The 57671-nt window shown below is 70.3% G+C and carries 46 protein-coding genes (2 of these 46 cut by a window edge); 24 read left to right on the top strand and 22 right to left on the bottom strand.

The features are described 5' to 3' along the window. Both AC0685_RS13770 and AC0685_RS13765 read left to right on the top strand, forming a co-directional pair. Positions 1-451: the 3' portion of a PLP-dependent cysteine synthase family protein gene (locus AC0685_RS13770; protein ID WP_478225814.1), read on the top strand. 602 nt of this gene lie to the left of the window's left edge; only the last 451 of its 1053 coding nucleotides appear in the window; its start codon lies beyond the left edge, outside the window; the stop codon is at positions 449-451. Next, positions 448-1830, top strand: a complete 1383-nt coding sequence (locus tag AC0685_RS13765) for an MATE family efflux transporter (protein WP_478225813.1) — start codon at positions 448-450, stop codon at positions 1828-1830. Before AC0685_RS13770 ends, AC0685_RS13765 begins: the two co-directional genes overlap by 4 nt. Here the strand turns inward: AC0685_RS13765 and AC0685_RS13760 are convergent. Beyond that, on the bottom strand, positions 1806-2744 hold the full coding sequence (locus AC0685_RS13760; protein ID WP_478225812.1) for a hypothetical protein: 939 nt from the start codon (positions 2742-2744) through the stop codon (positions 1806-1808). The genes AC0685_RS13765 and AC0685_RS13760 overlap by 25 nt on opposite strands. Positions 2745-2871: 127 nt before the next feature. Between AC0685_RS13760 and AC0685_RS13755 the strand changes: the two genes are divergently transcribed. Both AC0685_RS13755 and katG read left to right on the top strand, forming a co-directional pair. Further along, on the top strand, positions 2872-3297 hold the full coding sequence (locus tag AC0685_RS13755; protein ID WP_478225811.1) for a Fur family transcriptional regulator: 426 nt from the start codon (positions 2872-2874) through the stop codon (positions 3295-3297). A gap of 24 nt (positions 3298-3321) precedes the next feature. Then, the gene (gene katG / locus AC0685_RS13750) at positions 3322-5556 is read left to right on the top strand and encodes a catalase/peroxidase HPI (RefSeq protein WP_478225810.1); all 2235 of its coding nucleotides are present in this window, start codon (positions 3322-3324) and stop codon (positions 5554-5556) included. A 64-nt stretch (positions 5557-5620) separates the two neighbouring features. Here katG and AC0685_RS13745 read toward each other — a convergent pair whose 3' ends face one another. Beyond that, positions 5621-6403 (bottom strand): ANTAR domain-containing protein, encoded by a 783-nt coding sequence (locus AC0685_RS13745; protein WP_478225862.1) that lies wholly within the window; start codon positions 6401-6403, stop codon positions 5621-5623. Between the two features lie 84 nt (positions 6404-6487). After that, on the bottom strand, positions 6488-6865 hold the full coding sequence (locus AC0685_RS13740) for a VOC family protein (RefSeq protein ID WP_478225809.1): 378 nt from the start codon (positions 6863-6865) through the stop codon (positions 6488-6490). An 89-nt stretch (positions 6866-6954) separates the two neighbouring features. On the opposite strand from AC0685_RS13740, the gene AC0685_RS13735 reads away from it, so the two are divergent. Both AC0685_RS13735 and AC0685_RS13730 read left to right on the top strand, forming a co-directional pair. Next, positions 6955-7323 carry a hemerythrin domain-containing protein gene (locus AC0685_RS13735; RefSeq protein ID WP_478225808.1) on the top strand — a complete coding sequence of 123 codons (369 nt, stop codon included), beginning with the start codon at positions 6955-6957 and terminating at the stop codon, positions 7321-7323. A 57-nt stretch (positions 7324-7380) separates the two neighbouring features. Continuing rightward, a complete protein-coding gene (locus AC0685_RS13730; protein WP_478225807.1) occupies positions 7381-7725 on the top strand; it encodes an STAS domain-containing protein in 345 nt (114 codons plus the stop codon). Here AC0685_RS13730 and AC0685_RS13725 read toward each other — a convergent pair. Then, positions 7722-9164, bottom strand: coding sequence for an aminotransferase class I/II-fold pyridoxal phosphate-dependent enzyme (locus AC0685_RS13725; RefSeq protein ID WP_478225806.1), 1443 nt, complete (start codon positions 9162-9164; stop codon positions 7722-7724). The two genes, AC0685_RS13730 and AC0685_RS13725, sit on opposite strands and share 4 nt — an antisense overlap. A gap of 11 nt (positions 9165-9175) precedes the next feature. Further along, positions 9176-9508, bottom strand: coding sequence for a plasmid stabilization protein (locus AC0685_RS13720; RefSeq protein WP_478225805.1), 333 nt, complete (start codon positions 9506-9508; stop codon positions 9176-9178). Between the two features lie 162 nt (positions 9509-9670). On the opposite strand from AC0685_RS13720, the gene AC0685_RS13715 reads away from it, so the two are divergent. Continuing rightward, entirely contained in the window at positions 9671-10513 is an 843-nt protein-coding gene (locus tag AC0685_RS13715; protein ID WP_478225804.1) for an RNA polymerase sigma factor SigF, read from the top strand. On the opposite strand, the gene AC0685_RS13710 is transcribed toward AC0685_RS13715, so the two are convergent. The 3 genes from AC0685_RS13710 to AC0685_RS13700 all read right to left on the bottom strand — a co-directional run bounded on the left by AC0685_RS13710 (position 10503) and on the right by AC0685_RS13700 (position 12192). Beyond that, complete coding sequence (locus AC0685_RS13710) at positions 10503-11240, bottom strand: maleate cis-trans isomerase family protein (protein ID WP_478225803.1); 738 nt, start codon at positions 11238-11240, stop codon at positions 10503-10505. The two genes, AC0685_RS13715 and AC0685_RS13710, sit on opposite strands and share 11 nt — an antisense overlap. Positions 11241-11293: 53 nt before the next feature. Continuing rightward, positions 11294-11674 carry a DUF6292 family protein gene (locus AC0685_RS13705; protein WP_478225861.1) on the bottom strand — a complete coding sequence of 127 codons (381 nt, stop codon included), beginning with the start codon at positions 11672-11674 and terminating at the stop codon, positions 11294-11296. Between the two features lie 77 nt (positions 11675-11751). Then, complete coding sequence (locus AC0685_RS13700) at positions 11752-12192, bottom strand: Hsp20/alpha crystallin family protein (protein ID WP_478225802.1); 441 nt, start codon at positions 12190-12192, stop codon at positions 11752-11754. A gap of 105 nt (positions 12193-12297) precedes the next feature. Here AC0685_RS13700 and AC0685_RS13695 point away from each other — a divergent pair, with 105 nt between their 5' ends. Further along, positions 12298-12912 (top strand): HSP18 transcriptional regulator, encoded by a 615-nt coding sequence (locus AC0685_RS13695; protein WP_340683454.1) that lies wholly within the window; start codon positions 12298-12300, stop codon positions 12910-12912. Positions 12913-12916: 4 nt separating this feature from the next. Then, on the top strand, positions 12917-13165 hold the full coding sequence (locus AC0685_RS13690; protein ID WP_478225801.1) for a hypothetical protein: 249 nt from the start codon (positions 12917-12919) through the stop codon (positions 13163-13165). An 89-nt stretch (positions 13166-13254) separates the two neighbouring features. On the opposite strand, the gene AC0685_RS13685 is transcribed toward AC0685_RS13690, so the two are convergent. Beyond that, complete coding sequence (locus AC0685_RS13685) at positions 13255-13380, bottom strand: hypothetical protein (protein WP_007031507.1); 126 nt, start codon at positions 13378-13380, stop codon at positions 13255-13257. Between the two features lie 56 nt (positions 13381-13436). Further along, positions 13437-14093, bottom strand: coding sequence for a nucleotidyltransferase domain-containing protein (locus tag AC0685_RS13680; protein ID WP_478225800.1), 657 nt, complete (start codon positions 14091-14093; stop codon positions 13437-13439). A 143-nt stretch (positions 14094-14236) separates the two neighbouring features. Between AC0685_RS13680 and AC0685_RS13675 the strand changes: the two genes are divergently transcribed. After that, entirely contained in the window at positions 14237-14713 is a 477-nt protein-coding gene (locus AC0685_RS13675) for a TspO/MBR family protein (protein ID WP_478225799.1), read from the top strand. On the opposite strand, the gene AC0685_RS13670 is transcribed toward AC0685_RS13675, so the two are convergent. Continuing rightward, complete coding sequence (locus AC0685_RS13670; protein ID WP_478225798.1) at positions 14706-16022, bottom strand: type VII secretion protein EccE; 1317 nt, start codon at positions 16020-16022, stop codon at positions 14706-14708. The genes AC0685_RS13675 and AC0685_RS13670 overlap by 8 nt on opposite strands. Before the next feature lie 129 nt (positions 16023-16151). Here AC0685_RS13670 and AC0685_RS13665 point away from each other — a divergent pair, with 129 nt between their 5' ends. Genes AC0685_RS13665 through AC0685_RS13650 form a run of 4 tightly spaced genes read left to right on the top strand, consistent with a single transcriptional unit; the run spans position 16152 to position 22526 of the window. Further along, entirely contained in the window at positions 16152-18266 is a 2115-nt protein-coding gene (locus AC0685_RS13665) for a fibronectin type III domain-containing protein (RefSeq protein ID WP_478225797.1), read from the top strand. After that, the gene (locus AC0685_RS13660; protein ID WP_125673415.1) at positions 18263-19216 is read left to right on the top strand and encodes an AAA family ATPase; all 954 of its coding nucleotides are present in this window, start codon (positions 18263-18265) and stop codon (positions 19214-19216) included. Before AC0685_RS13665 ends, AC0685_RS13660 begins: the two co-directional genes overlap by 4 nt. A gap of 2 nt (positions 19217-19218) precedes the next feature. Continuing rightward, on the top strand, positions 19219-20346 hold the full coding sequence (locus tag AC0685_RS13655) for a DUF58 domain-containing protein (protein WP_478225796.1): 1128 nt from the start codon (positions 19219-19221) through the stop codon (positions 20344-20346). Further along, positions 20343-22526, top strand: coding sequence for a transglutaminase TgpA family protein (locus tag AC0685_RS13650; RefSeq protein ID WP_478225795.1), 2184 nt, complete (start codon positions 20343-20345; stop codon positions 22524-22526). Before AC0685_RS13655 ends, AC0685_RS13650 begins: the two co-directional genes overlap by 4 nt. Before the next feature lie 48 nt (positions 22527-22574). On the opposite strand, the gene AC0685_RS13645 is transcribed toward AC0685_RS13650, so the two are convergent. After that, positions 22575-23978 (bottom strand): serine/threonine protein kinase, encoded by a 1404-nt coding sequence (locus tag AC0685_RS13645; RefSeq protein ID WP_478225794.1) that lies wholly within the window; start codon positions 23976-23978, stop codon positions 22575-22577. 102 nt (positions 23979-24080) lie between these two features. Between AC0685_RS13645 and eccD the strand changes: the two genes are divergently transcribed. Together eccD and eccB are read left to right on the top strand one after the other, a co-directional pair. Beyond that, positions 24081-25463: a type VII secretion integral membrane protein EccD gene (gene eccD, locus AC0685_RS13640; protein WP_478225793.1), complete on the top strand. Its 1383-nt coding sequence runs from the start codon at positions 24081-24083 to the stop codon at positions 25461-25463. Positions 25464-25467: 4 nt separating this feature from the next. Continuing rightward, positions 25468-26901, top strand: a complete 1434-nt coding sequence (gene eccB / locus AC0685_RS13635) for a type VII secretion protein EccB (protein ID WP_478225792.1) — start codon at positions 25468-25470, stop codon at positions 26899-26901. A 138-nt stretch (positions 26902-27039) separates the two neighbouring features. On the opposite strand, the gene AC0685_RS13630 is transcribed toward eccB, so the two are convergent. The 5 genes from AC0685_RS13630 to eccCa form a co-directional block, all read right to left on the bottom strand. Further along, positions 27040-28254: a hypothetical protein gene (locus AC0685_RS13630; RefSeq protein WP_478225791.1), complete on the bottom strand. Its 1215-nt coding sequence runs from the start codon at positions 28252-28254 to the stop codon at positions 27040-27042. A 10-nt stretch (positions 28255-28264) separates the two neighbouring features. Then, positions 28265-28681 (bottom strand): hypothetical protein, encoded by a 417-nt coding sequence (locus AC0685_RS13625; RefSeq protein WP_478225790.1) that lies wholly within the window; start codon positions 28679-28681, stop codon positions 28265-28267. 12 nt (positions 28682-28693) lie between these two features. Next, on the bottom strand, positions 28694-30133 hold the full coding sequence (locus AC0685_RS13620; RefSeq protein WP_478225789.1) for a hypothetical protein: 1440 nt from the start codon (positions 30131-30133) through the stop codon (positions 28694-28696). Between the two features lie 10 nt (positions 30134-30143). Continuing rightward, positions 30144-30521, bottom strand: a complete 378-nt coding sequence (locus tag AC0685_RS13615; RefSeq protein ID WP_478225788.1) for a hypothetical protein — start codon at positions 30519-30521, stop codon at positions 30144-30146. Between the two features lie 84 nt (positions 30522-30605). After that, positions 30606-34580, bottom strand: coding sequence for a type VII secretion protein EccCa (gene eccCa, locus AC0685_RS13610; protein ID WP_478225787.1), 3975 nt, complete (start codon positions 34578-34580; stop codon positions 30606-30608). Between the two features lie 123 nt (positions 34581-34703). Here eccCa and AC0685_RS13605 point away from each other — a divergent pair, with 123 nt between their 5' ends. Both AC0685_RS13605 and AC0685_RS13600 read left to right on the top strand, forming a co-directional pair. Further along, positions 34704-35033 carry a hypothetical protein gene (locus AC0685_RS13605; RefSeq protein ID WP_478225786.1) on the top strand — a complete coding sequence of 110 codons (330 nt, stop codon included), beginning with the start codon at positions 34704-34706 and terminating at the stop codon, positions 35031-35033. A 19-nt stretch (positions 35034-35052) separates the two neighbouring features. Further along, positions 35053-35361 carry a hypothetical protein gene (locus AC0685_RS13600; protein ID WP_478225785.1) on the top strand — a complete coding sequence of 103 codons (309 nt, stop codon included), beginning with the start codon at positions 35053-35055 and terminating at the stop codon, positions 35359-35361. A gap of 161 nt (positions 35362-35522) precedes the next feature. Here the strand turns inward: AC0685_RS13600 and mycP are convergent, their stop codons facing one another. After that, positions 35523-36788, bottom strand: coding sequence for a type VII secretion-associated serine protease mycosin (gene mycP, locus AC0685_RS13595; RefSeq protein ID WP_478225860.1), 1266 nt, complete (start codon positions 36786-36788; stop codon positions 35523-35525). A gap of 127 nt (positions 36789-36915) precedes the next feature. Between mycP and AC0685_RS13590 the strand changes: the two genes are divergently transcribed. Genes AC0685_RS13590 through AC0685_RS13575 form a run of 4 tightly spaced genes read left to right on the top strand, consistent with a single transcriptional unit; the run spans position 36916 to position 52864 of the window. Next, the gene (locus tag AC0685_RS13590) at positions 36916-37275 is read left to right on the top strand and encodes a YbaB/EbfC family nucleoid-associated protein (protein WP_478225784.1); all 360 of its coding nucleotides are present in this window, start codon (positions 36916-36918) and stop codon (positions 37273-37275) included. After that, complete coding sequence (locus AC0685_RS13585; protein ID WP_478225783.1) at positions 37272-37628, top strand: hypothetical protein; 357 nt, start codon at positions 37272-37274, stop codon at positions 37626-37628. Before AC0685_RS13590 ends, AC0685_RS13585 begins: the two co-directional genes overlap by 4 nt. Positions 37629-37643: 15 nt before the next feature. Further along, entirely contained in the window at positions 37644-50669 is a 13026-nt protein-coding gene (locus AC0685_RS13580; RefSeq protein WP_478225782.1) for a toxin glutamine deamidase domain-containing protein, read from the top strand. Next, the gene (locus AC0685_RS13575) at positions 50666-52864 is read left to right on the top strand and encodes a YrhB domain-containing protein (RefSeq protein ID WP_478225781.1); all 2199 of its coding nucleotides are present in this window, start codon (positions 50666-50668) and stop codon (positions 52862-52864) included. Before AC0685_RS13580 ends, AC0685_RS13575 begins: the two co-directional genes overlap by 4 nt. Here AC0685_RS13575 and AC0685_RS13570 read toward each other — a convergent pair whose 3' ends face one another. From AC0685_RS13570 to AC0685_RS13555, 4 genes are read right to left on the bottom strand one after another with little or no spacing between them, the layout of a single operon-like run. After that, on the bottom strand, positions 52865-53785 hold the full coding sequence (locus tag AC0685_RS13570; protein WP_478225780.1) for a DUF6177 family protein: 921 nt from the start codon (positions 53783-53785) through the stop codon (positions 52865-52867). Further along, positions 53770-54126: a hypothetical protein gene (locus AC0685_RS13565; protein ID WP_478225779.1), complete on the bottom strand. Its 357-nt coding sequence runs from the start codon at positions 54124-54126 to the stop codon at positions 53770-53772. Before AC0685_RS13565 ends, AC0685_RS13570 begins: the two co-directional genes overlap by 16 nt. 8 nt (positions 54127-54134) lie before the next feature. Then, positions 54135-55388, bottom strand: a complete 1254-nt coding sequence (locus AC0685_RS13560) for a sensor histidine kinase (RefSeq protein WP_478225778.1) — start codon at positions 55386-55388, stop codon at positions 54135-54137. Continuing rightward, a complete protein-coding gene (locus AC0685_RS13555; RefSeq protein WP_478225777.1) occupies positions 55385-56050 on the bottom strand; it encodes a response regulator transcription factor in 666 nt (221 codons plus the stop codon). Before AC0685_RS13555 ends, AC0685_RS13560 begins: the two co-directional genes overlap by 4 nt. Positions 56051-56210: 160 nt before the next feature. On the opposite strand from AC0685_RS13555, the gene AC0685_RS13550 reads away from it, so the two are divergent. Both AC0685_RS13550 and AC0685_RS13545 read left to right on the top strand, forming a co-directional pair. After that, positions 56211-56864: a helix-turn-helix transcriptional regulator gene (locus tag AC0685_RS13550; protein ID WP_478225776.1), complete on the top strand. Its 654-nt coding sequence runs from the start codon at positions 56211-56213 to the stop codon at positions 56862-56864. After that, positions 56864-57671: the 5' portion of a right-handed parallel beta-helix repeat-containing protein gene (locus AC0685_RS13545; protein WP_478225775.1), read on the top strand. It continues 842 nt past the right edge of the window; 808 of the gene's 1650 nt are visible here — the first part of the coding sequence; its start codon is at positions 56864-56866; its stop codon lies beyond the right edge, outside the window. Before AC0685_RS13550 ends, AC0685_RS13545 begins: the two co-directional genes overlap by 1 nt.

Below are 57671 nucleotides of genomic sequence, written 5' to 3'. Positions count from 1 at the left end.
CGAACCCGTCGGCTCGATCATCTTCGGTGGCGCGCCGGGGATCTACCACCAGACCGGGGCGGGCAGTCCGGCCGGTTTCCCGGTCGGGGACAACGTCGACCGGTCGGTGATCGACGAAGCCCATCGAGTGTCCGACAGCGACGCCTTCGCCGGGGCTCGCGTCGTCGCCCGGCGCACGGGCGTCCTGGTCGGCGGGACCACCGGCGGCGCGATCCACGTCGCGCTCCGGCGGCTCTACGCGTATCCGGCCGGGAGCGTCGTCGTGGTGCTGTGCAACGACGCGGGGGAGAAGTACCTCGACTCGGTCTACGACGACGAATGGCTGCGTGCCAGGGGAGTGCTCGACGAACTGGCCCATCGCCGGATGGAGCGCTGGTTCGCCACCTACGCCGCGTCCGTGCGAGCGGCCACCCGCGACCGGACGGCTCGTCCGGTGGCGGTGGGCGTATGAGCACGGCGGTGGCGGCCCGCGGATACCGCGCGCTCGTCGCGCTGGCCGCGCCCATCGCGGGAATCCAGCTGGCGCAGGTGGCGCTCACCAGTGTCGACCTGGCCATGCTCGGGCTGCTCGGCGTGACCGCGGTGGCGGCGGGCGGGCTGGCGATCCTGCTCTACAACCAGATCCGCACCATGTGCGTCGGCATGGTCACCGGCGTCGGGAATCTCGTGGCCACGGCGGCCGGGGCGGGGGAACTCCGCACCGGCACCGGTGAACTCGACGAGCGGGCGCGGGACGAGATCCGGTCGCTCCTGCGGTCCGCGCTGCTCGTCGCAACCCTGACCGCGGCGGTGGGCGCGTCCGTCCTTTGTGGACTGGCGGCCGCCTTGCCGTTGCTCGGGCAGAAACCGGAGATCGTGTCGCTCGCCAGGGCGATGATGTTCGCGCTGGCGGGCGGGCTGTTCCCCATGGTGTGGCTGAACGTGATGCGCCAGTTCGCCGTCGGGCTGCGGCGCCCGGGTTCCCTCCTCGCCGTGACCTTGGTGTCGATCGCGGTCAACGCCTTCCTCAACGCGGCGTTCGTCTACGGCTGGGCGGGCCTGCCCGAGCTGGGCGTCGCCGGGATCGGCCTGGCGACGACGCTGGTCCAGTTCTTCACGCTCGCCGTGTTCGCCTCGGCCGTCAGGCGGGATCCCCTGCTGCGTCCCATGGTTTCGCTCGCGCTCTGGCGCGCGGATCCGGTGGTGGCCCGGCGCATCGTCCGGCACGGGACCCCGATCTGTTTCACCTACGGGTCGGAAGCCGCGATCACCTCGATCGCGACCATGCTGATGGGCGCCTTCGGCCCGGCGATGCTCGCCGCGTCGAACGTCGCGAACCAGCTCGCGTACATCGTCTACCAGGCCAACATCGGCCTGTCGCAGGGATCGTCCATTTTGGTCAGTCGCGCGGTCGCCCACGGCGATCGCGGGCGGGCGCCGGTGATCGCCCGCCAGGCGCTCACCCTTTCCTGGTCACTCATGGCGGTGGTGAGCCTGGCGTACCTGGTGGTGCCGGAGGTGCTGTTGTGGCCGTTCCTGCACGACGAGGCCGATACGGTGGTGGTCGGCACGGCGTCGGCCCTGCTGGTGTTCGCCATCGCGCAGCAGTACAGCAAGGGAACGCAGAACATCCTCGTCGGGTTGCTGCGTGGGCTCGGTGACACCGTTTCCGGCCTCCGCTGCACTCTCGTGGGGTACTGGGCGGTGGGTGTGCCGGCGATGTTCTTGTGCGCCTACGTGTTCGCTTGGGGCGGCTGGGGTGTCTGGGCCGGTCTGTGTCTCGGCTTCGCGGCGACCGCGGTCCTGCTCGGACGGCGGTTCGCCGGTCAAGGACTCGGTTCGGCGCGATAGCCGTCGATCCGGGCGCGCAGGTCGCGGGACGCTGGATCGGTGTGTCGGCGCAGGAGGGCCGCCAGCGGCGCGAGCCGATCCTTGGTGCGGGTGGAACCGAGGCCGCGCGCGAGGTCCAGCGCCTCGGTGCCGGTGCGGACGGCTTCGTCGAAATCGCCCTGGAGCGCGTGGTTCTGCGCGAGCATGATCAAGGTGAGCGCGAGGCTGCGGGACATTTCCTCGCCGTAGCCGCCGACGGCGTCGCGTAGCCGCGCGATCGCCTCTTCGCTGTGCCGGGAGGTGGCCGTCCTGGCCAATTCGGTCAGGACGGTCCCGCGCATCGCGGCCATGTCCGTGGTGCCGAAGAAGGCTTCCCAGGGGCGTGCCGCCGCCCAGGTGTCCGCGCTCTCGAACTGACACTCCGCCCGTGTCAAGCTCGCGAGGGCGGCGCGCTCGTCGCCTGCCTTGGCCAGAGCCCACGCCTCGTTGATCGTCAGGATCGCCTGTGCTCGCAGGGAACCGGAGCGATGGGCGGCGGCATGGCCCTGGCGGAGATGGTCCAACCCGCCCTCGACGTCGTCATGGCGCAGCGCCAGCCCGCCGAGGCGGTAACAGATGTTGGCCATGAGATTGTCGTTGCCCGCCGCGGCGGCGAGACCGAGCGCGCGGTCGAATCGGAGCCGCGCCGGAATCCGGCGGCCGATGTCGAATTCCGTCCAGCCGAGCAGATTGTGCAGATCGGCGAGCACCGTCAGCAGCCGCGACCGGAGCGTGCCGGGGACCGTCCCCCAATTGAGCGGCAGGCTGACCGATTTCACGACGTGCACCGCGTCGTGGGAAAAGGCGCCGCCCTGCCGGTAGTCCAGCGCGCGCAGGACGTCGACGGCGTTTTCGAGACTTTCGACGTCGGTGGTGCCTCTTCCGGTCGTTGTCATGGACTCACCTCACGCAAGTCATGGCCCGGTTCACCGGCTACCCGGAGTCGCCCGGCCCGAAACCGGCCCTCACTCCTCGGGGGTCTTGATTTGACCGGTTCCAGAGACGCTCTTATCGTCCATGGTGATGTCCGACTTCGAGGCACAGCTGCGAGCGGTTTCGCTGCGCGTGACTCGGCCCCGGCTGGCCGTGCTCGCGGCGCTGCGCGATCATCCGCACGTCGACACCGAAACGGTGATAGCGCTGGTGCGGGCCGACCTTCCCACGGTCTCCCACCAGGCGGTCTACGACGTGTTGCGGGCGCTCACCGAAACCGGTCTGATCCGGCGTATCCAGCCCGCCGGCGCGCTCGCCCGTTACGAGACCCGGGTGGGGGACAACCATCACCATGTCGTCTGCCGTTCCTGCGGTGCGATCGCGGACGTCGACTGCGCCGTCGGCCATGCCCCCTGTCTCACCGCCTCGGACGATCACGGGTTCGTGATCGACGAGGCGGAGGTCGTCTACTGGGGCCTGTGCCCCGGCTGCGCGGCCGACCCCGTCCAGCGATGAATTCGCCTGCCCGGAAGGAAAGAAATGAGTGACACCCCGGAGAAGGGCTGCCCCGTGGCCCACGACTCCGTAACCGCGCACGGTAGCGAGAGCGAGAACCCGGCGATCGACTCGCCGACACCGAAAACGGGTGGCCGCCCGCGTACCAACAAGGACTGGTGGCCCAACCAGCTCGATCTGTCGGTGCTGCACGCCCACTCGCCCAAGGCCAACCCGCTCGGCGAGGACTTCAGCTACGCCGAGGAATTCGCCAAACTCGACGTCGAGGCCCTCAAACGGGACATCGTCGAGGTGCTCACCACCTCGCAGGACTGGTGGCCCGCCGACTTCGGCCACTACGGCGGCCTGATGATCCGGATGAGCTGGCACGCCGCGGGCACCTACCGCATCCACGACGGCCGCGGCGGCGCCGGTGACGGCGCGCAGCGGTTCGCCCCGCTCAACAGCTGGCCAGACAACGCCAACCTCGACAAGGCGCGGCGGCTGCTGTGGCCGGTCAAGGAGAAGTACGGCCAGCAGATCTCGTGGGCCGACCTGCTCGTGCTCGCGGGGAACGTCGCACTGGAATCGATGGGGTTCAAGACGTTCGGCTTCGGCTTCGGCCGGGTGGACACCTGGGAGCCCGAGGAGATCTTCTGGGGCCCGGAGGACACCTGGCTGGGTGACGAGCGCTACGCCAATGACACCGAGATGGTGCCCGACGTCGGCGCGACCGAGATGGGCCTCATCTACGTCAACCCGGAGGGGCCGCGCGGCAACGCCGACCCGGCCGCGGCGGCGCATTTCATCCGGGAGACCTTCGCCAGGATGGCGATGAACGACGAGGAGACCGTCGCGCTCATCGCCGGCGGGCACACCTTCGGCAAGACCCACGGCGCGGGCATCGCCGACGACCACGTCGGCCCGGAGCCCGAAGCCGCCCCGATCGAGACGCAGGGCCTCGGCTGGCTGAGCACCCACGGCAGCGGCAAGGGCGCCGACACGATCACCAGTGGTCTCGAAGTGACGTGGACCGACAAGCCGACGCAGTGGAGCAACCGGTTCTTCGAGATCCTCTTCGGCTACGAGTGGGAGCTCACCACGAGCCCCGGCGGCGCGAAGCAGTACGTCGCCAAGGATGCCGAGGCGATCATCCCGGACGCGCACGACCCGGCCAAGAAGCACAAGCCGACCATGCTCACGACGGATCTGGCGCTGCGCGTCGACCCGGCGTACGAGAAGATCTCGCGCCGCTTCCTGGAAAACCCGGACGAGTTCGCCCTCGCTTTCGCCAAGGCCTGGTACAAGCTGCTGCACCGCGACATGGGCCCGGTCAGCCGCTTCCTGGGGCCGTGGGTCCCCGAGCCGCAGCTGTGGCAGGACCCGGTGCCGGACGTCGACCACGAGCTCGTGGGGGACGCCGACATCGCCGCCCTCAAGACGAAGGTGCTCGAGTCGGGACTCACGGTCGGCCAGCTCGTCGGCACCGCGTGGGCGTCCGCGGCGAGCTTCCGCTCCACCGACAAACGCGGTGGTGCCAACGGCGCGCGGATCCGCCTGGAACCCCAGCGTGACTGGGAAGTCAACCAGCCGGAGCAACTCAGGACCGTCCTGGAGACGCTGGAAGGCATCCAGCGCGAGTTCAACGACGCCGGTGGCGCCAAGATCTCGCTGGCCGACCTGATCGTGCTGGCGGGCTCCGCCGCCGTCGAGAAGGCCGCGCGTGACGCCGGCACCGAGGTGAGCGTCGCTTTCCACCCCGGCCGCACCGACGCCACGCAGGAGGACACCGACGCCGAGTCGTTCGCGCTGCTCGAACCGCGCGCCGACGGGTTCCGCAACTACCTGCGTCCCGAGGAGAAGCTGCAGCCGGAGGTCCTGCTCGTCGAGCGCGCGTACATGCTCGACCTGACCGCGCCGGAGATGACCGTCCTCGTCGGAGGCCTGCGTTCGCTCGGGATCACCGCCGGTGACACCCGCCACGGTGTCTTCACCGACCGGCCGGGCGTGCTCACCAACGACTTCTTCACCAACCTCCTCTCGCCGGGTACGAAGTGGAAGGTGTCGGAGTCCGAGGAGAACGTGTACGAGATCCGCGACGTCACCACGGACGCGGTGAAGTGGACGGCCACCGCGGTCGACCTCGTCTTCGGTTCGAACTCCCAGCTGAGGGCGCTCTCCGAGGTCTACGCGGGGCAGGCCGCGCGGGAGCGGTTCGCCGCGGACTTCGCCAAGGCCTGGACCAAGGTCATGGAACTGGACCGGTTCGACCTCGCCTGAGGCCGTTGCGCGTGAAGGCCCCCTTCCCTCGGCTCAGCCAAGGGGAAGGGGGCCTTCACGCGCTTCACGGGATGTCGAGCTCCGTGTGCCGGGTCGCCAGGGTGCGGGCGAGTTCGGCGAGTTTGACGTTGAGGTCCTGGGAGGTGCGGCGCAGCAGGTCGAAGGCCTCGTCGGCGGTCAGGCCGCGTCGTTGCATGAGGATCCCCTTCGCCTGCCCGATGACGTCGCGCGATTCGACCGCCCGCCGGAGATGGCTCGCTTCCAGCTCCGCCCGGCTCACCGCGTTGGTGGTCGCCAGCGCGAGCGAGCCGTGGGTCGCCAGCAGCAACGCGGTGTCCTGTGCCCGCGAATCGAGCGCCCCGGGGCGGCGGCTGTAGATGTTCAGCGCACCGGGCAGCCTCGGTGGAGCCGCGTCGGGCACCAGCACGGTGGACAGGATCGCGGTGAAACCGTGCCGCACGGCGGCCCGGGAGAAGTCCGGCCACCTCTTCTCCGCCTTCAGTTCCTCAGTGCGGATGTACCCGGGACTTTCGCTGTCGGCGGCGTCGACGCACGGCCCCGTGCCCGCCCGGTACTGCACCTGGTCGAGCTCCAGCGCCACTTCGCCGGTCGAGAAGGGGGTGTGGAAGCCCCCGTCCGGGGCCCGCAGGGTGACCGACACCAGGTCCGCGCCCGGGACGACCCGGTACGCGGCGGCGACGATCTGCCGCAGGACCTGGGCGGGTGTCGAGGCGGCCAGCAGCAGGCGCGTGAGTTCGACGAACTGCTCGGCCAGCGGGCCCGCCGACATGGTCTCGCCTGAGCCGAATCCGGCCTTGTCGCGCTGCCACAGTCGTTCGTCCGCCATCGCTGACCATCCAGTCATGTTCGGTGTTCTCCACCGGGTACCCCGCGGCGTCATCCGCCAATCGAGTCCGATGTGGACAGTGCCTCAGGGATCGACCCGTGCGCGGAGAAGACAGAACACGTTTCCCTCGGGGTCGGCGAGCACATGCCACGACTCTTCCCCCGTCTGGCCGACGTCGGCGGGCCGCGCCCCGGCGGCGAGCAACCGCTCCAGTTCCGCGTCCTGATCGCGGTCGGTGGGGTTCACGTCGAGGTGCAGCGGGAGCTTGCCCGGCTTCGGATCTTCGCTGCGGCTCAGGATCAACGTGGGCTGAGGTCCGCCGAAGCCGACGCCGGGCGGCCCGATCTCGACGTCGTCGCCGTCCTTGCCGATTTCGACGTAGCCGAGCACTTCGCACCAGAAGGCCGCCATCCGGGCCGGGTCGGCGCAGTCGAGGATGAGCTCGGTGATACGGCAGGCCATACGGCGAGGATAGCCCCGATTCGGCGCATGAATCCGCGGGGAGTGGGTATCCGGGGGCGTCGGGTTGATCGCGCACCGAGGAGGCGGCCGTGGCCGGAGACGTCGCGCACGGTCAAAAGGAGCACGCCGAGGCCGAGCAACTGCTCGTGAAGCTGAACGGCACCGAACCCGAATCGGCGGAGTTCGACAAGGTGCTCTCCGACCTCGTCGAGGCGGTCACGCATCACGTGGAGGAAGAGGAATCCACCGTACTGCCGAAAATGCGGCGTGAACTGGGCGAAGCACGGCGCCGCGAACTGGGGAAGGCCTTCGTGGACAGCCGGGCGTCGCATCTCGGCGACCGTCCCGGTGAGGCCACCAAACGAGAACTGCTGACCCAGGCGCGCAACGCGGGTGTGACGGGTGCCTCGAAGATGGACAAGGACGAGATCGCGCGCGAGGTGGCCAAGTCGTCCTGAGCGGACTGACCTGTCGCGACGGTTGCGGTCCTGGCCACACCCTTCTACCTTCGATGGATGGCGATCGATACCGAAGCCGGGCAGGCCGCTCCTCTCGTCGTGGTCGAGATGGCCCGTTCGGAAGAAGCGATCACCGTCGAAGTGGCGGGTGACATCGATATTTCGACCAGTCCTCGGCTCCGGGCCGGGCTCTTCGAACTGCTGGCCGACGGCCCCGGCGCCGCGGTGATCGACATGACCGGAGTCGGCTTCTGCGATTCCTCGGGTCTTTCCGTGCTGGTGCAGCTGAATCGTCACTGCGCGGAGGCCGGGATCGACCTGAGTTTCGCGCCGTCCAAGGTACTGCGGCGGGCCATCGAACTCACCGGACTGATGCCCACGCTGAAAGTGGTCGGCGGCTAAGCGACGACGCGGACCGTGCCCAGCTCGGGATCCGCGGCGTCGTAGACGAACATGCCGGCGCGGACGCCGGTGTGGAGATAATCGATGATCGCGTCGGTGAACACTTCACCGGGAGCGATCGCCGGGACACCCGGCGGGTAGGGGCTGACCATCTCCGCGCTGACGCGCCCCTCGGCCTTGTCGAGCGGCACGTGCTCGGCGTCGGCGAAGAACGCGTCGCGGGGCGACATCCGCATTTCCAGGGTCAGTTCGGCGGCCGAAGGCAGGTCGACCGCCGGCCGCCGCTCGAAATCGTGTCCTGCCAGCCCGCGCAGGCCGCTCATCAGGGCGGACACGGTTTCCTCGTCGTCGGCGTGGGTGATCTGCACCGCGATCCGCCGGTGGTCGGACAGCCCGGTGTGCAGATGGCGTTCGGCGAGATGGTCGGCCGCCTGGTAGCCGGTGATGCCGAGGCCGGCGACGTCGACCACGATCTTGAGGGGGTCGTGTTCGAACGCGAGCGGGCGGAATTCCGCGGCCGGCGCGTGCAGGCCCGGGATGTCTTCGATCTCCGCTCGTAGGCGGGAGGCCAGCGACAGCGCGTTGCCCAGCAGTTCTTCGCCGTGCTCGACCATCTGCCTGCGCCAGCCGTCGAGGGAGGCGTACAACAGGGCGGAAGTGCTCGTGGTGCCGAGAAGATCCTCCCTGGCCTTGAGCACGTCGGGGGAGACCCGGTCGCCTCGCAGGTGGAACACCGACGCCTGTTCGAGCCCGCCGCCCATCTTGTGCGTGCTCGTGACGCAGAGGTCGGCTTCGCCGTCCATCGCCCAGGTCGGCAGGTCGTCGTGGAACGGGTAGTGGGCACCCCACGCCTCATCGACGATCAGCGGCTTGTCCGCGGCATGGCAGACGCGGGCGACACCGCGGATGTCGGCGCAGGTGCCGTAGTCGGTCGGGGTGATCAGCAGCATGCCTTTGACGCCGGGCGCGTCCGCCAGCGCGGCCTCGACCTCTTCCGGGCCGGGAGGATGCGCGAGATGGTGCTCCTCGTCGTACCGGGGGCGGACCCAGACCGGGTGCACACCGCTGATCACCAGGCCGGCGACGACCGATTTGTGGGCGTTGCGGGACACCAGGAGACGTTCACCCGGCCCGGCGACGGCGAGCATGGCGCTCTTGACCGAGAGTGAACTTCCGCAGGTGGAGAAGAAGGTGTGCTCCGCGTCCACCGCGTCGGCCATCAGGTCCTGTGCCTGGCTGAGGATCCCACGCGACATCCTGCGGTCGTCCAAACCGTTGAGGGTGAGCAGGTCCGACGCGAACGCGTCCCGGCCGAGCAGCTCCAGTACGCGCGGATCCGCGCCGCGGCCTTGTTTGTGACCCGGTGGGGTGAAGGCGAGCCCGCCCGCGCGGCGGTAGGCCTCGATGGCTTCCAGCACCGGTGCGCGCGAGTGGTCCATCCTGCCTCCGATCAGCGGCCGAGGGCGTTCTGCAGTTCCTTCTTGGTCATGGTGGACCGGCCTTTGATGTTGCGCTTCTTCGCTTCGTTGTAGAGCTGGTCCTTGGTCGGCCCGCCGGGACCCTTCCGGTTACCGGACCGTTGGCCGCCGCGTTTCTGCGGCGACTTGTCCCTGGTCGAACTCTTGCTCGCGGTCTTGGATTCACCGGATTGGGCGCGGTTCTTGTTCACCGTGCGTGCGGCGATCTCCTCGGCGCGGCCGCTACTCGCGCCGCGTTTCTTCTGAGAGGACTTGATGTGCTCGTACTGACGTTCGCGTTTGTCGCTCCAGCTCTGTTCAGGCACGGCTCCTCCTTCGTCTTGACCTGCGGATACCCGTTCGGCCCAGCGGTCAATCGAAAGATCGCCCGTCCAGGGCAGATGTTTACCGTCCCCGCCCGTCGGGTATCAAAACGGTGACGAGGGGAGCGGATTCATGTCGGTCCACAAAGGACGAAGGTGACTTTGGTGAACGCTACGTCGCTCATGGAAGACATCGATCACGTCGTCCTGCGGGAAGAGGCGGTCCCGGCTCCTCGTGACCGCCGTTCACGGCGCAGGGACGATTACTCCCATTGCCGTCCCTGGTTCGACGAGATGGCCGCATTACCCGCCGGTCACCCGGAACGGGAGCGTCTGCGGGAACGCCTGATCCTCGAACTGCTGCCGGTCGCCGAGCACATCGCCGTCCGGTTCAGCGGACGAGGGCAGCCGCGGGAAGACCTGATCCAGGTGGCGCGGATCGGCCTGATGAAGGCCGTGGACCGGTTCGATCCGGGGCAGGGCGGGGATTTCCTGGCGTACGCGGTGCCGACGGTGATGGGCGAGGTGCGGCGTTTCTTCCGTGACACCGGCTGGGCGGTCCACGTCCCGCGCGGAATGCAGGAACTGCGCACCCGGCTTTCGCGGGCGACCACGGAACTCACCCAGACCCTCGGCCGCGCGCCGACTCCCACCGAACTCGCCGAGCATCTCGACGTGGACGCCGACACCGTCCGCGAAGGGCTGCTCGCCGCGAACAGCTACCAGACGTCGTCCCTGGACCGGCCGGTCAACGACGGCGAGGGTTCGCTTCCGCTGTCCGACGTGGTGGGAGAACTGGATTCCCGCTTCGAGCACATCGAGGACCGGCACACCGTGGTCCCGCTGCTCCAACGGCTGCCGGAGCGGGAGCGGGCGATCGTGACGATGCGGTTCTTCGACGGGATGACCCAATCCCAGATCGCCGAACGCGTCGGGATCTCCCAGATGCACGTTTCCCGCCTGCTCACGAAGGTCCTGCAGGATCTGCGCGGCAGGCTCAACGGCTGAACAACTCGCCGAGGCCCTGCCGGATCGGCGGGGTGCCCAGCGCCCGCAGGGAATCCCAGAGGGTCACCGCGGTGGCCGTCAGCACGGGTTTGCCGAGGCCGGTTTCGAGGTCTTCGAGCAACGGCGTCGTGTGCAGGGCTGTTTCGGGGATCAGCAGCGCTTCGGCCTCGTCGTGGTCGGCCGCCGCGGCGAGTTCGGTGATGCGGCGGCCGTCCCAGGCCGCGAGCGCCCGGTCCGAAGGCGCGTCGGCGGAGACCGAATGAACGGTGGAGACACCCGCCTCCGCGAGGAAACCGGCGAAAGTCGCGGTCGTGTCGCGGTGATAGACCGAGGCGAGCGCCACGCGCCTCGTGCCCAAGTGGGCGAGCGCGGTGAGGTACGCCAGCGAAGTGCTGCGCGCCGGGACACCGAGCCGTTCGCCGAGCACACGCGACTGTTCGAGCGCGCCGTCGAGGCCGCGCGTGAAGCTGCAACTGGAGCAGGCCCAGCTGACGACGTCCGGCGCCGTGCCGAACCGCGCGGCGGACACGAGCCTGCCCGGCGCGCCGAGTTCGCGCACGGCTTCGTGTTTTCCGGCCGCGTCGAGGTCATCGACCCGGCCGACGTTGTCGCCCCACGGGACATAGGCGAAGTCCACGGTGAGGCCGGGACTCAGTTTTCCCGCTAGGGCGAGGAAATCGTCCTCACCGCAGTCCCGCGTCGGGTACAGCAGGCCGATACTGGTCACGGCTCACTCCTTCCGGGTCGAAGCCCTTCGGAGGTACCCGACGCGAGCCGCGGTCACTCGTGCGCGGCGGACAGGACGCCGAAATCCGGCGGGGTGAGCTGCCCGACGCTGTGGTCGTCCTCGCGGACGGCCCTGAGGAAGCGCGCGACCTGGGCGGGACGCGGGGTGGCGGTCTTCCCGCCCAGGTAACGGAGGACGATGAGATCCTCGCCGGAGTGGGTCTCGATCGCCACGGCCCAGCCGTGGATCTCGTCCCACAGCAGCGCGACGTCGCGCTCAGGATGGGTGGGGAGCCGCTCGTCGAGCGCGACGTACGCCGAAACCGGGCTGTCGTGGTCGACGGTGCAGGATTCGAGGCCGACGCCGAGGACCTCGGTGACTTCGGCGAGATACCCCCACACGGCGTCGCGGGTGTGCGGGTGGCGGACAGGCATGGTGAGCAACGAGGACTTCCCTTTCTTTCCCCGGCCTCGTCCGGTGCGGGACCCGGGGCCCGCACCGGACGGGACACTCAGGCCTGGATCTCCTTGCGGTCCGACGTGGAACCGGTGATTTCGATGCGCCGCGGCTTGGCCTTCTCGGCGATCGGGATGCGCAGGGTCAGCACGCCCGCTTCGTAGCCGGCCGCGATGTTGTCGGTGTCGAGCGCTTCGCCGAGGAACAGTTGGCGGGAGAAGACACCGAGCGGACGTTCGGAAACCTGCATCTGGACGTCTTTCCCGGCGAACGGGCGCCGCTCGGCCTTGACGGTCAGGACGTTGCGTTCGACGTCCAGCTCGATCGCCTCGGCGGTGACACCGGGAAGATCGAAGCAGACGACGAACTCGTCGCCTTCGCGGTACGCGTCCATCGGCATGGTGGCCGGCTTGGACCAGGTGCCCGGATTCGCGGTGCCGAACATGTGCTGGGTCAGCCTGTCCAGTTCGCGGAACGGGTCGGTGCGCATCAACATCGGGTTCCACCTCCTGGGTCGTTGTCATTGGTGTCAACACGCACTACTGTTCTAACATGTCATCGGAACGATGACAACCGTCGAGTCGTCGATTGGATGACAGGCATGGACGAAGACCCCGCCCAGACCGTGCGCACCGTGCGCGACGTGGTGGCCGAGGCCCGCTCCGGCGTTTCGGAACCGGAGAGGCTCCTGGCGGCGCTGGTCGCGTTGAAGACGGTCCGTGAGCAACTGGCGGCTTGGGAGCCGGAGCTGATCGCTGCCGCTCGCGCGGGCGGCACCAGCTGGACGGCGCTCGCCCCCGCGCTGGGGGTCGCGAGCCGTCAGGCGGCGGAGCGGCGGTTCCTGCGGTTGCGGCCGTCCGACGGCGGGGAGAGCACGGGGGAGGCGCGGGTCGACGCGGAACGAGACCGGCGGGCGGGTGATCGCGCGGTGGCCGAGTGGGCGCGGCGCAACTCGGCGATCCTGCGGCAGCTGGCCGGTCAGGCGGGCGCGCTGGACGGATTGAACGCCAAGGCCAAGGAAAGCGCCGAGAGGCTGAGCGCGGTGCTCGGCGAGGACGACGTCACCGGTCTTCTGGCGCCGCTGGCCGACCTTCGCGCCCATCTGCCCCGCGAGCACACCGGATTCGCCGAACGGCTCGGCGAGATCGGCATGCACACCGAGCAGGTCCGGCGGTCCGCCGTCGACGACAGGAGGGATCGCAACTCTTCGCGGTGAGGGTGTGAACACGGCGCCGGGCGGGTACCCGGTGCCGTTCGCCGAGCGAGCCGGAGGTTCTTCGATGCTGGTCCGACCCGATTCCCAGCCGGCCGCCGACGTCGTCGAGCTGGCGTTGAAAGTGCTGGCCGCGGAAGGCCTGCACGGGCAGGCCGCACAGGCGGCCCTCGAAGCGATGGCCCGGGAAAGGGGCCTGCCGGTCAAGCGGTGCGCCGAGCTCATCGTGGCGGCCGTCGACGGGCGAGCGAACTGAGGCCGGGCTAGTGCCCGAAACGCCGTGAAGGCCTCCTTCCCTACCCTGAAGGTAGGCAAGGAGGCCTTCACGGACACGCGGCCGCAGCCCTACTGGCAGGCTTCGCAGTCCGGGTCGTCGATGCGGCAGGCGGCACCATCGGTGAGCGGGAAGTCGAAGTCGTCGAGAGCGGGGACGGCCAGAGCGGTTTCTTCCGGCGTGGCGGTGGCGGACATGTCACTCCCTTGCTACGGAACGGGTCTTATCTCTCTGTAGCGCTGACGATCGCCGGTCATTCCGTGACGCGCGCCACAGGGTTCAGGTGGCCGTCCGGAGCAGTGTCTCCGCGTCGTCCAGCGCCTTGGCGAGGGCGTCCGGGTCCGCGCGCAAACCCGCGACGACCGTGTCGATCTCGCGCAATCCCGCGCGCTGCCATCGCGGCGGTGGCCAGCGCGCCCGCGACCTCCGTGGCCTGCCCGCGCGGGACGAAGGCGCCACGGGTGTAACGCAGGGTCAGTTCGGCGCGGCCTCGCCACATCGCCGGGGCCGTTTCCCGCAGCGCTTCCGGGTAGTCCGGCCGCGGCAGGTCGCCGCGCAGCACGCGGTTGACCGCGAGTTCGGCGACGGGCAGGTAACTCGGGACGCCCGCGAGGTGGAACATCAACGGCTCCCAGTGGAACCGGCCTTCCCGCGCTTCGGCGAGATGGTGTTCGACGGAGCCGAGGTCGCGGTAGTGGACGTCGACGTGCCTGCCGTCGATCGTGAGCCAGGCACCGCCGTCGAACACGCCGCCGCCCCACGCGCCGAGTTCGGAGACCTCGCCGTCCCAGCCGACGGCCCGGAGGTCGGCCGGATCGAAGCCGCCGCGGTAGTAGACGGCGAAATCCCAGTCGCTGCCGGGGCCGTGCGTGTCCTGCGCGCGGGACCCGCCGAGGGTGACGGCGTGCACCGAGGAAGCGCGGCCAGCGTGTCGGCCACGTGGGCAAGGAAAGTGTCGTCGTTCATCGCGCGGACGAGCTCAGGGTCGTGCCCGCGCGGACGCGATCGGGTTTTGAGCGCGCGAGAGCGTGTTCGCGGCCGTACGCTCGAAAGATGACTGCGATCCCAGGACGACTCCGCGCACCGCTGGCGTTCCTCCCGTTCCTGGCCGCGGTCGCGGTGGTCGCACTCGTCGGCGGACTCGCCGCGGCCGACGCCCGCTCTGTCTACAGTGGACTCGAACGGCCGTCGTTCGCGCCGCCCGCGTGGTTGTTCGGTCCGGTGTGGACGGTTCTGTACCTCGCCATCGCGGTGTCGGGCTGGCTGTACTGGAAAGCGGGTGGCGACCGCCGGGGGCTGACCTGGTACGCGGTACAACTGGTCCTGAACGCCGCGTGGACGCCGCTGTTCTTCGCGGCCGGCGCCTACGGCCTCGCCCTCGCCGACATCGTCCTGCTCGACGTCGCGATCGTCGTCACCGCTCTGTACTTCCGCCGGTCTTCCCGGATTTCGGCCGCGTTGCTGCTGCCGTACCTCGCCTGGACGCTGTACGCGACCGCGCTCACCGCCGCGATCGTCGTGCTCAACTGACCCCGAGCGGCAGCGTGGCGGCCACTCCCTTGGCGTGCCTGCCGTCGAGCCGGTCCAGGGTGAGCCCGCCCCGGCGGGCGGCGAGTTCCAGGTCCCGCACCGCGTGTTCCACCGCCTGGGTTCCCGCGGCGGCGATCCGGATCGAGGCACTGACGCGCGGTTCGGTCTCGGCGGCGCTCCGGCGGGCGGTCACGGCCAGTGTCACCGCGGACCCGGGAGCGGCGGCGAGCAGACGGCGCGAGAGATCCGCCGCGAGTACCGGGGAAAGCGCGTCCCAGCCGTCGAGGCGGAACGTCGCCTGGCAGATCGGGCCGCTGTGCCAGAACCGCCAGTCCTCGCGGATGCGCGCCCGGCCGGCCGTGACGTGCGCCAGCGAGGCGAGTACGCCGAGGACCTCGTTTTCGGCGAGCGCCCGCACCGGCAGTCCGCCGCGATGGAGCTGCCGCCGCACCCGCCGGACCGTGTTCCCGAGTGCCTGCCGCACATCCGCGTCGCGGTGGGCGTCGACGGTGCGCAGCGCCTGCAACGCGACCCAGCCCCGTGGTGGCCGTGAACGGTCCGCGCCGACGTGGTGGATGACCTGCGCGGCGACGTCCGACGCCTGTTCGCGGGCCGGCGGCAGCAAGGTCAGCGGCGACGGCATCGGCTGTTCGCGTACGGCCGATTTCGGTTGCAGCACAGCGGTGATCCCGTCGGCACGGCTGACCATGAACACCGTCTCGTCGCCGATCTCGCCCGCCGTCCCCGCCGCTTCCGGCGACAGCAGGCGCAGCAGCGCCCGGCCCGCCTCTCCCGCGTTCCGGAGATCCCGGTCACGGTCCCGCGTCAGATAGCCGGACGCCGAACCGAGCCAGGCGTAGAGCCAGCGGCCGCGGATCCGCACGGTGGTCAGCGCGAGGACCACGACGGCGGCGGTGACCACCGCGGCCGCCAGCGGCCATGGCCTCCCCGCCACCAGGACGAGCGCGACGAGGACGAGTTGCCAGCACACGATCTGCGCCACCCCGATCCCGCCGAACCGTCCGGACCGCCGCACCGCGACGGGCGCCGGTGGATTCGGCCGTGGCGCACCGGGCACCGTGGCGGGTACGGGTACCACCGCGAATCCTCGCGGTCGCCGCTCCGCCTGGCGAGCGGCGGTGAGCGCGGCCAGCGCGGCCTCACGGGCGGCGGCCCGCGCGGCCGGCGCGGCGTAGGCGAGCGGATCGGGAATGGCCTCGGCCCGCGGTGCGGCCGGTGCGGCTCGGGGAAGCGGCGGGGGCGGCGCGTGGTACCGCCCGCCCGTCCTGGCCGCGCCGAGATCGGTCATCGTCCTGCCTCCTCAACCGTGTCGCCTCAGGCTGCCCCGGCCAACATGAGGTTTCGATGACACGGCGCCCGCGAGCGGCGAGACAGGCTGTTTCATCGAAATTTCATGGTCGCTCTCTAGCTTGATCGCGTGAACACCGAGAAGCGGTTCAGCGCGGTGGCCAGGACGAGAATGGCCGTGGCGCTGGTGGTCGCGGGCTGCCTGGCGCTGGTCGGCCTCGCCGTGACCGGACAGGCGGCGACCCCCGAGCGGCTGGAGTTCGTCCAGGTCGGTCACTGGGTCTACAACGACGCCGCCCAGTCCGCGTTCCACGTCGACGGTTCGACGAACCGCGTCGACGCGCGCGCGGACGTGCCCGGCGCGAACGGCAGCCAGGTCGCGCAGGGGGACGGTTCCGGCTACGTGGTCGAGCGGAACCGCATCACGGAGTTCGACAAGGCGACCTTGAGCGTGGAGGAGTCCGTGCCGCCGCCCGCGCCGGAAACCCCGTTCGTGATGGAGGTCGCGGGCGGTCCGTACCTGGTCTACCGCAACGCCGGCCAGATCGTGCGTCTCGGGGACCCGGCCGCGACAGTGCCCGCAGGGGGGCCACTGTCCCGGCCGGTCGCGACGACCGAGGGAACGGTGTGGACGCACCGCGTCGACAACGGCTCGGTCTGCGAACTGCCCAAGGGCGCCGCCGTCATGACCTGCCCCGCGCAGCTCCCGCCCGGACACGGCGGCGGGCTGACGCTCGTCGGCGACCAGCCGGTCGTGCTCGACACCACCGGCGACAGCCTCCACCGCGTCGGCCCGGACGGGCTCGGCGACGGTCTTCCGCTCGGCATCAAGCTCTCGCCGTCGGCGCAGGTCGCCAACAGCGCCGTCGGCGACCGGCTGGCCATCGCCGATCCGGAGCGCAATCAGCTCCACCTCATCGACATCAGCGGCCTCGACCAGGACCGCCCGTCCGCGAAGCCGATTTCGGTCGAGCTGTCCAAGGGCAGCCGGTTCAACGGGCCGCTCTCCTCGTCGAACGTCGTCGCCATGGTCGACGAGACCCGGGGTGAGGTGCTGACCTACGACGCCACCGGCAAGCTCCGGTCGACCACGAAGGTGCCGGGCCAGGGAACGGCGCCGAGGCTGGCCAAGGGCGAGGACAACCGGATCTACGTCGACAGCTCCGACGGCTCGCACGTCCTGGTCGTCAACGGCGACGACGGCACGGTGGTCGACGTCGACGTCGACAAGGCGGCCAGCAGCCAGACCGCGGGCGCGCCGTCGGCCGGTCCGGAACCCTCCGGCGACCAGCCCCCGCCATCGCAACAACAGCAGCAGGCTCCGCCGAACACCCAGCAGGCGCCCCCGCCCGTGGCGAAGGCGACCCCGCCCGGCGCGCCGAGGAAGGTGAGCGCGTCGTCCGGGGACGGCTCGATCAAGGTCTCGTGGAGCCCGGCCGCGGACAACGGCGCGCGGATCACCGGCTACCGGGTGACCTGGACAGGAGGGTCCACGCGTGTCGGCGGATCGTCACGAGGGACGACGATTTCCGGGCTGCGCAACGGAACCCCGTATGTGCTCACCGTGGTCGCGGAGAACTCGGCGGGGATCGGCCCCGGCGCCAGCGCCAAGGCGGTCATCCCAGGACCCGCGAACCGGCCGGCCGGGGCGCCGGTCGTCACCGCGAACGCCACCGCGGCAGGCAAGGTTTCGGTGAGCTGGACCCAGCCCGACCTCCGCGGCGGCACGCTGGTGCACTACCTGGTCAGCGTGACGGGCAAGGGCCAGCGCACGGTTTCGGGCACGTCCGCGGAATTCACCGGGGTCACGGGCACCGCGACCGTCACGGTCCGCGCGGTGACGAAGTTCGGTTCGGGCTCCACGCTCACCGGCGCCACCGGCAGCCGGAAGGTCACCGTGCCGGTGCCGTCGGATCCGCCGACCATCACCATCACCGGTGTCCGGGTGGGGACCGGCCTGATCGTCGACATTACGGCCAACGGGAAGGGTGCGTCCGCGACCTGCCAGGCGAAGTACGGTGACGCCGTCTCGGCCTCGAAGGCCTGCTCCGGTGCCACCAGTCTGCCCATCAACAACGTGGTCTATTTCGGCGCCATTACGGTGACCGCCACCATCAAGACGTCCGGGGGCACAGGTTCGGACAGCTGGACCGGTTCGCCGTCGATGAACGGCGGCGCGCTGGTCTGGCTCGGCCCGATGGCACTGGTCGGCCTGCGCCGACGAAAGGAAAAGGAACTTCTGTGACGCTCACACCCAGGGTCGCCTACGAGCAGATCGCCGAGAACGTGCAATCGGTGGTGCGCGGCAAACCGGAGGTCGTCCGGCTCACCGTGGCGGCGCTGTTCGCCGAAGGGCACCTGCTGATGGAGGACGTGCCCGGCGTCGGGAAGACGACGATCGCGCGCTGTGTCGCCGCCAGCATCGGCGGCCGGTGGAGCCGGATCCAGTTCACCCCCGACCTGCTGCCCGGCGACATCACCGGCGTGATGGTCTACCACCAGAACGCCGAACGCTTCCAGTTCCACCCCGGCGGCATCTTCGCCAACGTGGTGCTGGCGGACGAGATCAACCGGGGTACACCGAAGACCCAGGCCGCGCTGCTGGAGGTGATGGCCGAACGCCGGGTCACCGTCGATTCGGTCGGCCAGGCGGTGCCGAGGCCGTTCCTCGTGGTGGCCACGCAGAACCCCATCGAACTGGAGGGCACCTACCGGCTGCCCGAGGCTCAGCTGGACCGGTTCCTCATGCGGATTTCGGTCGGCTACCCGGATCTGGAATCCGAGATGCGCGTCGTGATGGGCGACTGTGCCGGGGTCACGCCGGACGAACTCAAGCCGGTGCTGAGCATCGCCGACGTCCAGTCGGTCATCGACGAGGTCCGGAAGTCCCATCTGGCACCGGAAATCGTCAACTACGCGGTCCGGCTGGCCGCGTCGAGCCGGTCGCATCCGGACGTCCGCTACGGCGCGAGCCCGCGGGGCAGCATCGCGCTGATCCGGGCGGCGCAAGGGCTCGCCGCCACCTTCGGCCGCGACTTCGTCACCCCCGACGACGTCAAGGACGTCGCGCATCCGGTACTCGACCACCGGCTCGTGCTGACCCCCGACGCGGAACTCAACCAGCGGCGGACCGCCGACATCGTCGACGAACTCCTGGGCGCGACGGCCGCTCCCATGGCCGCGATGGGGAGGTAGGCGTGCGGCTCACCCGCCGCGGCGTCATCGTGCTGGCCTTCGCCGCCGGGTCCTACACCCTCGGTGAACTGGCCGGGTACACGTTTTTCCGTGCCTTCGCCGGGATCGCGGCGGGCGCGGTGCTGATCGCGCTGGCCACCACCAGGTTCCGGCCACAGGTCGAGATCGGCCGGACCGTCCAGCCGGACCGGATCGAGCGGGGGAAACCCGCGCTGGCCTCGCTCGTCGTGCGCAACACCGGTTCGCGGCGGCACGGCGGTTTCGCCGCGGGGGACGGGATCGGGAACGAAACGCACCGACTGCGGGTCCGCCCGCTCGCACCCGGCGCCGAAGCGACGTACCACTACGAGCTCCCGACGGCGACACGCGGGAAACTGCGCGTCGGCCCGCTCGTCGTGCATCGGCCCGACCTGTTCGACCTCGCTCGCGGAGACCGGACCGTCGGGGATTCCGCGTGGTTGTGGGTGCATCCGCGACGGCACTCGGTGCGCGCGGCGCAGGCCGGGCACCCGAGGCACCACCACGAAGGCCCGATCACCGACCCGCCACTGCGTGGTTCGGCGGATCTGCGCGCGGTGCGGGAGTACGTGATCGGGGACGAGGTCCGGCATCTGCACTGGAAGGCGACGGCCAGGACCGGACGGCTCATGGTGCGCGAGTACGCCGACCCCGCCCAGCCCCGGTTCACCACCGTGCTCGACACGCGGCCCGCGTCGATGACGCCCGCCGTTTTCGAAGAGGCCGTCGAGGTGGCGGCTTCCCTGTTCTACGCGTCGGCGTCGGCGGGGCAGCACTGCCGCCTGATCACCTCCGCCGGCGCGGACACGCCGACCGACAGCGGGGTGCGCGCGGCGAGGACGCTGCTGGACGAACTCGCGCTCGTCACGCAGGACGCGGCGGACGACGCGCCGTTGCTGCCCTCGGTCCTGGCCGCCGCCGAACGCCCCGGCGGGGTGCTCGTGGTGGTCACCGGCCCGGACGCCGATCTCGGCCACACGGCCCGCTGGCGGCCCGACACCGTGGTCCGGCTCGGTGACCTCAGGCCGTCGGCCGGCTCCGGTGGACTGATCATCGCGGTCGATGCCGCCGGTGCCGCGGCCCAATGGAACTCCTTGGTGGGGAAGGCATGAGCGCCCGGTTCGATCGGCTCGCGGTCGCCGGGCTGCTCGGCGCGACAGGCGTCGCCGGGATGCTGTTCGCGCCCGTGTTCGGTTGGGCGGAACTGCTGGTGCCGGTACTCGTGGTCGTCCTGGTCGCGTATGGCTGCGCCGAACTGACCGCGAAGTTCCCCAAGCTGACTCCCTATCGGCCCGTGCTCGTCGCGGTGCTCGGTCTGCTCGGGCTGATCGAGACGGTGCTGACGTCGACCACGCTCGCCGCCCTGCCGACCGGCGCTTCGGTGCGCGGGCTGGCGCGCGGCTTCACCGAAGGCTGGCAGCTCACGCTGCAGTCCACCTGGCCCGCGCTGCCGGTCCCCGAACAGCTGCTCTTCGTGCCGCTGTCGGTGCTGCTCGCCGTCGTGCTCGGGCTTGAACTGGTGCTGCGACTGAAGAAGCCGCTCGTGGCGCTCGTGCCCAGCCTGGCCGTCGCCGGGTTGGCGCAGGCGTATGAGGCGTTGACGGGACTCGTCGCGGTGGCGGCGGCGCTGGGGTTCGCGCTGCCCGCCGGGCTCCTGCTGTGGTCGGGGCGCCGCGTCCGGTCCGTGAGCCGGGCACCCGGCGTGCCGCGTTCCTGGCGGGTGACGGGATCGGCGGTCTGGCCCGCACTGTCCACTGTGGTCGCCCTGGTCGCCGGATCGGTCGCGTTCGCCGTGCTCGATCCGGTCGGCCGCGATCCGCTGACGCTCAAGGACACCCAGGCCGCGCCGCCGCCGCGAAGCAGGGTCGCCAACCCGCTGGACGAGATCGCCCAGCGGCTCATCCGGCCCGGCGAGGAGGTGTTCCGGTACCGCGGCGACACCCCGGTCGACCAGTGGCGCCTGATCGTTCTCAACGGTTTCGACGGCGCGAACTGGCTGTCCGATTCCCGGCTCCACCGGCTCGGCGCCGGTCTGGACGGCGCTCCCGGCGGTGCGGGCGGCAGCGCCGAACTCAAGGTGCGCGGGCTTTCGGGACCCTGGCTGCCGAGCCATCAGGATCTGACCGGGGTGGACGGTCTGACCCCGCTGGTGGACCAGTCCGCGGGCACGCTGATGCTGGAATCGCCGTCCAGTACCTCGGTGCGGGACTACCGGCTCAGCTGGTCGTCACCCGAGGTCGATCTCGGCTCCGGCGAAGTCGACGCGCACGCACCGGGCGGGCTCGGCGGACTCGGCGCGGTGCCGCCCGACGTCGAGCAGGTGGCGAAGGACGCCGTGCGCGGCCTGCGCCCGACGTTCCAGTCCGCGTTGCAGCTGGAACGGTTCCTCAGCACGAACTACCAGGTCGCGACGGGCACGGAGGAACTGCCGACCGGGCACGGCTGGCCGCAGCTTCGGCACTTCCTGCTGGAGAGCAAGCGAGGGACGAGCGAGCAGTTCGCCGCCGCGTACGTGGTCTTGGCGCGGATGAGCGGGATCCCGGCGCGGCTCGTCGTCGGATTCCGCGGTTCGGCCGAGAAAGACGGCGACACGCACGTCGTCCGGAACCGCGATGTCCTGGCGTGGCCCGAAGTCGCGGTCGCCGGGGCGGGCTGGGTCGCGCTCGACCCCACCGCCGCGGCCGTGGGATCGAGCCGGAGCCAGGCGGGCCCCGGCAAGGCGGTCGCCAAGGCGAGGGCCCAGCTGCCCGCCGAACAGCAACTGCGGCCGCCTCAGCTCCCGCCGGGCACGCAGCCGGACTCCGCCGAAGACCAGAACGCGGAAGCGGGGGTCAGCTGGTGGTGGCCCGCCCTCGTCGGCGCGATCGTCCTTTTCGGACTCCTGTGGCTCGTGGGGGTTCCGGCGGCGAAGGTGATCCGCGCACGACGGCGCCGCCGACGGACCGGCGAGGAAGGGGTGCTCGGCGCCTGGGACGAGATCCGTGACCGGCTGCGCGCGCACGGGGTGCCGTTCCGGATCGGGATGACCCCGCGCGATCTCGCCGAATCGGCCGGATCGCTTGCCGGGGAGGGGATTCGCGAGCCGGTCGCCAGGCTGGCCAAGGTGCTGGACGTGACGCTGTGGTCCGGCGTCCCGGTGGGCGACGGCGCGGTCCGGCGAGCGTGGCAGGAAGTCGGCGAGGTACGCCGGGGCCTGGCCACCAGACCGTTCGCGGCTCGGGTGCTGGCGGCACTCGAGCCGCGAACCCTGGTGCCGGTCAAGGGACGGGCCGGGGGATCCAAGGCCTCGTGAGTGGTAAGGACGGTTAGAACCGTCCTTACCACTCACGAGACGAAACGCTCACGGGTTGCAGCGGGCGCCGCGGATCGAGACCGGCTCGGTGGTGTAGATGTGGCGGCCGTCGGTCGCCCTGAGCTGGAAGCAGTACCGGCGCGCCGGGTCGACCGGGACGTCGAGACTGCGCTGGCGGTGGGCGACGAGCTGTTTCGTCTCGAGCCGCTCGCCCGCCATGATCACGACGAAGTCCAGTTCGCCTTCCGCGGTCCAGGTCAGCTGCACGTGATCGCTCTGGTCCCGCGGCGGGGCGAGAGCCAGTTTGACGTCCGGCGCCGGAGCGGAAGCCGGTGCGGGCGGCGGGATCGCGGCCGCGACCGGGACGGCCTGCCCGCCGATCTCCGCCGGGACGAGGACCAGCGGCACCACGGCCAGCCCGGCGGCGAGCACTCCGGCGCCCGCCAGCGCGACGGGCTTCCAGGGAAGCCGTCGCTCGGTCTTGAGCGGACCGCTGAACTCGCGGATCAGGGTCCGGCCGCCCGAGGGCGGCGTTCGCACCACCTGGACCGGCGACGGGGCGGCGGGCTGCCGGATCACGGCGAAGTCGTCGAATTCGACGTCGGCGTCTTCTTCTTCGGCCGATACGTCGACAGGTTCCCCGGTGACGACTTCGCCGCCGGGCTGCCGCAGCTTCGTGAACAACCGCGCCAGCGACGCGACGTCCTGCGGCCGGTCGGCCGGTTCCTTGGCCAGCAACCGAAAGATCGTGGCGGAAAGCTCACTCGGGACGCCCGGGTCCTGGATCGGCGCGACCGGTTCCCGTAGCACCTGGAGGATCCGTTCACCGGGCTGTTGCCCGGTGTGCCGGGGAAAGGGCGGTGTGCCGGTCAACGCGGCGTAGAGCACCGCGCCGAGTCCATAAAGGTCGGACGCGGGGGAAAGCGTGTCGTCGCGCAGGGTTTCCGGCGCGGTGTACTCGACCGCGTACATCGGGTCGCGCGGGAATCGCCGACGCAGGGCCACCCCGAAATCGGCGAGCACGAATTCGCCGGAGGCGCGGTACAGCACGTTGTGCGGGCTCACCCCGCCGTGCACGACGTCCGCGCCGTGCGCCGCGGCGAGTGCCGACGCGATCGCGGCGCCGAGCGCGAGCACGTCGGGAACACCCAGCCTGGCACCGGAATCCAGCAGACCGGCGAGTGAACCAGGGCACAGTTCGCGGCGGATCCCGGATCGGCCGCCCGCGTCGGTCAGGACGTCGTCGATCTGCAGCACCGAGCGCGTCGAGCGCACGGCGGCCAGCGCCTTCCGTTCGCGTTCCAGCCACGCGGAGGTCTCGCGGTCGAAGGCGCCGGGGAACATCTTGATCGCGAAGTCGTTGCCCGTGGCGGGATCCCGGCCCGCGTAGACGGTGGCGATGGGGCCCTGGGCGAGCAGCCTCGGTCCGCCGACTCCTGTCTCGATGCTCATGACCCCATTGTCGCGCAAGAAGACCCGATTCGGAGTACTTTCCCGGCGGCAGGTTCCTGCCGCGGCGGCCCGGCGCGCGGGCCGCTGGCCGACCCTTTTCCCATGCAGACTGCCGGCCTGGTCAGGGTCACCATCACCACTCCGCACCGGCGCATCGACATGGCGCTGCCGGAACACGCGTCCGTCGCCGAAATCCTCCCCGGCCTGCTCGCGCGGGCGGGCGAGGGAATGGCCGACGACGGGGTCGCCGGCGGCGGCTGGCAGTTGCGCCGCGCCGACGGGACACCCTTCGATCTGGACCGGACGCTGGGCGCGCACCGGGTCCGGGACGGGGAGATCCTCCATCTGACGCCGCGCCGCGCGGAATGGCCGGAGCCCGAGTACGACGACCTGGTGGACGCGATCGCCACCGGCTCCGGCCGCACCGGCAAGGCCTGGGGGCCGCGGCACACGCGGCAGGCGGGCCTGGCCGCCGGCGGGGTGGCGATGTCCTTCGGTCTGCTCGCCGTACTGCGCGCCGGCCCGCCGTGGACGTCACCGGCGTCCTGGGCGCTGGCGGTCTCCGCGCTGCTGCTGGCCGCGGGTGTCCTGCTCGCGCGGGCGCTGCGCGACGCCGGTGCCGGGGCGGTGCTCGCCGCCGTCGCGCTTCCGTTCGCCTTCGCCGGCGGCGGTCTCCTGCTGGCGGGCGATGACCCGATCGGCGCGCTGTCCGCCGGTCATCTGCTGCTGGCGAGCGCGGCGCTGCTGCTCGCGGCCGTCGTCGGCCATCTGGGGGTGGTCGCCGCGCCCGAACTGTTCGCGGGGGCCGCCACCGTCGGTCTGCTCGGGGTGCTCGGCGGCTGGCTGGCCACCTTCGACGACCTGGCGGGGTACCGGTCGGCGGCCGTGCTCGGCGGCGGGGTCCTCGTGCTCTCGACCACGTTCGCGCCGCTGGCGCTGCGGCTCGGCCGGGTGCCGATGCCGGTGCTGCCGCGGTCGACCGCGGACCTGGTCCGCGACGATCCCCAGCCACCGCTCGATCTCGTGCACGCCGCCGTCGCCAGAGCGGACGCGCTGCTCACCGGAATGCTGGGCGGCGCGGCGATCGTCGTCATGTACTGCCAGCTGCAGCTGATCCGCAGCGACAGCGAGGCCGCCGTCGTGCTCGTCGCCCTGCTCGCGGCGGGTTTCCTGGTGCGGGCGCGGTTGTACCCGATCCTGCGGCAGCGGCTGCTGGTGCTGGTGACCGGGATCTTCGGCGCCGGGTGCCTGCTGGCCGGCCCGCTCATGGCGGACCGTTCGCTGCTGCTCGTCCTGGCCGGGCCGCTGTCCTTGGCGGTGGCGGCGGGCGTGATCGCCTCCGGCGTCGTGCTGAGCACCCGCGCCGCCAACCCGTATCTCGGCCGGATCGCCGAATACTTCGAGATCCTGGTGACGATCGCCGTCGTCCCGGTGGCGTGTTCGGTGCTCGGCCTGTACGGCTACGTGCGCGGACTGGGGGGCTGAAACGATGGCGTCCAAACGGGATCAACTGCAGGCGTACCAATTCCTGGTACAGCGCGCGATCTCCGCGCTCGTGACGAGGGAGACCGACCCGGAACAGCCACCGTTCCGGCGGCCGTCCGGTGCCGCGTTCGCCAGTGTCGCACTGGCGATCGTGGCGCTGGCGTGCGTCGGGGTCTACGGGATGATCGTGCCGGGCGGGAACAACGCCTGGCGCAAGAACGCCGCCGTCATCGTGGAGAAGGAGAGCGGGACGCGGTACGTCTACCTGGACGAACGGCTGCACCCCGTCGCGAACTACGCGTCCGCGCTGTTGCTGCTCGGCGAACACGGCACCACGGAACGGGTTTCGCGCGATTCGCTCGCCGGAGTCCCGCGAGGGCCCCGGATCGGCATCGCCGACGCGCCGGACGGCTTGCCCGGCCCGGAAAAGCTGCTCACCGGATCATGGTCGCTGTGCTCGGCGCCCGCGAGCGACCTTGCGGGCAGCCGGATCGAGGAATCGGTACTGCTGGCGGGCGCGTCGCCGTCGGGCGGCGCGGAACTGGGAGACCAGGCGCTGCTGGTGGAATCGACGTCGACCGGCGACCGCTTCGTCGTGTGGCGCGGGCATCGGCACCGGATCAACGACTACGGCGCCGTCGGCACGGGGCTCGCGCTCACCGCCGAACCGTGGGCGCGGGTGGGCCGGGCGTGGCTCGACGTGCTCCCGGAAGGCACGCCGATCGGCCCGCTCCCGGTCGCGGCGGCGGGCGAGGTGTCCACCGCGGTACCCGGCCGGACCGACATCCGGAACGGGATGCTGCTGATGGTGCGGACCTCCGGCGGCGGACAGCAGCACTACCTCGCCGAGCGGGACGCTTTGCGCCCCATCACCGAACTGCAGTACGACGTCCAGCGCGCGAGCGCCCAGATGCTCGCCGCCTATCCCGGTACCGAACCGAAGACCGTGCCGCTGCCACCTTCGCTGGCGACCATGTCCCGTCAGCTGGACCCGGTCCGGGCCGACGCCGGCGCGGCACCCGCGACCCGTCCGGCCATCGCGCGCGTGCGCGACCAGGACGCCACCGTGTGCGCCACCTTCGGCGACGGCTCCGCGGCGCCCGCGCTGACCGTCGACCCCGCACTGCCCGCCGCGGACCCGATGTCCACCACCGCCCGCCGGACCGCCGCCGGGACCCCGCTCGCGGACCGCGTCCACGTTCCGCCGGGCAGCGCGATCGTCGTCGAGGCGATGCCCTCCGCACAGGCCCCGGCCGGGACGCTGACCGTCGTGACCGACATGGGGCGCCGCTATCCGCTGGCTTCACCCGACGTGCTGAAGATGCTCGGCTACCCATCGGCGCGACCGGTGCGCCTTCCCGCCGGTCTGGTCGCGCGCCTGCCCGAGGGCCCGAGCCTCGACCCGGCCGCCGCGCGGCGCCAAACCCTGGGCGGCTGACCCGCCGCTGACCGTGACTCGCGTGCTTGAAGGCACAACACGCGAGTTACGCCCCCAATCACGCGAGATACGGGAACGACGTGAAGGCCCCCTTCACTGCGTCTAGCGCAGTGAAGGGGGCCTTCACGTACAAGCGGCTCAGCGGGAGTTCGGCCGCCACAGGTCTTCGTCGAGCATCTGCACCGAACCCGACTCGGACTCACCTGGCCGCCGTCCGCGCGTCAGCGTGAACCCGGCGTCCGGATTGCCGTTGGCGGCCCGGCCGCGCAGCTTCGCCGGAACACCGTCGCTTCCCCCGGACGACGTCCTGCGTGACGCGCCGTTCCGCCCGGTCGGCTGGTCGCTCGAGCCGGGCCGCAGCGTGCCCGCGGTGGCCTGGCCCCCGCCGCCGTGGGGCGACATCATCGGTGGAACCCCCGTCCCCGCGGACTTGGTCCCGGAAGGGCTCGCGGCGCCCGGCTGGACCTCGGACGCCAGGCTGGGGGCCCGCTTTCCGACGACCGGTTTGGCCGCGCCGCCGAGCCCGCCGAGCCCGCCGGCCGCACCGATCCCGCCGAGCAGCCCCGACGGAATCGGCGGGACGCCGGAACCGCCGGGGAGACCGCCGAGCGACGGGAGCGAGCCCGCCGTGGGCGGCAGGGGAGCGAGCCCTGCCAAGGAGATCCCGGACGAGCCGTTCTGCGAACCCAGCCCGCTCAGGCCCTCGGATGCCGGAAGCCCGGATCCTGCCCCGCCGCCGAACGATCCCGCTGTCTCCGCGAGGCTCTGCAGTTCGGTGAGCGCGTTCATCCCGGCCTCGGCGGCGGCGAGGAAGTCCGTCGGTGAGTTTCCCTCCGCCGAGACGGCTTGCTGCTCGGGCAACAGGTCTGCCGGGGACTCGATCCCCGCGGCCGCGCAGACACTGAGCATCGAGAGGTCGAAATGCCCCCCGAGTTCGGTCATCTTCATGCCCGATGCCTGCTGAAGTGCGAAAGCCGCGGGCGCGGCGAGCGGGTTGAGCGCGATGAGCCGGTACTCCGCGTAGAGAGCCGCCACCGCCGCCGCGGTCGCCGTGACGTCGGAAGCGAGCGTCGTCAGCGTTTCGGCGGGTTTGGCCAGATCGATCCGGTCGCCCCAGAACTTGAGTTCGGCCAGCGTTCGCTGGGCCTGCTCTTCGTGCAGCCGCCCGGCGTCGTCCGTCCATTCCGGAGAGAGCTCGCCGACCCGGGTGCTGATCTCCGCCGCGGTGGTGTCGATCCAGCCGCGCACTTCGGTCCACATGTTCGCGGCATCGAGCAGGGCCTGGGCCTTGCCGGCTTCGGCACGGGCCATCGCGTCGTGCATTTCGATGGGGAGCAGCTGGTAGGGAATCATCGGTGGCTCCTCACACACTCGCCTGCGAGCCGTCGGCCGCAGATGCCTCGGTGGATTCGTTCTGGGACTTCGGGGCCTGGCTGATCGAGCTCGATGCCTGCTTCAGCAGGCTCAAGCCCTTCTCCGCGACTTTGAAGGACGACGTGGCCAGGGACAGCGCGCTCGCCGCGTCCGCGGCCGTGTAGCCGGCGGCGATGGTCTTCACCTTCGTCGAATCCGTGACGAGTTCTTCGGTGATCTTCGTCAGGAAGGCCGTCATCTCGGCGGTCGCGGCCTTGTCCAGCAAGGACATCGCGATGCCCTCGAACAACCCGGACGCGTTCAGGCCGTGTCCCAGCCTGCTCAACGAACCCGGCAGGTCCGGCGCCTTGAGCTGCCCCGAGTAGGCGGCCATCGCTTCGGGGTCACCATCGACGAAATCGGGCATGAGCCCCCTCCTTTACTGTCCGGTGCGGTACTTCGGTTCGTCGTACCCGGTCGGGCCGACCTGCCACAGTTCCTCGTCGAGCAACTGGACGGTGTTCTCGCCGTCCCATCGCCGTTCGGCGGCGGGCGGCGGGGTGGTGGCGCCGGCTCGTCCGGTCCGGCCCCGCAGCGATACACCCGGTGTGCTGTCGGGCTTCCGCGACCGGACGGCGTTGACCTGCTCGGCGGCTCCGGGCCGGATCCCGCTCGACGAACCGCCCCCGCCGGCATGCGGCGAGTGCATTGCGGGCATCATCCCCGGGCCTGCCATCCCTCCTGCCGCAGCGCGCGACGCGCCCGTCGCCCCCGCCGTCGTTCCGGTCCCGGGAAGCGGTGCTCCCGGCATCGAAGCGCCGAGGCCTGCCGTGCCGGATACGGGCACTGGGCCCGCCGTCGACGGCGCGCCACCTCCTCCGCCGCCGATGCCAGCCGCGCCGGCGTCGAGGCCTGCCAGGCTGGGCAAACCGGACGTGCCGAGGGGGTCGATTCCGGGCAGCGGGCTCCAAGGCGTCAATTCGCCGGGTTCGAGGGGGGTCAGGTCGCCGGTCGGATCCGTGCTGCCACCACCGAATTGCCCCAGCAGCCCGCTTGCCGCGTCCAACGCCTGGGAGCCACTGTCCAGTAGTGAGGAAGCGGCGGCCATGATCTCTTGTGGGGAATCCGGATCTCCGGTGTCTTCCGGGGAATCCGGGGTGGTCGGTTCGGTCGGCGCGGCCGGTTCGACCGGCGTCCCGTCCGTCCCGGCGCCATTCGTTCCGTCGCCCGCCCCGCCGGTGCCCCAGTCGGTCGTGGACGCGGTGGGTGCCGGATTCTGCGGTGCCGCACGGGGCCCGCTCCACGGTGCGCCGAGTGCGTTCCTCATCACGTACTGCGCGCTGAAGTAGTTGATTCCGAGCGAGGTGAGATGATCGATGATCTTCCGCTGGTAGTCCGGCTCGTGCTTTGCTTTCGCGTCGGCGTCGGCGCCGTATTTGAGGTGGAAGTCATCGCGCAGGAGTTTCACGTTGTTGTACGTGGTCTGGATGTCACCGGCCAGCTTTCGCAGCGCGTCGGCCACGCCGGACCTGGTTATGCCCGCCGTGGAGCCGACGGAGATCCCCACCTGTCCGAGGTTGGTGTTGTCGTTGTACATCGGGATCGGATAGCCGGGGACCTCGGCCGTGGCCTGGGTCCACGAGCGCAACGACTCGAGGTCCTTTTCCGCCTGTGCGGCGAAAAGCTCACCCGCGGTATCCGTCCACCCGCCTTCGCTTCTGAGGCTTTGCAGTTCGCCGCGGAAACGAGCGAGCTTGTCGTCGATCCATTCCCGTGCCGCGTCCCACATCTTCGCCGCGTCGTCGAGTCTGTTGACATGCGGGAGTTCCGCCTCGATCCGCTTCAGCAACTGGTCGACCGAGAGCCCTTCGTACGCCATCGGAATCCTCCTACTTCGGCTGGTCCGCTGGGACCGGGAACTCCGGCGCGACGGTCGGCAGTCCGGTGTCCTGCCGGTCGCGCAGACCCTGGAGAATGGTCTTTTTGGCATTTTCGGCGGCCGCGAGGTACTTCACGCCTTCGTCACGGACGAACAGGGCGTAGGCACTGAACCCGTAAATGACGTCCGTGATGAACTTCTGTAGCTGTTTGGTGACTTCGGCGTCCATGCCGGCCAGGTCGCCACACTGAACCAGACCGTTGGCGCACGCCGGATCCACGCCACGACGGAGTGCTCCGCCGGGAACCTCGGCGACGAGCGCCGAAACCCGTTGGGAGAACACCTCCATGGCACTGGTGTCTCCGTCGATCTCATCGCCAAGCCCCATTTTCCACCCCTGAATTCGAGTCTTCGCCGAAAGGCAATCACTTCGCCCGCCCCGGCGGGCCGCCGCGACAGGAACCGGCCAGAGCTACTCCTCCGGCGGCAGCCAGGCCAGCTGGACCAGGCCCTTGCTCCCGCGCCGGTCGATCAGCCAGCCCCGGCCCGGCGGCAGCACCTGCGCCCGCATCCCGCCGAGCAACGGGCCTTCGTCCCGGTCACCCGACATCATCAGACCGGGGGCGCCGACTTCCCTGACCCGGCCGAACAACGGTTCGAAGATCCCACGCCCGGCGCCGCCGGTCCTGCGGGCGAGCACGAGGTGAAGACCGACGTCCGCCCCGTGCGCGACCAGGTTCAGCAGCGGTAGCAACGGATGTTCCTTGTGAGTGGCCACCATGTCGTAGTCGTCGACCAGGACGAAGATCTCCGGGCCCTGCCACCAGTTGCGCGCCCGCAATTCTTCCGGAGTGATATCCGGGCCGGGCAGCCGTTTTTCGCAGATCCCGGCCAATTCGGTCAGCAGGCCACGGCTGTGCGTGTCGCTGGTGCCATAGGCGAGCAGGTGGTCGTCCCCGACCTCGCCGAGCAGGCCGCGGCGGTGGTCGATGAGCACGATCTTGGCCTGCTCGGGGGTATAGGCCCGGGTGATCCGGCGTGCCAGCAGCCGCAGGAACGAGGTCTTGCCCGATTCGGTGTCGGCGAGGAGGAGGAAATGCGGGTCGGCGGTGAAGTCGAGCCGGAAGGGGGAGAGATCCTTTTCGTGGATCCCGACGGCGAGGCCCGCCTCGGGACCGCTGATCTCGTCGGATTCGGGAAGTTCCTCGTAGCGCAGGACGCCGGGCAGGAGGCGGACCGACGGCGCGGGTTCACCCGGCCATCCCGTGCGGACGGTTTCGACCAGCGCGGCGAGCCCATCGGCGAGATCGCCCGCCTCGGCCTTCCCGTCGACACGAGGCAGGGCGATCAGCATCTGGTGCCCCTGCATGGCGAGCCCCCGGCCCGGTGCTCCGGACGGGACGCTCATCGCGGCGCGTCGGTCGATGGCCGAGTCGATCGGGTCACCGATCTTGAGTTCGAGCCTGCTGGCGAACAGATCCCGCACGTTCATCCGCAGATCGAAGGAACGTGTGCACGAAGCCACCACGTGCACACCGAACGACAGGCCGCGCGCGATGATGTCGTTGACGGTCTCTTCCAGTTCGGGGAAGTCGTTCCGCAGCGTCAGCCAGCCGTCGACCACCAGGAACACGTCGCCGTGCGGGTCTTCGGGGAATCCGCCGCCCGCCCGGAGCCGCCGGTAGGTGGCGATCCCGTCGATCCGGTGCTCGGCGAACATCCGTTCCCGCTGGGCGAGCAGGGCGGCCACCTCGGCGACCGTGCGGCGGACCGCGCCGGTGTCGAGCCGCCCGGACATGCCGGAGACGTGGGGCAGGCCGCTGATCGAGGCGAGCGTGCCGCCGCCGAAGTCCAGGCAGTAGAACTGCACTTCACGCGGGGTGTGGGTGAGAGCGAGGCTCGTGATCAGCGTGCGCACGGCGGTGCTCTTGCCGGTCTGCGGCGCGCCGAGCACCATCAGATGGCCCGCGGCGCCGGACAGATCGAGTGTCAGCAGGTCGCGGCGCTGCTCGAACGGCCGGTCGACGATCCCGAGCACCGGCCGCAATGCCCCGGCGAGTTCGGGTGGGCCGGCGGTCGCGCCACGTCCCGGGTGGACGGTCAGGCCGGGCAGGAGCGCGTCGAGAGTGGGCGATTCGTCCAGCGGCGGCAGCCATACCTGGTGCGCCGGGGTGCCTTGACCCTCCAGCCGGTCGACGAGGATGTCGAGGAGCGTCTCGCCGACGGCTGTGTCCTGGTCTTCGGCCGGGACGGTTTCCGCCACCTCGTCGGAACCGACCTCCGGAGCGACATAGGCCGTCGTGTATTCGTGCAGTTGCAGCTGTTCCCGTCCGGTCGACGGCACCGGGATCCCGTTGTCGCGCTGGTAGACCCCGGAGACGTAGGCGGCGCGGAACCGGTCCATCGGCTCGGTGCCGACCTTGAGGAAACCGTGCCCGGGAGCGCGGGGCAGGTGGAACGCGTCGGCCACCCCGAGGACCGCACGGCTGTCCATTTCGGAGAAGGTCCGCAATCCGACGCGATAGGACAGATGGGCTTCGAGCCCGCGAAGCCTGCCTTCGTCGAGCCGCTGTGAGGCAAGGAGCAGGTGGACCCCCAGCGAGCGGCCGACTCGGCCGATCTGGACGAACATGTCGATGAAGTCGGGTTTGGCGGACAGCAGTTCCGAGAACTCGTCGCAGATCACCAGGAGCGTAGGTACTTCGGGCAGCGGGGCGCCCGCCGCCCGTGCCTTCTCGTAGTCCCGCAGCGAAGAGAAATTTCCCGCCGCACGCAACAGTTCCTGGCGGCGGATGAGCTCGCCGTTGATCGCGTCGGTCATCCGGTCGACCAGATGCAGCTCGTCGGCGAGATTCGTGATCACGGCGCTGGTGTGCGGAAGCGCGTCCAGGCGGGCGAAAGTGGCACCGCCCTTGAAGTCGACGAGGGCGAAGTTCAACGAGTTCGGCGGATGGGTGACGGCCAGCGCCAAAACGAGGGTGCGGAGGAGTTCGGACTTGCCGGAACCGGTCGCGCCGATCAGGAGGCCATGCGGGCCCATTCCCTCCTGGGCCGACTCCTTCAGGTCGATCTCGATCGGGGTGCCGTCTTCCTGGATCCCGAGCTGCCCCCGCAGCCGGTCCCGGTTCGGCCGGGGCAGCCAGGTGTCGGCAGGGTCGAATTCGTAGGGATCCCCGAGCTGCAACAGTTCGGCGAGTCCCAGTTCCGAGGTCAGCGTGGCCTCACCGCGCAGACCCGCCGTCAGCCGGAGCGGGGCCAGTTGCCTGGCCAGCCCCTCCGTCGCCGCAGGGCCGAGCGTGTCGGCCTGCCCGAGCGGGGCTTCCCCGTCGATGGTTTCGCTGACCAGTCCACCCTCGGCGTCCACCGCGAGCACCACGGAGGTCCGGTCCAGCGCGCGCGGGGGCATCGTGGTGAGGTCGACCACCGTCACCCCTTCGACACCACCACCGGTCATCAGGTGGTCGGAGCCCGCGATCGAGCCGCCGTCGAGGACGACCACCACATGCGGGCCGGGAACCCGGACGTCCACCTCTGGGTCGAAGCGCGGACGTTTGACCAATTCCTCTTCCAACATCGACTCGAGCGCCTGGATGCCCGGCGCGACGAGGCGCAGCGGGCCGAGCGCGTCGGTGCGTTCCGGATGCAGCCCATGTGGCAGCCACTTGACCCAGTCCCAATCGACGACCCGATCCTGCCCGGCACAGACCGCGATGCGGAGGTCGTCCGGGGAATGCAGGGTGACCAGCTGCGCCAGCATCGCGCGCAGGACGCCGAGTGACGTGGTGCGGTCGCCGCGGAGGAAGATCCGGCTGAAACCGTTGACCGCGATCGCGATCGGCAGCCTGTGCACCGTGGTGTACGTCGTGATGAACCGGCGTAAGGCCAGCGCCGACAACGGTTCCAGGTCTTCGAGCGGTTTGGTGTCCGGCGCGATCAGGCCGAGTGAAGGCGTCTGCGGGCCCCGGCCGATCCGGGCGATGCCGAAGTCCTGGTCGTTCTTCCTCCGCTCCCATAGGCGGTAGCTCGAAGCCAGCGACCACAACGTGGTGGGATCCGGATGCAGGTACTCCATCGCCTCGCGCTGCCTTCGCACCGACCGGCGCAGCCGCAGCCGGTGCTGGGACAGGTGGCGCAGGTACTTCCGCCGGGCGTAGGCCATCTCTCGTTTGCTCGGCCCACCACCCTGGAGGAAGCCGGTGACGACCATCCCGAGCATGCCGACGCCCATCAGGCCGTAGATGACGAACCGGATCTGCCCGGTCATGCTGCCGGAGTACATCAACAGCATCGCCGCCATCATCGCCACCATCGGCAGCACCATGAAGATCTGCGTCCACTGCCGCGCGGGCGGCGGCGGGATCTCCGGCGGCGGCTGCAGGATCAGCTCGCCGGCAGGCATTTCCGGAGCCGGCCGACGGCTCGGCCGTTTCACCATGATTGTCGCCACGGTCCCGATCGTCTGGGAAAACGAGCGGCACCAGACGGCGTTGGCAGGAACTTGCCGCGGGCCGGGATACGGCGGCCGGGCGGCCTAGATTCCGGAGGACAGGTACGGAAAGGAGAACCGAGCATGTCGTATTGGGATCTGATCGACGACGACGTCACCGCGTTGCGTGCGCAAGCGGTGCGTCACCAAGACTTCGGCCAGGGCATGGCGGATGGTTCGACGCAGGTCGCGAAAGCGGTCGAGAACGGAGCTTCCGCGTGCAGCGGTGTTTTCGTTCCCGCCATGTGTGACGTGGACACGTCGCGGCACGGGACGACCACCTTCAATGTCGGGGTGGCGACCGATACTTCGGACGCCATGACGAAGGGCGGCGACGTCATCCTCGACTACGACTCGAGCGCGGCCGGGACGGTACAGAAATCAGTGGACTACAACCTCGCCAACAGGTTGTGACTCGGAAGGGAGACAGGCAATGGGGATGAGTTCCGAGCGGGTCACCGCACACCGGGAAACCGGCGACATGATGGTGACGGCCATCAACTCCGACGCGAACACCCAGATCGACAATGTCGCTCTGCAACGACAGGAAGTCGGCTTCCTGTACGACTCGGACGTCAAGTCCGGGTTCGGTCACGACCTGAACGAGCTGGTGCAGAGCAACATGGCGAAGGCCAACGAGACCTTCCAGACCCAGCTCGGACAGGCCCAAGGCGTGCGCGGTGCGTTCGAGACCGTGCTGGACGCGCCCCGCGCGGCCGCCCAGCTGCTCAGGGGGCTCTGAGCGCGCTGACCACTGAGGACGAGAGGCCCCGGCGAGCTTGGCTCGGCGGGGCCTCTCGTCTCGTGAGCGGTAAGTGTCCTTGCTACCCACCTGTACCGAACGGCCGGTTCGTTCGACTGGATGGACGACACGCGTGCCGCCATCCAGTCAAACGAAATAGCTCACCGCTTGGTGAGCAGGAACATCTGTTCCGGTGGCTCGACAGTGGCAGGCTCGGCGGGCAGCGGAGCGACCCGGCCGGGACGCCACCGCCGTCGACGCCCGCGAATCACGACGGCCACGCCGACAGCGGACGCTACGATCGCGGCGATGGCGGCGGCGGTCAGCCATTTCGCGGCCGACCCGGTCTCCCTCAGCCGTTCGGCCCGGTCAAGGGCCGCCTGGTCGACCGGCCCCGGAGCAAAGGCAGGCAGAGCCGCGGGTTTCTCCGGGGCGAGTCCGTCGGTCACCGCGCGGTAGGGGTCGGCCAGCCCCGCGCCGTACGCGGTGCTCGCCCGGCCGCCTCGTGCAGGGTTCGCGGTCGCCTTCAGCCGCTGGATCACTTGCGCGGCGGACAAATCCGGCCACGCGGACCGCACCAGCGCTGCTGTCGCGGAGACGAACGGCGCGGCGAAACTGGTTCCGTCGACGTAGGCATGGCCCGCCACGCGGGTTGTCGCGAGCACCTTCGCGCCCGGCGCCATGATCCCGACGTAGGGGCCGATCTGCGAAGCGTTCATCCGGGCACCGTCGATGTCCACGGCGCCCACCCCGAGCACGCCGGGATAGCCGGCAGGGTAGGACGGCAGTCCGGAGTTCGTGTCCCGTTGTGAGTTGCCCGCGGCGGCGACGACCACCGCGTCTTTCCAGACGGCGTACGCGACCGCGTCACGGATGACGGGGAAGTCGCTCAGCCCGGCCAGGGAAAGGTTGATCACCTTCGCGTTCTGGTCCGCCGCGTACCGGATCCCGTTCGCCACCACCTGCGGGTCGACCCGCAGTGAGTCGCCTTGGTCGCTCAGGTCGCGGTCGGTGATCCGGACCGGGAGGATCTCCGCGTCCGGGGCGATGCCGTGGAAACCGATGCCCGGCACCGGATCGGCGGCGATGACACCTGCCACCCCGGTGCCGTGCGAGACACAGTCGAACGAACTCGGCAGTCCGCCCGGCAGGTAGAAATCCCTGCCCTGGCGTACCTTCCCCGGCCTGCTGAGCTGAGGGTGGTCGGCGTCGACCCCGGAGTCCACCACCGCCACCAGTACCCCGGCGCCGCGACTGCGCGGCCAAACCCGTTCCGGGGAGAGCAAGTGCTGTGCCCAGGGTTCCGCCTGAACCTCCGCGTGCGCCGGCTCCGGATCACGGCAGGCGCCCGCGGGCGGTGCCGCATACGCCGGTGCCGCGACCGTGCCGCAGTGAAGCGCGACCAGGGCCGTCGCGGCGGCGAGCATCCGATGTCTTTTCACCCTGGCAATAGTCGGACGAGGACCGGGAGGTCGGCGTCCGCTGGCCGCAACCTGCCACCCGCCCACGACAGTCGCGTGACGGCCACAGACTGAGCCGGAGACAGGAGGCATCGTGGAGAGGTACGACGACTACCGGCGAATGGCCGGGGAACTCCGTGCGGCCCAGGAGCGGATCGCGGAACTGCGGGCCACCGCCGAATCCGATGACGGGCTGATCAGTGCGACGGCCGGTGGCTACGGCGAACTGGTCGAGCTGCGCTTGGATCCGCGTATCTACCGCGTTCCCGATTCCGCGGAGCTGGCCCGGGCCATCAAGGACACGATCCACCGCGCCGCCGAACGCGCCCAGGAGCGGTGCGCCGCGGTCGTCGCCGGACACCTGCCGGACAACCCCGAGGCCGGACCGGCCGATCTGCGGTTCGGGCCCGCTTTGCACGTCCTCGACCGGGAGATCGCGGGGGAGCGCCGATGACCTGGCTCAGCCTGAACGGTGGCGACGACGTCGCCGACATGGACCCGGACGCGACCGGTTCCTTCATGGGAAATCTGCGCGGCGCGTCCGCCGATCTCCGCGATGGCTGGACGCGCGACAACAACCGGATGGTCGCCGCCAACCAGCTCGGCCGCGGCCCGCTGGGCGAGGCGTTCACCAGCCTGCTCAAGGGCAAAGACGGGGAATTCGCACCGGACAAGGCAAGGGCGGCCGCGGCGTCGGTCCCCGGTTTCTACGTCAAGGTCGCGGAACTCGGTGAACTGCTGGTGCCGGTCTATGTGGCCCATGACGCCGAGGCCGCCAGTGCCATCTGGTCGTCGGTCCGCGGCTGATCGGCGCTCGCGGTCATGGAGGACAAAGGCCCGCCGTCGGGCGATTTCTGGAACTTGATCCTTTCCGAAGGCGGCGAGTCCGCGGACTTCTACTACCCGCCGGACAGCGCGGTCCACGCGCACGAGAAGGCCGAGGCGTTCAAATCGGGCGCGAACCACGTGCGGCAGGCCGTGACGGCCACGAACGACATCGTGACCCGGCTGCACAGCACCGCGTGGCGCGACAGGGGCGGCGCGAGCATGCGCGACCTCGTCCAGAACAACAACAACGGCGAGAACGGCATCATTCAGATCGCCACCGGCCTGGATTCGATCGGCGGTGCGTACGAGTCCTACGCGAACCTTCTCGTCGACATCAAGAACAAGATCCACGACACCTACGACCGCAACCACCTGATCTACATCGCGCTGGGCTGCAATCTGCCGGGAGTGAGGAGTTACTACCGGCGGAAGCTGGCGGAGGGGGTGGCCAAGGACCTCGCCGACATGATCCGCGAGACCGCGCACAACATGCTGAATCCGCAGGGGGAGGTGGACACGACACCGCACGACGGGTTTTTCGGCGGCCTCTGGGACTCGGCGGTGGTCCAACTCGAAGCGCTCGCCGGGCTGGCCGGTTTCGGCGAAGGCGGTTTTTCCCTCTACACCGCCCAGCAGGCATGGGGAAACCTCGGCATGCTGGTCGGCGGCGCGGTGCTGTACGGCCTCGACCCGAAGCTGGGCGAGTTCGTCGACGACAAGCTGTTCAAGGGCGTGCTCGGTGACACGCTCACGGAATTCGGCAAGAACTTCATCGCCTACGACGAGTGGAAAACCGACTGGAAGCACGCCCTGGGTTACACCACCGGCAACGTCGTCGGTCTGCTCGGAACCCGTGGCGTCGGCGCCGGGATCACTCGCGGCGCACGCGCATTGGGGAAAGGGGCGAAGGCGGCCGACCTCACCGGATTCCCCAAGGGGCTCCACAAGGTCGGTGACGTGGTCCGCGAGGCCAACCTCACCGGGGTGGCGAAATACGGTCTGGGCAAGGCGGCCGATGTCGTCGACGGTTACCGGAATTCCCGCCGGGGAGACGATGGCGCGCCCGGTGCCCCCCACGTCAAGGAATCCTCGCCCGCACCGAGGCCGGAGGACCCGGGGCCGGCCGGGACGCGCCCGGCCGGCGATCCGGGCGGGAACCCGCCGCCCGGCCCCAAACAACCCGCTGGTCCGCCGGGCGGAACCCCCGTGGAACCACACGGGCGAGGACCGGACGGCCCTGGGAACCAGCACCCCGGTGGCGAGCGGACTCCGACCGTTCCGGACCGGGAAGGCTCTCCTGTGCACCGGCCGGAACAGCCGGTCCAGCATCCTTCCGAGGCGGCGACCCGGAAACCGCCCGAGGTGGACACGCCATCGAGGGAGGTACAGGGAAGCCGGCCCGCGTCCCACGTGCCGGAGGAGTTCCAGCGCTCGCCGGGCGGCACCGTTCCCGAACACGCCCCGGAGCGCGGGGCGCCGGCCGCGGACGCGGCGAAGAACGAAGGTGTGTCTCCCAGCCCGCGAGGCGCGGAAAGCACGGCGCCGTCCATGAACGGCCGGGGCGAGGGCGCTCCGGCCCCGATGTCGCGCGAGGTGTTCAGCCACACCGATGTCATGAACGCGACGCGGGGATCGGAACCGGTGATGCACCGGGTGGTGGAGCGGGATCTGCTGGATTCCGCCCGTCCCGGCGCCCAGCGGGCCGTCGATTCCTGGTTCGGCAAGGAGGCCGGAGCGGGCAGGACCCCGCATCGTGGGGACACGCCTCCGCCGGGGCCGCCGCCCGGAGCGGACAAACCGGCCAAGGCCGAACCGTGGGCCGAAGCGGCGAAGCAACGGCAGGACCTGCGGAACATGCGGGAACTCATCGACGCGGCGGCCCGTGAGGAGCGAGCAGCCGAGGCGTCGCGTGTCGGTGAGGCCGACAAGCCGGGCGGACGGACGACCGAACCGGCGCCCACACGTGAGATCAGCGCCGCCGAACGGGCTCGCTGGGAGCAGACCTGGGCCCACTTGGACGAGGTGCGCCCTCGGCTCGACGAGTTGCATGAGCGGCAAGGAGGCCTGCCGGGCGAGGCTTCGGAGTCCCTCAAGTTGATGGACAAGCTGCTGATGGGCGGGCTCACCGAGGCCGCGAACAGGGCGGGCTGGGACGCTCTCGGGGCGCGGATGAGGGAAGGAACCGGTCCGGCCGCGGCGGTGCACGGTGCCGAGTCGTCGGGCCGCCGCTTCGACGGGATGTGGCGCGACCTGGAGGGGCTCAAGAAGGAGCTGGACGGGTTGCTGGAGAAGGCCCCCGCACCGGGCGCGCGGACCGAGATACCCATCGGGCCGAGGGAAAGCGTCGCTCCGGAACGGGGGCCGTCAACCAGGACTTCCGAACCGCCGAGCCGAACCGCCGCCGAGCCTGCCGGGCAGCCTCGTGGCGGCGGGCCGCCGGTGTTGTCCCCGCCACGGGAGCCGGCCGGGTTGGCGGATCCCGCGGCCAAGGCGGGCGCGCTGGATCTGGCCAGGGCCGAGCGGCTGATGAAGGCGGACATCGAAGCCGCTTTGAAGCATCCGGGTGAGCCGGTGTCCGTACGTCCGGTCAACGCGGCGGAACGCGCCCGGTGGGAGAAGGTGTCGGCCGGGTTCGACGAGGTGCGCCCTCGCCTGGACGAGTTGCGGGACAGGCACGGTGGGCTGCCGAAGGAGGCTTCGGAGTCCGTTCGGCTGCTGGACGACATGATGTTCGGCGGCTCGGGCAAAGAGGCCGAAGGACTCGCGGGCTGGCGGTCACTGGACGAGTGGGTCAAAGGGGAAACGCGGTCCGCGCACGGCGTCGAATCCTCGGCCAAGCGGTTCGACGAGGTGTGGTCCGACCTGAAGGGGATCAAAGCCGAACTCGACGGATTACTGGAGAAGGCACCTCCTCCGGGGACACGGGCGGAGGGACCGATCGCTCCGAGGGAAAGCGCCGTACCGGAACGGAGCCCGGCGCACAGATCCGTCGACGCGCCGACTCCGGAACCGGCCGGACGGCCTCGTGACGGCGGGCCGCCGGTGCTGTCTCCGGCCCGGGAGGTCCGGGATCCGTTCGGAATCGTGGATGCCGTCAACAAGGCCAACGCGCTCGAGCGAGCGGCCGCTGAACGGATCATCAAGGAACAGATAGCCGCCGCCGAGGCTCCGCGTGCCGTCGAGGTGAAGCCTGAAGAGGCCGTTCCTCATCGCCCGCTCAGTGAGGGCGAACGCGTTCGATGGGAGTCCGCGCGGACGACGTTGGACGAGATGAAACCCCGCTTCGGCGAGCTGAGGGAAAAATGGGGCGAGATGCCGAAAGCGGCGTCGGATTCCTTGCGTTTGCTGGACGAGTGGTCGGGTGGCGGGCTGACGGAGGCCGCGCGCGAGACCGGCCGGCATTCCCTCGTGGACTGGGTTCGAAACGAAGGGAAGCCCGCGGAAGCCGGGTCGCTGCGGAAGCGGTTCGACGAGCTGTGGCCCAACCTGGACGGCCTGAAAGCCGAACTGAACGGTTTGCTGGAGAAGGGGCCCGCGCCGATCCACGGCCCGCGAGCCGAGGGCGTGCCCCGGCTGAGTGTCGTCGGTCCCGACCACGGTTTGCCGCGCGCCGTCGGCGACGGCGTCGTCCCGCCCGCGGCACGAGGGCTCCAGGATTCGCCAGGGCTGAGAGGAGAGACCAAACCGGACCGGCCCCTGGTCGGCTTGCCCTCGAACACGGGGGAAGTGAAGGTCAGCCCAGCGGAGAAGCTCGATCTCCTGGGATCGATGGTGCACGACTTCCGGGCAGGGCGGATCGACCCGTCGTCGGGCCCTTTCCTCCGGGCCTTGACGGATCAGCTCGGTGCGTGGCTGGACCAGCGGGCCGTGGGACAGCTCGACGTGGGGCCGCCGACCAGAGCCGTGCACGACGAGATCGTGCAGTCGCGGAACCGGCTGGTCACGATGGCGGCCGAACTGCGCGGCGCGCCGCACGTGGAGCCCATACCCGCGAGCCATGGCGGCCGGCCGGGGACGCTGACCGCCCACCTTCGCGAGGCGCGGGCCGCGCTGGAAGAGCTGAAGACGGGCACGCTGAAGTTCTTGCACGACAACAGGAGCCGGTTCGATACGGACCTGCCCGCGCCTTGGTCGGCGGAGGCGCTGGCCCACCTCATCGACGAGGAACGCGGACGTGCCGCCCAGCCCTCTTCCGTAACCGAGCCGCGAACGGCACACCCGTTGCCGGACAAGGCGATCATCACAAATCCCGACGGCACCATCGAGCCGGTGCGGGAAAGTCCGGTGCGCCCTTCGCAGCCGGAGCGAGGAGCGCCGCCGGTACCCGGTTGGACCGAGGTCCCGGCGGTCGGCCGACCCGTGACTCCCGACGTCGGCAGGCCGGTGGGGCCGGTGCCCGGCGACCCCGAGATCTGGGTGCCCGGCGAGCCCGCGCCCCCAGGCCCCGGCTTTCCCGAGCCGCCGTCCACGAACCCGGTCCGGCCAGAACCTGCACCCGGCCCTCTACCAGGCGCTCCGAAAGAACCGGTGCGGCCTCCCGAGCGGTCTCCGGAGATCGCGCCGCCCGAAACCGAGACCCCGGTCAGGCCGCTCACCCCGTTCGGTCCCGCGCGCCCCGATCCGGAAGACCCGGCGCGGCCGTTGGAGATCCAGCCGTTGCCCGGTTTCGTCGGCGACCGGCCGGGGGAACCCGGCGACCGGCCACCGGTCCCTGTCCGGCCGCTGACGCCGGGTGGACGCGAACGCCCTGGCCCGGAAATCCGTACCGACGTCCCGATCGAGCTCCGCGATCCCGAAGTCCCGCCGGAATTGTCCGCACCGGATCCGGACGTGAGCGGCCGTCCGCCGTCCGCCGCGCCCGACCCCCGCTGGCCGTTCCCGGCACCGCCACGCGCGGCCTCCGATCCGGAACCCCCGGCCGAGCCCGTCGACGAAGCACGGGAGACCCATCTCGACAAGGTGGCGCTCGGGCTGGAGCCCGGCCGGGATCTCACCCCCGACGAGCTCGCGAAGCTGGCGGCGCGGGACGTCCAGTCTCCGGAGCTGCCGGTTCTTCGCCGCGCGCTCGGCGACCTCCTGGAGAGGCTCCGGAATTCGTTCCCCGACGACTATCCCGCGATCCTCGCGGATCTCGCGAACGACAAGTACCCGATGGAGGAACGGATCCTCCTCGCGGGCAGGTACCTGGATCTCGTGGCGCCGAAAAGGTCCGGTTCACATCCGCCGGACGAGCTTCCGAGGCAGGTCGAAGAGGCCGCCCCGAAGGCCGTCGCCCGATTGGACCGAGAGGTCGCCGATGGCCTGCTTTCGAGCGAGGAAGCGCAGCGGCGGGCGGAATCGTGGGCGGGTTTCGTCGCGCGGGCCGCCGAGGTGCGGAAGGCGATCGCCGCTGCGGAAAGCACGGGGGAGGTGCGGCCCCTGCTGGACGAGCTCCGCGCCTTCAGCGAGTCTTTGCGTGCGTACGCCAGGGAACACGCGGATTCCGCGGTTCCCGCGTGGGTGGAGATCATCGGCTTCGACCTCCTGGATCCGCACCGCATGCGGTTCCTGCAGCCGTCGGTGACGGCGAGCGGCCGATTCGACGCCGTGACCCGTGCGATCGTCCTGCACTGGCTCGAAACGATCTTCGGCAGGCCGGGAGCCGATTTCGTGCAGCGCATGCTGGACAACGTGGTGCCGTGGGAAAAGGAGTCCCTCGAAAAGCACCCGAGGCGACCGGAGATCCTGGACGCGCTGGCGGAGGCTGGTGAACTGCCGCGTCACGGGGTCGCCCTCCCGGAGCTGGGGCTGGGCCTGGTCCGGCCGCGGATCGGCATGGGTGAGTTCCTCACCACCCTGCTGCACGAGTTCGCCGTCCACCTGCTGCAAGAGCCGAAACCCGCCGTGCCGCCCGGAAACGCCGCCGCGGCGTGGCTCGATGCACTGCTCCATGCCTCCCACGAGTTCCAGGGCCGAAGCGGCGAATTGCTGGCCGTCGAGGCGTTGCGCGCCGCCGCGGAAACCTCTGTCGTTCCTCGGGAGCTTCGTGGCGAGGTCGTTCCCGTCGGCCTGAGGATTCCTTCGGGCGACTGGGATTCCCACTGGATGAAGCGCGTCGTCGATCTCGAGTTCGGTGGCCTTCCCGAAGCCCGCCGGGCGACTTTGCTGGAGCAGCTGCGAGCCATCGGATTCGATCACGAAAGCGACATCGCCCAGATCCGCCAGGCCGTCACCGACGACGGGCATCCGCCGATCCTGACCCCGGCGATCCAGGCGTTCAAAGCCGATCCTGCGGCGTTCACGGCCAAGTATCCGCCGCCGCCGGTCGGAGGGTACGGCGGTCCGGTGCACGTGCCGTGGTCGGACCCCATGATCGACGGACCCGGTCGTGGGCACGGACTTCCCTTCGAGCAGGACCCCCGGCGGCGGCCGCGGCACCCGCAACGGCAGGCACCGCATCCGCCGCGGCGCGGGGCACCCGTCGCGGAACCGTCGACCCCGCCCGGTCTGCCGGCCGAGCTGAAGCCACTGTGGACGGTATTGGGAGCCGAAGAACAACGGGCTCTGGCGGATCTCACCGCCGAAGTGGGCCCCAGGGGCGGACTTCCCGTGCTGAAGAACTTCACCACGTTGCTGGCACGGAAGAACGGTTTTCCGGAGGAAGCCGGCGCGGCCCTCGCCCACTGGCTGGCGCGGGTCGCACCGCCGACCGGCCTGCCCGCCGAATGGACCCTGGTCTGGCACGCGCTTCCGGGTGCCGTGCAGCAGGCGTTCTCGACGTTGATCGCGGCCGTCGGCGCCACCGCGGCGACCGGGGAGCTGGCCGACCGGATCGCGGGCCTGACCACGAGTGAAGGCGGGATCCTCGAACAGATCTTGGACCTGCTGGGATACCCGGAGCGGGTCGACGTGCTCGGCAGGCAACTGACCGACTCGGTCGTCCCGCTGTCGGCGGGCGTGCCGACAGCGGTTTGGGCGGTGTTGACCGATGTCGAGCGGAGCGCGCTCACCGACATCGGCCGCGTGGACGGTTTGAACGCTGTCGGGACACTGGCCGGTTTGACCGCGGCTGTGGCACGGCACGACAAACCTCCGGCCGCCGCCGAACTGCCCGCGATGCTGACGTCTTTCCCGCCGGAGACGCGCCGGGAACTCACGCGCCTGTTGACCGGCTTCCTCGGCCCTGGTGCGGCGGAACCCCGGCCACTCGCGCCGGCTCCACCGCCTGCGACCTACGCTCCGGTACCCATCGAGGCGGGCAAGCCGGTCACCGGGAAGACGATTCCCGCGGCGGCCGAGCAGGCGTTGTGGCGTGTGCTCCCTGAAGCGGTGAAGGCCGCCGGAATGACCATCGTCGGCCAGTACCCCAGGTCGGTCCTGCTCGCGGATCCGGACGGCCGCAGGTTCAGCGTCGTCCTCGACGGTGCCGCCGACCTCGGTGACGCGACCGGCCAGTGGTCGATTCCCCTGCGCTACTCGGGGAACGACCTGATGGGCACCATCAGGATCACGGCGTCGAGCCGGATGCCCGCCGATCTCGCGCTCCGCGTGGTGGTGCACGGTCTCGCCGCCGGGTACGGGAGCCTGACGGGCGACCGCGCCGCCGACCCCGGTGCGAGGTTCCTGAGCCCGGAAGGGAATCTGGACGCGACACCGGAACCGACCCCCGCGGACCGGGGTTATCTGGCCCAGCTCGCCGTCCTGGACCGCGCGCTCGATGGCGCCAGGTGGAATCCGCCGAAGCGAATCCGCCTGCGCAAGGAAATCCGCGAAGTGCTGGCGAAGCTCGGCCTCGATCCGAACCAGGCGAACAATGGGTACCGCCAGGCGGCGCTGGAGAACGATCCCGTCAGGTCGGTGGTCACGCGCCATCTCCCGTCGACGGTGAGGAGCGACTATCCGCTGACCGGGACCCATGTCGCCACTGGTCTCATCACCGGATTCCTGCCCTCCGGCAGCGCGGCGGCGGTCTTCGCGGCGTCGGGCTCGCCCGCCAGCGGGATCGCCTGGGGCGTCTTCGGCCTGGTCAACGCCGTCTACAACGGATTCCTCGCCCGCGAGTGGGAGATCAAGAAGGACGAGCAGATCGCCGAGGCGCGCAAATACGACGCCAGGGCGCGCGAGATCGACGCCGCCGCGGCACCAGCCAAGCGGGTGCGTTCGTTGCTGGAGATCCTGGGCTGGGCACCCGAAGACGGTCCCGGTCCGCCGGAGGGCAAGCCGATGAGCGAGCAGACGATGGGGCCGAGGCCCGATCTCGCCCAGCCTCTCGGCAAGCACGGTGCCCGGTTCAGCGTCCCGCCGTTGGCGTCGCTCGCGGCGGGGACCGCGGTCGCCGCTCCCTTCGAACTCTGGGGTAGCGGGATCGGGCTGGCGTCCTGGCTCAGCCTCCTCGTGTACGCGGCGGGTGCCGCGGTCTGGCTGCCCTTCGCCGAACGCGCGCGCACGCGGGTCCAGAAGGGAGAGGAACTCAAGGAGATCGACAAGCGGGCCAGGGGACTGGACAAGGTCGAGGCGGCTGTCTATGCCGCCATGGGGCAGCGACTCGGTTTGGAGCGGCCACCCGAACCGAGCGAGGTGCCCGATCCGGACGATGTCCACCTGTCCGTGCCTGAGCTGAGCCTCGCGGCCAATCTGCCGGATTTCGTCCAGTACGTGAGCGAGATCCTGCGGCGAGGACTGCGGCCGACCGCGGCGGGCACCTTCGACAACTCCGCGCCGCCGGCCCAGGAGTTGACGTCGCCCCAGGAGCCGACGTCGGTACAGGTGTTGACGCTGTTCCAGGTATTGGCCACCTACGGGGACGGGAAGAGCCTGCACCGGAACTCGGCGCCGCCTGCCCCGGAGTTGACGCAGGCCCAGGAGCTGACACTGTTCCAAGCGTTGGCCGCCTACGCGGACGGGGAGAGCCTGCATCGGAACTCCGCGCAGGCCTATGACTTGACGCTGTTCCAGGCGCTGGCCGCTTACGGGATCGGGAAGAGCCTGCTCATGTTGCCGATCGCGATCTGGCAGTTGAATCAGCTGGATCAGCGCGAACTTGAGTACACAGTGGACAGAAGGTTCTTCGACGAGCGGGACATCCGCCGGTTGATGAGGCGGGACGTGCTCGCGGAGCGAATGGAGTTGCTCGACCGCGTCGAGAAGCTGGTCAATCCTCCGAAGCCCAGCCTGTGGCGACGGCTGCGTGAGGCGATTCCTTTCGTCGGGCAACCTCGGCCGGAGCCAGTGCGCCCGGTCGTGCCCGGCGAGCCGGCCACCGAGACACGGCCCGGGTTCACCCCACGTGCCGAGTTCATGAAGACCTACACGAGGCTTTCGGTCGGCAGCGCCGGGGTGACCACCGGGTTCGTGGAGTTGTTCGGTGTCAGCCATTCGCTGGCGATGGCCGCGCTGACGGCGGGCTTGTCCGGGCCACTGATCGGCTGGCGCAAGTGGTGGCACCGGAAGAACGAGTTGGAACTCGGCGACAAGAACATCGCCGAGACCAATCAGGGGAAGGCGGCCGAGCGCGCGGCGGTACAGAACGCCGCGTCGGCTTTCTCGGACTCCCAGGTGATCATGGCCGCCGCGACGGTGGCGGCCGAGCTGGAGCGGCCCGGCCGGTCGGTCGCGCGCCAGGCCGTCCCGGCGAGGACGGTCGTTCCGGAGTTCACCGCGATCAAGATCAAGGCGCACGAGTATCCCTACGGTGACTGGGCGAGCGCCTATCAGGACGCGCTTCGGGAGCTGAGGCCTTCCCTCGACGCGGAGGCGGCCCGGCTCGATCCGGATGAGCCCAACCGGGACTGGGGTGATCACCGGACGCTCGGCGAGCGACGGGTGGCGATCGAGAAACTCGTCGCTCTCGCCGAACGGGCGGCCGGGTACCTCGACGCCTATTTCCGTACGGGGAAGGGGCTACCGGTCTGGGAGGCGAACGCCGACCTGGCCAACGCCATCGACCACTACAACTGGCTGAATTCGCCGGGGTGGCCGAAGGAACTGGACCCGGCGCCGGACGCTCCCCGCCGTCCCGGCGACGACCCTGAGGCGAAGAGGGCCGAGGAAGCCGCCGTCAGACATCTCCAGTACCGCGATCCACCGGTCCGGAGGAACTCGATCGACCACCAAGGAGGGTGGCAGGGCTCGCCCGAACAAGGGCGAGGACGTCCGGGCGACGCCGGCCGGGCCTACGGTGCCGGGGACGGTCGCTATATCGACCCGTTGATCGGCAGCACGGAACTGCACACCCTGCCGGCGATCCACGCCGGTGTCCCGAGCGCGGGAAAGTACGGCATCGCGCGGTACATCCGGGAACACCACCCCGAATTACCTCGCACGAACCCGAACTACCACGCTCCCGACGCGTACCTGGACGGCTACTGGACCAACTGCACCCGCGACGTCGTCTATTACGTGCGGAGGCTGCGCGGCGAGGACGTGACGGCTCCGCCACTCAGCCCCGAGGACTCTGTCGTCCTGGGCACTCTGGAGTACATCTCGGAGCGGCTCGGCGGGATCTGGGAGCACGATCACGGTACGAGTTACGACAGTGTCATCGGCGCGATGATGGACCGGCCCCCCGGCGCGATGGCCGTGCTGGCCATGGAATACCGCGGGGAGAAGAACGAGATCAAGCGGCATGTGGCGCTGGTGGCCAACGACGAGGGCCGGATCGTGTTCCTCGACCCGCAGGACGGCTGGCTGCTGAGCCTGCCGGAGAACCCGATCAAGCTCGACCTGCTGCCCTTCACCGATGCGGACCTGCCCCCCGTGGGTGTGCCGAAGGGCGCCCGGCCGCCGAGAGGAGATCTTCACCTGCCGGAGCCGCGACTATCCCCGGAGCCGGAACCCCTGCCCGAGCCTCGGGTCGTCGTGGTTTCGCCGGAGGGAACCGCCCAGTTCCGCTCACTTCTCGATTTGGGGAGGGAACAGGGATACAACGGCAAGGACGACGTGTCGCTCGGCTCGGCCGAGGTCGAAGCGGTCCACGCGCGGGAAACGGGCCACGCCGCCTACCGGGAGACCGGGAATCCGGCGGCACCCGTGCCGCACCAGGACTCCGCGTTGTTCCGGACGACGGCCCGGAACGCGCTGCCGGCGATGCACGCGAAGACCGTGATCGGCCGTTGGGCGGCGGCCGTGTCCTACCTGCGCGCGCGGCATCCCCAGCTTCCCGCGACCAATCCTCACTACTACGCACCCGACGCCCTCGACGACGGATACCTGACCAACTGCACCCGTGCTGTCGTCTACTACGTGCGGCGTTTGCGCGGCGAGGACGTGACGGCGCCGCCGGTGCCGCTGGACCGGCTGCTGGAGATGTCCAGCCTGGAGTACATTTCCGATCGGCTCGGCGGGGCCTGGGACCACGGTCATGGCACGAGTTTCGACAGCGTCGTCGCCGCGATGACGGACCGGCCGGTCGGGGCGCTGGCCGTCATCCACGTGACCTCCACCGAACGCGGTGGATCGGTCCGCGACCATGTGGCGCTGGTGAGCCGGGACGCGAACGGTGTCGTTTTCCTGGAGCCGCACAACGGCTGGCTGATGCGCTTGCCGAAGCGGGTGACCGGAATCGGCCTGCTGACCTTCACCGACGCCGAACTGCCGCCGCGCGGTCGCGCCGCCATCCTCACGGAGGCGGTCGCCGAAGTCGCGCGGCGCGGGGCCGAGGCGATCCTGAGGGAGAGCGTGCTGGCACCCCGTCCCGGTCCGATCGACCTGACCGACGCGCAGTGGACCTCGGTCCGGACGGTGCGTGGAGGCATCGTGTCGTTCCCGGACAGTCCGCCCGTGCAGTCCGTCCCCGCGTCGCCCGAAGACCACGACCGGCTGGGCGACTTCGCCGACTGGCTGGCGAAAGCCGCCGGTGGCACCGCCGTCCGTCGTGACGAGGCGCCGGAGGCCCCCGACCTCGCGACCGCGTTCGTGGCCTTCGACAAGGTTTCCTGGGCTTATCAGGCCTTGGACGTCGTCCGGGAGCGGCTGGGTACCGAACCGATGGAGATCGTGAGCCTCGACGACCGGTTCGTCCGGCCGCGCCACGACGGATACCGCGATCTCCGGCTGGTTCTGCGGATGCCGAGCGGCCACCTGGCCGAACTCCAGTTGCGGCTCAAGGCCATCGAGGAGGTCTTGGAGACCGCGCGGGTGCTCGACGAAACCGTCGGCACGCTGATCGGCCGGGACGAAGACCGGACGCGGCCGCTGTCCCGTGACCAGGAGGCCTTGGAGGTGACGATCCTGCGGCGGCAGGCCGAATTGTTCGACGAGGCGACGAGGCGAGGCCTTCCCCCACCTCCGCCGCCGGGGCCGGAAACCTTCGGGGACGCGGCCGAGGGCGCCGTGGTGGCGGCCGAACCGCTGGACTGCGTCGAGTTCGGCGACGGCCGCCAGAGCGCCAACGCCACCTATCACCTGACCTACGCCGACCATCCGCGAACGATCTACAAACCGGCCTCGGGCGAGACCCGCGCGCTGGGAGGGCATCTTCCCTTGGCAGGGCAGGGATATCGTGAGGTCGCCCTGTACCGGTTGGCGCGAGCCGTCGGCTCGGACGCCGTCCCGCCGACCGCGTACATCGACGGGCCGCTGGGACCCGGCTCCGCCCAGGTGTGGCGGGAAGACGCCGGTCCCGCGGTGGAGGTGGCGGCCTATCCGCGCGAACAGCAACAGTTGATCGCGTTCCTGGACTACGTCGCGGCCAGCCTGGACAGAAGCGCGAGTGACTGCTTGACCGGCCCCGGCGGGGAAGCGATCGTGATCGACAACGGTCAGTCCTTCCCGGACTACGCCGACCCGCTGATCGGGATCAGGTCCGGCTTCGTTGCCGCCTGGTTCGACGTACCGTTCGACGCGGAAGTGCTCGCGGCGGTCCGGATGATCGACCCGGCCTGGCTGGTACGGATGCTCGTCGCGACCGGCATCGGCGAAGAGGCGGCCGAAGCCGCACGCGAACGGCTGGAAGAGAGCCAGCGGCTGGGCAGGATCGCCGGGCAGACGTGGCCCGCCCGCATCTGGGACCACGAGTGGAAACTGGTGAGGGAGTTCAAGTGACGGAGACGGCGGGAGGACTGATCATGCGGGCTTCCGAGGCGATCGCCAGGGTCGAACAGTGGCTGAGGGCGGGAAATCCGGTCGATTTGACCCGCGGGAAGCACGCGGTGCGGGTCGACCACGAAAGCCTGGTGCGGATCCCGGAGGGCTGGTTCGTGCCCTACGACGCGGTTCGAGCGCTGGATGGCGGCGAGCGGCTCGCCGCCCTCGTGCCCAAACCCGCGTTGATCGTGCGCGAGGACGGGAGCCTGCGCCATCCGGATCCCGGCCCCGACGGCACCGGGCCGAGTATCGCGGTCACCGTCGCCGGTCAGGAGGACTGGCAGGAGATCGTGGAACCCGAGTTCGCGCGCAGCGGGGTGGCCCATCTGGGGGTCCCGGCCAGCGCCGTCATGGCGTGGCGCAACCGCGGCCCCCGGGGTGGTGAGATCCGGGTCAACCCGCATTACCGGCTCGGTCCCGAACGACTCGGTCATCCGGCCATGGACACCACCGCGGAGCACCTGCTCGGCTGCCTGGAGACAGGGCGGTTCGACCGGCCGCGCTACCTGGCCGGTCTGCTGACCGCGGAGCTCTACTGCCCTGTCGATCACCGGACCGAGCAGCCTCTTGCCCCACTATGGCAAGAGAATCCGCGCACGATGACGATGTTCAGTTCGCGCAGGCGGCTGCCGCCCGGCACCTCGAAATGGGTGCGAACGGACGTGCTGTCGTTCGCCGTGGAGTTCCCCGGAACCGGGTTGTCGATCAATCCAGGCTCGTTCCCTTCGGACGTGGTGACCGAAGGCGAACTCACGCGAACCCGTGAGCAGTGGCCGAATTTCCGGGCGGTCGTCCGGGTCGTGGAGGTTTCACCCGAGTACTCCAGGGAAGTGGCGGAGACAGCGGAAGGGATCCGGGTGGAACTCGGGCTCGCCGAACCCGTCTCCGGGCTTCCGGAAGCGGCGGCCAAGGCCAGGGCCGCGGGGTTCGAATTGTCCACTGAGGACTGCAAGCGGTTCGTCCGTGGCCGGGGCTGGGAACAGCGCAACCGGGTGGCGCACGCCGGTGTCGACTCACCGGACGACGACGTCTCCGGTCAGCGGTGGCCGTCAGACCTGCGGGCCAACGGCCTGGTCGCGGGATACGACGCGGCCGGGCGGATCCGGCCGCACGCGGCGACCTCCGGCAAGTTCTTCCGCCAGGACGTCGACGGCGCGGGATTCGCCTGGCACCGTGTCGCGGGCGCGTTCGCCGGATTCGCACTCGGGGAGTCGCTTGGTTCGGCCGTGGACACCCTGAGCCTGCCGGAGATCCGCGCGCGGTTCGGCGAGGACGGCGTCCTCGAACCGACCGGGGCGATCGGCCCGCTGACCCGGCGATTGCTGTTCCACACCGAGGGTTTGTTGCGGGGGCTGCCAGCCCGGTTCGGCGAGGCGGCCCCGGGCGGGCTGATGGCGTTGAGCGCACTGTCCGAGCAGCGACGGCTGGACGCCCAGCGGGGAGAGCGCGACGGCTGGCTCTCCCATGTCCCCGAACTGTGCGTTCCGGGAGAAGACGCGCCGCCGACCGGGGACGACGTCGCTTTTCTCGTGCCGGGAATGGTCGCGGCGCTCTGCGGTGGCGGGCCGGAATCCGACGCGGACACCGTGGTGCGAGTGGGCCGCCTGCTAGCGGCGGGTGGAGGCGCCGACGGCCCCACCGCCGAAGCCGCCGGGGCGGTCGCCGCGTTGTTCGGCCGGTTGTTCCGGCGCGGGGAACAGTCGCCGCCGCACGCTGTGCTCCGGGAGATCGTCGAGAGGGGCTCCGTCCGCGGCCCGGTGACGGACGCGCTGGCCAACGCGGTGCGCGCGCGGACGGAACTGGTCCGCACCGATCCCGAAGAACTCGACGCCGCGGGCAGGGGAGACACCGCCGTCGGCGCACTCGGCCGGGCCATGATCGCGGTGACGCGCCGGTTCTTCGACCCCCAGTGGGCCATGCAGGCCGCTGTCGACCATTCCGGGCGTAGCTCGATCACCGGGGCGATCGCCGGCGCGGTGATCGGCGCGAGGGTCGGGATCCCCGGCCTGCCGTCCGGCTGGCTCGACCGGCTCGACCTGGCCGACCTGGTGGAAACCGTCGCCGGGGACGCGTTTTGGCACTTCTCGGCGCAGCCCCCCTCGGAGGACCGGCGCTATGCCGCGGAATGGGCCCGGCGATACCCGCGTAACTAACTAGGCGCTGTCCTGCGCCGCGGCACCGAAGTGCCGAAGGATTTCGTCGAGTTCCTCGAAGGAGGAACGACGACCGGAGTCGAGCCGGAACCAGGCTGCCTCCCATCCCTCGCCGCCGTACATCTTCACTTCGGCGTCCGGAAGAGCTACCTTCCGGACGCCGATTTCGTGTCCGATGAGGATTCCGTAGGGCACGGCGGGCATGGTCGGCGAGCTGGAGCGCAGGCCGTCCCACCTGCCGGGGTGGACGGCGACCAGCATCTGCCGGACGAGCGGGGCAAGCGCCGCGGCCAGCGTCTCGACGGCCTCCTGCCGCACCGTACCGGCCGCCGGTCCGCCGAGTTCGATCTCTTCGAGCACACCGCCATCCACTGTGGACACGCGCAGCCGTCCGGCGATACCGGGGCCCACGACGACCAGCCCAGTCGGTTCAGGAGAGCGGCCCCGGCAGAACGCGGTGAGATCGGCCGCCGACCAGGGTTCGGTCGCAGGCTCGGCGACACCCCAGCCGGCCGGCTCGGCGCCGGCGAGCACCGCCATGGCGGCCTCGACGATCTTGCCGAGCCGGAGCGGCTCACCGGCCGGGTGGAGGGCGGTGATCTGGACTTCCAGCTCTCCCGAGCTTCCAGTGCCGCCGACTGGGGAAGGCGCTGCGTCCTCATCGCGCTCGAACCGGCCGCCGTTCCCGGTGAGCGTGACTCTGCGATGCCTCCCCTGATCGTCGCGCACCACCCACTCGCCCCCGATCTCCGAGAGCAGCTTTTCGAGCGGATAGGTGATTCCACTGTCTTCGGCGGTGACCACCTGGAGCGTCCGCCCGGACTCGACCGCCGCCCAAGCGGCGTCGATCAGCCTGGGGGAGGCCGGGACCACGGTGCGGAACTGCTCGAAGACCAGCGCTTCTCTCAGCGGTTCGACCATGACAGCCCTCCGGTCCCGGCGACCAGCACCGTGGTGAACATTCTGGCGACGGTCTCCGCTTCAGGATCGCCCTCGGGAGCGTGGACTTCCACCCACCACACCGGATGCGGCACCTCGACGTCGTCGCCGATGCCGAGCACCCGCCGTGCTTCGCCGTCGACCCGGACCAGGTGGACGTTTTCGACGGTGGCCATGAGCCTGCCGTCGGGGTGGAGCAGCCGGATGAGCGGCGGCTCATCCCGGAAGTCGGCCCGCAGTTCCTCGCCCGCCGCCGCCAAAGCCGGGAGGACGGTGGCCGGGCCGGGTTCGTCGCGGCACAGGCCGATGATGTCGAAGGTCATGCCTCTCCTCAGTTCTGGCTGACCGGGAACCGCAGTTCGAAGATCGCGCCGCCCTCGTCGGCGTTGTACACCGCGAGGGTGCCGCCGTGCGCCTGCGCGACCCACCGCACGATCGACAGCCCGAGCCCGGAAGATCCGCCGGTGCTGGCGAACCGGTCGAAGGCGTCGCCCGCCATCGTCGTGTCGATACCCGGGCCGTGGTCCGCGACGGTCACGGTGCCGCCGGCGACGGTCAGGTGCACGAACGCCTTCGAGCCCGGGTGGCGGCCGTAGCGCATGGCGTTGTCGAGAAGGTTGCCGATCGCCCGTTGCAGCAGCGCGGGATCGGCGTTGACCTTGGTGGGCGCGGCGGTGACGGTGACTTCGGCGCCGTCGGTCGCGGTGTCCTCGACGATGCCCACCACCAGCTGATCGAGCCAGATCGGCTGGATGCTCAGCTGTTCCACGCCGGCGGCGAGCCGGGCGCGGACGAGGAGGTCGTCGATGATCCCGCCCATTCTCGCGGCGAGCCGGACGGTGCGCGGCAGGAGTTCCGCCGACTGCGCGGGGTTGGCCATCGCGGTTTCGGCGAGCGCGCGCAGGGCGGCGACCGGGGTGCGGAGATCGTGCGCGGTTTCGGCCAGCAGGACCTCCTGCTGCTGCAAGGCCGCGGCCGCGGGACGGATCGAGCGGCCGGACAGCAGGTGGCCCGCGAAGCCCAGTATCGCGACCAGCAGCACGGTGCCGCCGATCACCAGCAGCGTGAACCGCGTATGCGCGGCGTCTTCGACCTCGGTGGACTGCACCGCGACGACGGCCGCGAACGTCTTGCCGTCGCCGTCGCGCAGCGGTTCGGCGCGGACCTTGACCATGTCGCCGTCGGTGGCCTTTTGATGCCCTTGTATCAGCCTGCCGGTTTTCACCGCCTCGGTGGCGAGGCCGTTCAACAGTTGCATGCTCATCGGGACGCAGTTCGCCCGCGAAAAGTGCGGCTGGAACGCGGGCGCCCCGCCGGGCAGGATCGCGAACTGGGGGCAGCGGTCGTTCAGCACGTCGGTGTTGACCAGCCCGAAGCCGACGGTGCCGTCGTAGGCGACCAGCCTGCTGACCGACGACGTGACCTGGGTCAGCGCGGCGTCGATCCGTTCCTCGCCCTGATCACCGTCTTCGGTGATGAGCAGCCACGCGAAGACGACCAGCCCGAGGGTGTTCATCACGGTGAACAACGCGGTCAGCGTCCAGCGCAGCTTGCGCAGCCGATCGGCCGAGGAGTGGGTGTTCACCGCGAGCCCAGCCGGTAGCCGAGGCCTCGGACGGCGTGGATCAGTTCGGGTTCCTTCAGCTTGCGGCGCAACCGCTTCACCACCACATCGACCACATTGGACATCGGATCGGCCTGCGCGTCCCAGCAGTGCTCGATCAGGTCGGCCCGCTGCACCGGCAGGCCCGCCCTGGTCAGCAGGTATTCGAGCACGGCGTACTCCTTGTTGGTCAAGGTGAGCAGCACACCCGCCCGGCGCACCTCGCGCCGCGCGCAGTCCATCACCAGGTCTTCGTGATGCAGCACAGAGGGCCGGTCGAAGGCCGACCGGTGACACAGGTTGGCCACCCGCTCGGTCAGCTCGGCCATCACGAACGGCTTCACGAGGTAGTCGTCGCCGCCGTGCTCGAATCCGGCCACGCGGTCGGCGAGCGCGTCGCGGGCGGTGAGGAACAGCACCGGCGCCCGCCAGCCCAGCTGCCGTCGCATGTGGACGTACTCGATGGCGTCGCCGTCCGGCAGCATCCGGTCCAGCACCACGCAGTCGTGGTGCGTTCCGCGCAGCAGCCGGTCCGCGGTCGCGATGTCGCCCGCCTCGTCGACGACGAAGCCGGCCGCGCGGAGCTGCGTGACCAGCGCGAGCCGCAGATTCTCGTCGTCTTCGACGACCATCACCCGTGTCATCAAAACCTCATGTTCGGACAGCGAAAGTAGACGCATGCAGTTCCCGGAGCCCCTGAACGCTAACGCGTCGGGTGCCCGCGGCCGCCCGGACGGCGGGGAACTGGCATGAACAGGACGTCGTCGGCGGCACCGCGCCGGGGGAAGTAGGGAGGAACCTGCGATGACCGTGCAGACCGGCCAGCTCAGTCTGGTCACGGGAACGGGCCAGGGCGGCGACCGGGCGGGACTCGGCGAGCTGCTCGCGGAAGCGACCGGCGAGGTGCTGGTCATGAGCACGGGAACGGACACCGCGTTCCAGCGGATCGCGCTCGGAGGCGTGCGGCCCGGCGTGCGGCACAAGGTGCTCTTCCCCGACTCCGCGCGGATGTCCGGTGCGCTCAACCGCCTGTCGCGGGCGGGCGGCGAGGTGCGGACGGACGCCGAGGTGCCGATGGACGCGCTGGTGATCGACCGGACCTCGGTCATCCTCCCGGCGGAAGGCAGGCAGGCCGGTTCCGCCGTGTTCCGGCTGCCCGGCGTGGTCACCGCGACGGTCGGGCTGTTCGAGCGGATCTGGCAGGCCGCCGCCCCGCTCGTCCCGCTGGATCTCCCGGACACCGGGAACGCCTCGATCCTGACCTGCCGCGAGCAGGAGCTGCTGACGCTGCTCTTCTCCGGCACCACCGACGAATCCGCCGCCGCGCGCCTCGGTGTCTCGGTGCGCACGGTGCGCCGGATGGTCGCCGACATCATGAACCGGCTCGGCGCGCGCAGCCGGTTCCAGGCGGGCGCCAAGGCCGTCGACCGCGGCTGGCTGATGGCGAAGGCGGGCTGATGACGACCTCGACTCCCGGCCGTGTCCTTCTGGTGGCCCAGCGGCCAGGCGCGTATCCGAGCATCGGCGACGCTTTGACGGAGGCGTCCGACGGCGCGGTCATCACCATCGCGGGCGGTGAATACGCGGAGACCGTCGAACTGACCGGCCTTCGGGTGACGTTGGCCGCGGCGGACGGCGCCACCGTCGTCGTCGACGGCCGCGGAGCGGACCGGCCCGTTTTCCGCGGCACCGGCGGGGTGCTTGTCCTCGAAGGGATCGAAGTCCTGGCGGGCGGCGCGTCCGCGATCCAGGCCGACGACGTGGAACTGGCGGTCCGGAACTGCACCGTCTCCGGCGGGCGCGGCCCGGCGATCGCGATCCGCGGCACGACGGCGTTCACCGTGAGCGGTTGCGTGATCTCGGGGGCGGAACAGGGGATCGTCGTCGACGGCTCGCCAGGGCGGATCGAGGACACCACCGTCGAAGACGTGACGGGCGACGGCATCACCCTCGGGCAGGGCGCGGATCCGGTCGTGCTCCGCTGCACGGTCACCGGCTGCGGGCTGAGGGGAATCTACGTCTACCAGTACGCCCGGCCGGTCGTCGAAGGCTGCACCGTCTCGCACACCGGTCACGAAGGCATCGCCGTCGCGCACCACGGGGTGCCGGTCCTCAGGCGGTGCACGGTCACCGACACCCGGGGCCCGGGGATCTCGTTCGCTTCCGGTTGCGGTGGCGAGATCTCCGGATGCCGCGTATCGAACACCGCGGAACCGGGGATCGCGATCGCCGAAGGGGCGACGCCGGCGATCGGTGAGGCCGCGG

The sequence above is a fragment of the Amycolatopsis sp. NPDC043889 genome, assembly GCF_056435645.1.
Note: the sequence above shows the minus strand (reverse complement) of the source record. Positions and strands in the feature narration are given on the sequence as shown.

Coding starts and splice junctions, on each gene's coding strand:
- AC0685_RS13550 (WP_478225776.1), top strand. CDS start 56,211: ATGACCGTGCAGACCGGCCAGCTCAGTCTGGTCACGGGAACGGGCCAG.
- eccB (WP_478225792.1), top strand. CDS start 25,468: ATGGCGTCCAAACGGGATCAACTGCAGGCGTACCAATTCCTGGTACAG.
- AC0685_RS13685 (WP_007031507.1), bottom strand. CDS start 13,380: ATGTCCGCCACCGCCACGCCGGAAGAAACCGCTCTGGCCGTCCCCGCT.
- AC0685_RS13725 (WP_478225806.1), bottom strand. CDS start 9,164: ATGGACCACTCGCGCGCACCGGTGCTGGAAGCCATCGAGGCCTACCGC.
- eccD (WP_478225793.1), top strand. CDS start 24,081: ATGCAGACTGCCGGCCTGGTCAGGGTCACCATCACCACTCCGCACCGG.
- AC0685_RS13705 (WP_478225861.1), bottom strand. CDS start 11,674: ATGCCTGTCCGCCACCCGCACACCCGCGACGCCGTGTGGGGGTATCTC.
- katG (WP_478225810.1), top strand. CDS start 3,322: ATGAGTGACACCCCGGAGAAGGGCTGCCCCGTGGCCCACGACTCCGTA.
- AC0685_RS13730 (WP_478225807.1), top strand. CDS start 7,381: ATGGCGATCGATACCGAAGCCGGGCAGGCCGCTCCTCTCGTCGTGGTC.
- AC0685_RS13650 (WP_478225795.1), top strand. CDS start 20,343: ATGAGCGCCCGGTTCGATCGGCTCGCGGTCGCCGGGCTGCTCGGCGCG.
- AC0685_RS13740 (WP_478225809.1), bottom strand. CDS start 6,865: ATGGCCTGCCGTATCACCGAGCTCATCCTCGACTGCGCCGACCCGGCC.
- AC0685_RS13755 (WP_478225811.1), top strand. CDS start 2,872: ATGTCCGACTTCGAGGCACAGCTGCGAGCGGTTTCGCTGCGCGTGACT.
- AC0685_RS13745 (WP_478225862.1), bottom strand. CDS start 6,403: ATGGCGGACGAACGACTGTGGCAGCGCGACAAGGCCGGATTCGGCTCA.
- mycP (WP_478225860.1), bottom strand. CDS start 36,788: ATGCTCGCCGCCGCGACGGCCCTGGTCGCGCTTCACTGCGGCACGGTC.
- AC0685_RS13570 (WP_478225780.1), bottom strand. CDS start 53,785: ATGGTCGAACCGCTGAGAGAAGCGCTGGTCTTCGAGCAGTTCCGCACC.
- AC0685_RS13630 (WP_478225791.1), bottom strand. CDS start 28,254: ATGATTCCCTACCAGCTGCTCCCCATCGAAATGCACGACGCGATGGCC.
- AC0685_RS13765 (WP_478225813.1), top strand. CDS start 448: ATGAGCACGGCGGTGGCGGCCCGCGGATACCGCGCGCTCGTCGCGCTG.
- AC0685_RS13555 (WP_478225777.1), bottom strand. CDS start 56,050: ATGACACGGGTGATGGTCGTCGAAGACGACGAGAATCTGCGGCTCGCG.
- AC0685_RS13600 (WP_478225785.1), top strand. CDS start 35,053: ATGGGGATGAGTTCCGAGCGGGTCACCGCACACCGGGAAACCGGCGAC.
- AC0685_RS13565 (WP_478225779.1), bottom strand. CDS start 54,126: ATGACCTTCGACATCATCGGCCTGTGCCGCGACGAACCCGGCCCGGCC.
- AC0685_RS13580 (WP_478225782.1), top strand. CDS start 37,644: ATGGAGGACAAAGGCCCGCCGTCGGGCGATTTCTGGAACTTGATCCTT.
- AC0685_RS13620 (WP_478225789.1), bottom strand. CDS start 30,133: ATGGCGTACGAAGGGCTCTCGGTCGACCAGTTGCTGAAGCGGATCGAG.
- AC0685_RS13760 (WP_478225812.1), bottom strand. CDS start 2,744: ATGACAACGACCGGAAGAGGCACCACCGACGTCGAAAGTCTCGAAAAC.
- AC0685_RS13615 (WP_478225788.1), bottom strand. CDS start 30,521: ATGGGGCTTGGCGATGAGATCGACGGAGACACCAGTGCCATGGAGGTG.
- AC0685_RS13605 (WP_478225786.1), top strand. CDS start 34,704: ATGTCGTATTGGGATCTGATCGACGACGACGTCACCGCGTTGCGTGCG.
- AC0685_RS13670 (WP_478225798.1), bottom strand. CDS start 16,022: ATGACCGATCTCGGCGCGGCCAGGACGGGCGGGCGGTACCACGCGCCG.
- AC0685_RS13645 (WP_478225794.1), bottom strand. CDS start 23,978: ATGAGCATCGAGACAGGAGTCGGCGGACCGAGGCTGCTCGCCCAGGGC.
- AC0685_RS13695 (WP_340683454.1), top strand. CDS start 12,298: ATGGACGAAGACCCCGCCCAGACCGTGCGCACCGTGCGCGACGTGGTG.
- AC0685_RS13700 (WP_478225802.1), bottom strand. CDS start 12,192: ATGTTGATGCGCACCGACCCGTTCCGCGAACTGGACAGGCTGACCCAG.
- AC0685_RS13625 (WP_478225790.1), bottom strand. CDS start 28,681: ATGCCCGATTTCGTCGATGGTGACCCCGAAGCGATGGCCGCCTACTCG.
- AC0685_RS13585 (WP_478225783.1), top strand. CDS start 37,272: ATGACCTGGCTCAGCCTGAACGGTGGCGACGACGTCGCCGACATGGAC.
- AC0685_RS13675 (WP_478225799.1), top strand. CDS start 14,237: ATGACTGCGATCCCAGGACGACTCCGCGCACCGCTGGCGTTCCTCCCG.